Source organism: Micromonospora sp. C31 (assembly GCF_018070575.1).
Classification (GTDB): domain Bacteria; phylum Actinomycetota; class Actinomycetes; order Mycobacteriales; family Micromonosporaceae; genus Micromonospora.
In genome coordinates this window covers 57,672-113,224 of sequence record NZ_JAGPXN010000022.1, presented here as the reverse complement: position 1 = coordinate 113,224, position 55,553 = coordinate 57,672, and the positions used below count along the sequence as shown (strand labels likewise).

General features: G+C 74.0%; 33 protein-coding genes (1 of these 33 only partly in view). 1 reads left to right on the top strand and 32 read right to left on the bottom strand.

Annotated elements, in window-relative coordinates; translation table 11 throughout:
- From KBX06_RS24220 to KBX06_RS24150, 15 genes are all read right to left on the bottom strand, one after another.
- Positions 1-8,939 (bottom strand): type I polyketide synthase (locus KBX06_RS24220; protein ID WP_210838967.1); only part of this gene is annotated, 8,939 nt, incomplete at its 3' end.
- Positions 8,940-9,049: 110 nt separating this feature from the next.
- On the bottom strand, positions 9,050-10,654 hold the full coding sequence (locus tag KBX06_RS24215; RefSeq protein WP_210838965.1) for a glycoside hydrolase family 1 protein: 1,605 nt from the start codon (positions 10,652-10,654) through the stop codon (positions 9,050-9,052).
- A 119-nt stretch (positions 10,655-10,773) separates the two neighbouring features.
- On the bottom strand, positions 10,774-11,970 hold the full coding sequence (locus KBX06_RS24210; protein WP_210838963.1) for a macrolide family glycosyltransferase: 1,197 nt from the start codon (positions 11,968-11,970) through the stop codon (positions 10,774-10,776).
- Positions 11,971-12,068: 98 nt separating this feature from the next.
- Positions 12,069-12,611, bottom strand: coding sequence for a DinB family protein (locus tag KBX06_RS24205; RefSeq protein ID WP_210838961.1), 543 nt, complete (start codon positions 12,609-12,611; stop codon positions 12,069-12,071).
- Positions 12,608-13,195, bottom strand: a complete 588-nt coding sequence (locus KBX06_RS24200; protein WP_210838959.1) for a hypothetical protein — start codon at positions 13,193-13,195, stop codon at positions 12,608-12,610. The genes KBX06_RS24205 and KBX06_RS24200 overlap by 4 nt, the downstream gene beginning before the upstream one ends.
- A 9-nt stretch (positions 13,196-13,204) precedes the next feature.
- Positions 13,205-14,512, bottom strand: a complete 1,308-nt coding sequence (locus KBX06_RS28560) for a cytochrome P450 (RefSeq protein WP_210838957.1) — start codon at positions 14,510-14,512, stop codon at positions 13,205-13,207.
- Positions 14,513-14,526: 14 nt separating this feature from the next.
- Entirely contained in the window at positions 14,527-15,408 is an 882-nt protein-coding gene (locus KBX06_RS24190) for an alpha/beta fold hydrolase (RefSeq protein ID WP_210838955.1), read from the bottom strand.
- A gap of 30 nt (positions 15,409-15,438) precedes the next feature.
- Positions 15,439-25,662, bottom strand: a complete 10,224-nt coding sequence (locus KBX06_RS24185; RefSeq protein WP_210838954.1) for a non-ribosomal peptide synthetase/type I polyketide synthase — start codon at positions 25,660-25,662, stop codon at positions 15,439-15,441.
- 78 nt (positions 25,663-25,740) lie between these two features.
- Positions 25,741-26,775, bottom strand: a complete 1,035-nt coding sequence (locus KBX06_RS24180; RefSeq protein WP_210838952.1) for an HAD family hydrolase — start codon at positions 26,773-26,775, stop codon at positions 25,741-25,743.
- Positions 26,772-27,962 (bottom strand): acyl-CoA dehydrogenase family protein, encoded by a 1,191-nt coding sequence (locus tag KBX06_RS24175; RefSeq protein ID WP_210838949.1) that lies wholly within the window; start codon positions 27,960-27,962, stop codon positions 26,772-26,774. The genes KBX06_RS24180 and KBX06_RS24175 overlap by 4 nt, the downstream gene beginning before the upstream one ends.
- Positions 27,959-28,213 carry an acyl carrier protein gene (locus KBX06_RS24170; RefSeq protein ID WP_210838947.1) on the bottom strand — a complete coding sequence of 85 codons (255 nt, stop codon included), beginning with the start codon at positions 28,211-28,213 and terminating at the stop codon, positions 27,959-27,961. The genes KBX06_RS24175 and KBX06_RS24170 overlap by 4 nt, the downstream gene beginning before the upstream one ends.
- A gap of 33 nt (positions 28,214-28,246) precedes the next feature.
- Entirely contained in the window at positions 28,247-29,119 is an 873-nt protein-coding gene (locus KBX06_RS24165; RefSeq protein ID WP_210838945.1) for a 3-hydroxyacyl-CoA dehydrogenase family protein, read from the bottom strand.
- Positions 29,116-31,326 (bottom strand): FkbM family methyltransferase, encoded by a 2,211-nt coding sequence (locus KBX06_RS24160; RefSeq protein WP_210838944.1) that lies wholly within the window; start codon positions 31,324-31,326, stop codon positions 29,116-29,118. The genes KBX06_RS24165 and KBX06_RS24160 overlap by 4 nt, the downstream gene beginning before the upstream one ends.
- Positions 31,327-32,151: 825 nt before the next feature.
- Positions 32,152-32,295, bottom strand: coding sequence for a hypothetical protein (locus KBX06_RS24155; protein WP_210838975.1), 144 nt, complete (start codon positions 32,293-32,295; stop codon positions 32,152-32,154).
- 5 nt (positions 32,296-32,300) lie between these two features.
- Positions 32,301-32,963, bottom strand: a complete 663-nt coding sequence (locus KBX06_RS24150) for a hypothetical protein (protein ID WP_210838942.1) — start codon at positions 32,961-32,963, stop codon at positions 32,301-32,303.
- A 197-nt stretch (positions 32,964-33,160) separates the two neighbouring features.
- Between KBX06_RS24150 and KBX06_RS24145 the strand changes: the two genes are divergently transcribed.
- Positions 33,161-33,331 (top strand): hypothetical protein, encoded by a 171-nt coding sequence (locus tag KBX06_RS24145; RefSeq protein WP_210838939.1) that lies wholly within the window; start codon positions 33,161-33,163, stop codon positions 33,329-33,331.
- 245 nt (positions 33,332-33,576) lie between these two features.
- Here KBX06_RS24145 and KBX06_RS24140 read toward each other — a convergent pair whose 3' ends face one another.
- From KBX06_RS24140 to KBX06_RS24060, 17 genes are all read right to left on the bottom strand, one after another.
- The gene (locus tag KBX06_RS24140) at positions 33,577-36,747 is read right to left on the bottom strand and encodes a BTAD domain-containing putative transcriptional regulator (protein ID WP_210838937.1); all 3,171 of its coding nucleotides are present in this window, start codon (positions 36,745-36,747) and stop codon (positions 33,577-33,579) included.
- 352 nt (positions 36,748-37,099) lie between these two features.
- Positions 37,100-38,503 (bottom strand): MFS transporter, encoded by a 1,404-nt coding sequence (locus tag KBX06_RS24135; RefSeq protein WP_210838935.1) that lies wholly within the window; start codon positions 38,501-38,503, stop codon positions 37,100-37,102.
- 9 nt (positions 38,504-38,512) lie between these two features.
- Positions 38,513-39,055 (bottom strand): hypothetical protein, encoded by a 543-nt coding sequence (locus KBX06_RS24130; RefSeq protein ID WP_210838933.1) that lies wholly within the window; start codon positions 39,053-39,055, stop codon positions 38,513-38,515.
- Positions 39,052-39,876: a 4'-phosphopantetheinyl transferase superfamily protein gene (locus tag KBX06_RS24125; protein WP_210838931.1), complete on the bottom strand. Its 825-nt coding sequence runs from the start codon at positions 39,874-39,876 to the stop codon at positions 39,052-39,054. Before KBX06_RS24125 ends, KBX06_RS24130 begins: the two co-directional genes overlap by 4 nt.
- Positions 39,860-41,014, bottom strand: a complete 1,155-nt coding sequence (locus KBX06_RS24120) for an acyl-CoA dehydrogenase family protein (RefSeq protein WP_210838929.1) — start codon at positions 41,012-41,014, stop codon at positions 39,860-39,862. Before KBX06_RS24120 ends, KBX06_RS24125 begins: the two co-directional genes overlap by 17 nt.
- The gene (locus tag KBX06_RS24115) at positions 41,011-41,739 is read right to left on the bottom strand and encodes an acyl-CoA dehydrogenase family protein (protein ID WP_210838927.1); all 729 of its coding nucleotides are present in this window, start codon (positions 41,737-41,739) and stop codon (positions 41,011-41,013) included. Before KBX06_RS24115 ends, KBX06_RS24120 begins: the two co-directional genes overlap by 4 nt.
- Positions 41,736-42,677: a hypothetical protein gene (locus tag KBX06_RS24110; protein ID WP_210838924.1), complete on the bottom strand. Its 942-nt coding sequence runs from the start codon at positions 42,675-42,677 to the stop codon at positions 41,736-41,738. Before KBX06_RS24110 ends, KBX06_RS24115 begins: the two co-directional genes overlap by 4 nt.
- A gap of 2 nt (positions 42,678-42,679) precedes the next feature.
- Positions 42,680-42,940, bottom strand: a complete 261-nt coding sequence (locus KBX06_RS24105; protein ID WP_210838922.1) for an acyl carrier protein — start codon at positions 42,938-42,940, stop codon at positions 42,680-42,682.
- A 32-nt stretch (positions 42,941-42,972) separates the two neighbouring features.
- On the bottom strand, positions 42,973-44,241 hold the full coding sequence (locus tag KBX06_RS24100) for a type III PLP-dependent enzyme (protein ID WP_210838921.1): 1,269 nt from the start codon (positions 44,239-44,241) through the stop codon (positions 42,973-42,975).
- Positions 44,234-45,616: an ATP-grasp domain-containing protein gene (locus KBX06_RS24095; RefSeq protein ID WP_210838919.1), complete on the bottom strand. Its 1,383-nt coding sequence runs from the start codon at positions 45,614-45,616 to the stop codon at positions 44,234-44,236. The genes KBX06_RS24100 and KBX06_RS24095 overlap by 8 nt, the downstream gene beginning before the upstream one ends.
- Positions 45,617-45,640: 24 nt before the next feature.
- The gene (locus KBX06_RS24090) at positions 45,641-46,570 is read right to left on the bottom strand and encodes a 3-oxoacyl-[acyl-carrier-protein] synthase III C-terminal domain-containing protein (RefSeq protein WP_210838917.1); all 930 of its coding nucleotides are present in this window, start codon (positions 46,568-46,570) and stop codon (positions 45,641-45,643) included.
- On the bottom strand, positions 46,567-47,874 hold the full coding sequence (locus KBX06_RS24085; RefSeq protein ID WP_307854740.1) for a glutamate synthase-related protein: 1,308 nt from the start codon (positions 47,872-47,874) through the stop codon (positions 46,567-46,569). The genes KBX06_RS24090 and KBX06_RS24085 overlap by 4 nt, the downstream gene beginning before the upstream one ends.
- Positions 47,871-48,878: an asparagine synthetase A gene (locus KBX06_RS24080; protein WP_210838915.1), complete on the bottom strand. Its 1,008-nt coding sequence runs from the start codon at positions 48,876-48,878 to the stop codon at positions 47,871-47,873. The genes KBX06_RS24085 and KBX06_RS24080 overlap by 4 nt, the downstream gene beginning before the upstream one ends.
- Positions 48,879-48,892: 14 nt before the next feature.
- The gene (locus KBX06_RS24075; RefSeq protein WP_210838913.1) at positions 48,893-50,131 is read right to left on the bottom strand and encodes a methylaspartate mutase; all 1,239 of its coding nucleotides are present in this window, start codon (positions 50,129-50,131) and stop codon (positions 48,893-48,895) included.
- Positions 50,128-50,577, bottom strand: coding sequence for a cobalamin B12-binding domain-containing protein (locus tag KBX06_RS24070; protein ID WP_210838911.1), 450 nt, complete (start codon positions 50,575-50,577; stop codon positions 50,128-50,130). The genes KBX06_RS24075 and KBX06_RS24070 overlap by 4 nt, the downstream gene beginning before the upstream one ends.
- Positions 50,578-50,777: 200 nt before the next feature.
- Positions 50,778-50,984, bottom strand: a complete 207-nt coding sequence (locus KBX06_RS24065; RefSeq protein ID WP_210838909.1) for an MbtH family protein — start codon at positions 50,982-50,984, stop codon at positions 50,778-50,780.
- A gap of 50 nt (positions 50,985-51,034) precedes the next feature.
- On the bottom strand, positions 51,035-55,553 hold the final stretch of the coding sequence (locus tag KBX06_RS24060) for a non-ribosomal peptide synthetase (RefSeq protein WP_210838908.1). Its footprint extends 5,816 nt past the window's final position; only the last 4,519 of its 10,335 coding nucleotides appear in the window; the start codon falls outside the window, past its right edge; its stop codon occupies positions 51,035-51,037.

The window sequence follows — 55,553 nt, the reverse complement described above, 5'->3', positions numbered from 1 at the left end:
TCCGGGCCGACGGTGACCTGGACGCGGACCGGCCCGGTCAACACCAACGGCTCGACCAGAGTCAACTCCTCGACCCCACCCGCACCCACCTGCTCCCCAGCAGCCAACGCCACATCCAACAACCCCGTACCCGGCACCACAACCACATCGAAAACCCGATGATCACCCAACCAACCATCCACCCGCGGACAAATCCGCCCCGTGAACAACTCCCCCTCACCCGACGCCAACCCCGTCCCCGCCACCAACCACGCATGCGAACCCGCCCGCAACCCAAACGCCCCCACATCCCCACCCCGCCGCGACGACGACACCCAGAACCGCTCCCGCGTAAACACATACGACGGCAAATCCACCCACCCACCATCACCCACCACCGGCCCCCACCCCACCGGATGACCCGCCACAAACAACTGCGCCACATTCCGCACCACCTCCTCCACACCACCACGCCCCCGCGCCAAAGACCCCACCACAACCCCACCCCGCGAACCCACCACATCCGCCATCGACAACCCCAACACCGGATGCGGCGACACCTCCACAAACACCGAAAACCCGTCATCCAACAACGCCGACAACGCCCGATCAAACCGCACCGTCTCCCGCAAATTCCGACACCAGTACCCGCCATCCAACAACGCCCCATCAACCACCCCACCCGTCACCGACGAATAGAACGGCACCACCGAAGAAACCGCCCCCACCGAAGCCAACTCACGCCCCAACCCCGGCAACAACCCATCCATCTGCACACTGTGCGACGCATAATCCACCGCCACCCGACGACAAAACACCCCCTCCCCCTCCACCACACCCACAAACACATCCACATCCCCCGCCGGCCCCGACACCACCGTCGACGACGCCGTATTCACCGCCGCCACCCCCACCCCACCGCACAACCGCTCCCGCACCCACTCCACCGGCGCCTCCACCAACGCCATCCCCCCACCCGACACCGCCCGCACCGCCCGAGACCGCGCCGCCACCACCCGACACCCATCCGCCAACGACAACGCCCCCGACACCACCGCCGCAACCACCTCACCCTGCGAATGCCCCACCACCGCACCCGGCCGCACCCCCAACGACCCCCACACCGCAACCAGACCCAGCCCCATCACAAACAACACCGGCTGCACCACATCCACCCGGTCCAACACCCCCGAAACCAACACCTCCCGCACCGAAAACCCACACAACTCCGCAAACAACGGCTCACACTCATCCACCACCCCCGCAAACACCGCAGACGACCCCAACAACCCCGCACCCATCCCCACCCACTGCCCACCCTGACCCGGAAACACGAACACCACACCGCCCTGGTCGCGGGCGGTACCGGTGATCAGGTCGGTGCGGGCGTCGCCGTCGGCGAGGGCGCGCAGGCCGTCGACAGCGGTCGCCTGGTCGGCGGCGAGGAGCGCGGCCCGGTTGCGGAACGGGGTCCGGGCAGCGGCGGTCCGGGCCACCGCCGCCAGGTCGGCGTCCGGGTGCGCCGCCAACCACTCCGCCCACCGACCGGCGAGCGCACGCAGGGCGGTCTCGTCCTTCGCGCTGACGACCAGGGGCAGGGTGTCGCCGAGCGGGGGCCGGTCCGCCCCGGCGGGGGCGGCCGGCTCGGGAGCCTCCTCCACGACGACGTGGGCGTTGGTGCCGGAGAGCCCGAACGACGAGACGCCGGCCCGGCGGACCCGCCCGCCACGACGCCACGGGGTCTCCGCGTCGACCACCCGCACCGGGAGGTCGTCCCAGTCCAGGGCGGGGTTGCGTGGGGTGCTGCGCAGGGTCGCCGGGAGGGTCTGGTGACGCAGCGAGGCGAGCACCTTGCACACTCCGGCGATGCCGGCGGCCGATTCGAGGTGCCCGATGACGCTCTTGGCGGTGCCGAGAAGCAGCGGCCGGTCGGCGGGGCGACCACGGCCGTACACCTCGGCGAGAGCCTGGACCTCGATCGGGTCGCCGAGGACGGTACCGGTGCCGTGGCACTCGACGTGGTCCACGTCGGCCGGGTCGAGGGCGGCGGCGGCGAGGGCGGCACGGACCACCCGCTGCTGCGCGGTGCCGTTCGGGGCGGTGATGCCGCTGCTGGCCCCGTCGTGGTTGACGGCACTGCCCCGCAACAGGCCCAGCACCGGGTGACCCTGGCGGGTCGCGTCGGACAGGCGCATCAGCACCAGCACGCCGACACCCTCGCCCCGGCCGTACCCGTCGGCGTCGGCCGAGAAGGTCTTGCTGCGGCCGTCGGGGGCGAGCGCGCGGGACCGGTTGAGGGCGGTGAAGGCGTACGGGTCGGCGAGCACCTGGACGCCGGCGGCGAGCGCGGTGTCGCACTCGCCGGCACGCAGCGACTCCACGGCGAGATGGACGGCGACCAGCGACGACGAGCAGGCGGTGTCGACCGAGAGGGCCGGACCCTGCAACCCGAGGTGGTACGCGATCCGGCCGGCGGCGAAGCTGGGCAGCGTGCCGGTGAGCACGTACGTGTCGCGCTCCCGGTCGGCCCGGTGGGTGCCGTACTCGCCGGGGCCGGCCCCCACGAAGACCCCGGTGGTGGAGTCGCGCAGCCGGTCGGGGCGGATCCGGGCGTGCTCCAGCGCCTCCCAGGTGACCTCGAGCAGCAGCCGGTGCTGCGGGTCCATCGGCTCGGCCTCCCGAGGGCTGATGCCGAAGAAGGCGGCATCGAAGCCGGCGACGTCGTCGAGGAGCGCGGCGTGCCGCACCACGGGCCGGCCGGTCGCCTCGACCTCGGGGTCGCGCAGCAGTTCCGGGTCGAAGCGGTCGGCCGGCACCTCGACCAGGGTGTCCCGTCCCTCGGCGAGGACGGCCCACAGGGTGTCCAGGTCGTACGCTCCGCCGGGCATCCGCAGGCCGACGCCGACCACGGCCACCGGGTCCTCGGCCGGGCCGGTCCGGACGGTCGCCTCGCCGCCGGTGGGGGCGGCCGGGTCGGGACGGAGCCGTTCGGCTGCCCAGGCGGCGACGGCGGTGATGTCCGGACGGTCGAAGGTCAGGGTGTTCGGGGCGGACAGCCCGGTCCGGGCGGCCACCCGGCGGGCCAGCTCGACGCCCATCATCGAATCGAGGCCGAGGTCGCGGAAGCCACGCCGGTGGTCGAGACCGCTCGGGTCGGCCACCCCGAGCACTGCCGCCGCCTCGACGGCCACCAGGTCGCGCAGCCGGCGCAGCCGGTCGTCGGCGCCGAGGGCGGCCAGTTCGGCGCGGAGCCGGCCGGTGGTGTCGTCGCCGTCCGGGGCCCGGGACGGGGTCGCCTCGGGAAGGTCGGCGAGGAGTCGACGCGGTCGGGTCGGGGCGTACGCGGTGGCGGCGGTGGGCCAGTCGATCCGGGCGACGACCAGCGGGGCGTCGGCGGTGAGCGCGACGTCGAGGCCGGGGAGCGCGTCCTCGACCGGCATCGGCACCAGCCCGAGGGCGCGCAGGTGTGCGCCGACCCGCCCGTCGGCCATCCCACCGGAGGCCCACGGGCCCCAGGCGACAGTGGTCGCGGGCAGGCCGGCGGCGCGGCGGGCCTCGCCGAGCGCGTCCACCGCGGCGTTGGCGGCGGCGTACCCGGCCTGACCGGTGTTGCCGAGCACGCCGATCACCGAGGAGAAGAGGACGAAGGCGTCCAGGTCGAGGCCGGCCGTGGCGGCGTGCAGGTTCAGCGCGCCGCCGAGCTTGACGGCGACGGCGGCGAGCGGGCCGGTGGGGTCGAGGTCGCGGACCAGCCTGTCGTCCACCACTCCGGCGGTGTGCACGACGGCGCGCAGCGGCTCCGGGTCGGCGGCGAGGGCCGCGACGAGCGCGGTCACCTGCGCCGCGTCGGTGACGTCGCAGCGGGCCAGGGTGACCCGGGTGCCGGCGGCGGCCAGTTCGTCGCGGAGCGCGGCGGCGTCGGCGGCGTCCGGTCCTCGTCGGGAGGCGAGGACGAGGTGCGCCGCGCCGCGGGCGGCGAGCAGCCGGGCCAGGTGGCCGGCGAGCGCACCGCTGCCCCCGGTGATCAGGACGGTGCCCCGCGGACGCCAGGCGGTGACCGCGGCCGGTGCGGTGGCCCGGTGCAGCCGGCGGCCCAGTCGGGTGCCGCGCCGCAGCGCCACGTGCTCCTCGTCGGCGGCCGTGAGGGTGGCCACGAGCGCGGCGTCGGCCGGAACGTCGCGCGGCAGGTCGATCAGGCCGCCCCAGCGGTCGGGGTGTTCGAGGGCGAGGACGTGCCCGAGGCCCCAGAGCGCGGCCTGCGCCGGGTCGGGGGCGGTGTCGTCGCTCGCGCAGCGGACCGCGCCCCGGGTGACGATCCAGAGCGGCGCGGTGACGTCGTGGCCGGTCAGGGCGTGGATCAGGGCGAGGGTCTCCCGGGTGGCGACGAGCCTGGCCGGATCCTGGTCGGGGCCGGCCACGGCGACCACGCCGCGCAGCGTCCCGGCGGATCCGCCGGCCAGCACGGTGGCGAGACCGGGACGGCCGGTGTGCCCGTCCGGCACGGCGACGTGGACGGTCGCGCCGGCCTCGGCCAGGGCGGCGGTCACGTCGGCCGGATCGGCGTCGCCGAGCGCGACGACCAGCCAGTCACCGGCCGCGTCCGGGGTGCCCACGGGTGCCGGCGACGGCCGCCAGACCTGGCGGTAGCAGAGCTCCGCGACGGTGTCCAGGGCCGCTCGGCGGCTCCGCCAGGCGGCCAGGTACGGCAGGAGCTCACCCATGGTGCGGGGAGCGTCGCCGGGAAGGTCGAGCAGGGCGGTGACCCGCTCGGCGGAGCCGGCGGCCACGGCCGCCCAGAGTTCCTCCTCCCCCGCGACCGTCGGGCGGCGCACCCGGGCCGGATCGGCGTCCAGCCAGTAGCGGGTGCGCTGGAAGGCGTACCCGGGCAGGTCGGTGGGGGCGGCCCCGGGCAGCACGGCGGGCCAGTCCACGCCGACCCCCGCGGTGTGCAGGGCGCCGAGGGTGGCGGTCACGGTACGGGCCTCGTCCCGGTCGGCACGCAGGCTCGGCAGGAGGACGGCGGTCTCGGCGTCGGTCGGGTCGAGGCAGGTCGCGGCGGAGGCGGAGAGGACGGCGGCCGGGCCGACCTCCAGGTACACCCGGGCTCCGGCGTCGGCGAGCCCTCGGACCGCGTCGTGGAAGCGCACGGTGTCGCGGACCTGCCGCACCCAGTACGCGGGGTCGCGCGGCCCCTCGCCGTCGGCGAGGTCGGCGTCGTAGCGCTGGCCGGTGACCGAGCTGACCAGCGCGACGGTCGGGGCGGCGAACCGGCAGCCGGCCACCACCTCGGCGTACGCGTCGAGCATGGTGTCCAGGTGCGCGCTGTGGAAGGCGTGCGACACGGTGAGCCGACGGGTGCGCCGGCCCTGCTCGGCGAAGCCGGCGGCGAGCGCGGTGACCGCGTCGGCGTCCCCGCTGAGCACGCACTGGGTGGGGCCGTTGACGGCGGCGAGGGCGGCCCGGTCGGTGCCGGCCAGGGCGGCGACGACCTCCTCCTCGGTCGCCTCGACGGAGACCATCGCGCCGTCGGCGCGGCAGCCCTGCATGAGCCGGCCCCGGGCGGCGACCAGCCGGGCGGCGTCGGGCAGGTCGAGGATCCCGGCGACGTGCGCGGCGACGATCTCGCCGACGGAGTGCCCGGCGACGGCGACCGGGCGCACCCCCCACGACTCCCAGAGCCGGTACAGCGCCACTTCGAGGGCGAAGAGCGCCGGTTGGGCGAGTTCGGTGCGGTGCACCGCCTCGTCGTCGCCGAGGACCACCGCGGCGAGCGGGGTGGTCAGGTGCGCGTCGAGCGCGGCGCAGACCTCGTCGAAGGCGGCCCGGAAGACCGGGTACGTGGCATGCAGGGCACGCCCCATGCCGGGGCGCTGGCTGCCCTGCCCCGTGAAGAGGAACGCCGGGCGCGGGGCGAGCGGCCGGCCGATGGTCGCGTCCGGCGGGGTCCGTCCGGCGGCGACCTCGCGCAGCGCGGCGATCGCCTCGGCGGTGTCGGCGGCCACCACGGCGGCCCGGTGCTCCAGGTCGCCGCGCCGGGTCGCCGAGGTGTACGCGACGTGCGGCAGCTCGTGGTCGGGGCGGTCGGCGAGGTGCGCGGCGAGCCGGTCGGCGTTGGCGGCGAGAGCGGCCGGGGTGTGCCCGGTGACGACCAGGGCGACCGGCTGGTCGACGGTCGGGGCGGCGCCGGCCAGGGCGTCCCAGTGGACCGCGTGCCCGGCCCGCCAGAGCGCCCCGGCCAGCTCCTCGAGCGCCCACCGGGCGGGACGGTCGCGGTCGCCGGTGACGAGCACGGTCGAGCCGGTGCCGGCGAGCACGGCGGCGAGGGGGTGCCGGGCGACCGGGTGCGGGGAGACCTCGACCAGGCAGGTCGGCGCGGCGGCGGCGACCGTGCGGGCGGCTTCGGCGACCAGCATCGGGGAGGTCATGTTCCGTGCCCAGTAGCCGGCGTCCAGGTCGGTGCCGGCCACCGGCGCACCGGTCACCGTGGAGACCAACGGCACGTCGGTGTCCCGGCCGCGCCCGGCACCGAGGCGGCCGGTGAGGTCGGCCACGAGGGCGGCGAGGGCGGGGGTGTGCGCCGGGTAGTCGATGCGGACCCGGCGCACGGCGGTGCCGGCGGCGGTGAGGGCGTGCTCGGCGGCGGCGAGCGCGGCGGTCGGCCCGGCCAGGCAGACCTGCCCGTCGGTGAGGTGCGCGGCGACGGTCAGCTCGGGGGCGGAGCGGGCGACGAAGGCGCGGGCGTCGGTCGGGCCGAGGTCGACCACGACCAGTCCGCCGTCGCCGTCGGCGCGGGCGGCCACGGCGGACCAGGCGCAGATGACCTGGGCGCCCTCGGCGACGGTGAGCGCGCCGGAGACCACGGCGGCGGAGACCTCGCCGATGCTCTGCCCGAGCACGGCGTGCGGGGTGATCCCCCAGGCGCGCAGCAGCGCGGCGAGGGCGACGTGCACCGCGTACAGCACCGGCTGGACGACCTCGGTGCGGTCGAGCCGGGCGGTGGCCGGGTCGGCGAGGAGCTCGTCCACCACGGACCAGCCGGTCTGCGCGCGGACCGCCGCGTCGGCCTCGTCCAGGGTGCGCCGGAAGGCCGGTTCGGTGAGCAGGTCGCGGAGCATGCCGGGCCACTGCGCGCCGTGCCCGGAGAAGAAGAACGCCACCCGGTCGGCGGGCGGGGCGGCCGGCTCGGCGAGGGCCCGGTCCAGGGCGGCGGGGAGCTGGTCGGGGTGCTCCACCGCGACGAAGGCCCGGTGCGGGCCGGCACCGCCGGTGAGCACCGGGCCGGCGGCGCGCAGCTCGTCGGCGGTACGGGTGCGCAGCTCGTCGGCGTGGGCACGCAGCTCGTCGGCGTTGCGGCCGGCGAGGGCGACCAGCAACCGGGGCGGGGCCGGCGGCCCGGCGACGGTGACGTGGGAGTTGGTGCCGCCGAAGCCGAAGCTGCTCACCCCGGCGATCCGGGGGCGACCGGTCGGCCAGGCGGTGGGCCCGGTCACCACGCTCAGCCGGTTGGCGGCGAAGTCGATGTGCGGGTTGGGGGTGGTGAAGTGCAGCGAGGCCGGGATCTCGCCGTGGTGCAGGGCGAGCGCGGTCTTGATCACGCCGGCCACCCCGGCCGCGGGTTCCAGGTGCCCGATGTTGGTCTTGACCGAGCCGAGCAGCAGCGGCTCGTCGCGGCCCGGGGCGAAGACCTCGCCGAGCGCGTCGGCCTCGATCGGGTCACCGAGCGGGGTGCCGGTGCCGTGGGCCTCCACGTAGGCCACGTCGGCGGGGTCGACGGCGGCGTCGCGCAGCGCGGTGCGGACCACGTCGACCTGGGCGGCCGGGTTGGGTGCGGTGATGCCGTTGGACGCGCCGTCGCTGTTGACCGCGCTGCCCCGCACGACGGCGTAGATCCGGTCCCCATGGCGCAGCGCGTCCGACAGCCGGCGGACCACCACGATGCCGCAGCCCTCGCCCCGCACGTAGCCGGCGGCGTCGGCGGCGAACGCCCGGCAGCGGCCGTCGGGGCTGAGGCCGCCGAAGCGGCTCATCGCCACGCTGGTGTGCGGGTGCAGCATCAGGTTGACCCCACCGGCGAGGGCCAGGTCCGACTCGCCCCGGTGCAGGCTCTGCACGGCCAGGTGCAGGGCGGTCAGCGAGGAGCTGCACGCGGTGGCCACGGCGAGGACCGGGCCGCGCAGCCCGAGGGCGTACGCGATCCGGGCCGGGATGATCGAGTTGTCCCAGCCGACCGCCGAGTGCGAGGTGATCGCCTCCGGGTCGGCCCCGGTGGCGAGGTGGTACTCCTGGGCCATCGCGCCGAGGAAGACCCCGGTCCGCGAGCCGGCCAGTCCGCCCGGGGCGAGCCGGGCGTCCTCCAGCGCCGACCAGGCCACCTCCAGCGCGACCCGTTGCTGCGGGTCCATGTGCCGGGCCTCGGCGGGCGCGATGCGGAACAGTTCGGCGTCGAAGCCGGCCACGTCATCGAGGAACGCACCCGCCCGGGTGACGATCCGGCCGGGGGTACGGGCCTGCGGGTCGTGCCAGGCGTCGGCGTCCCACCGGTCCGCGGGAACCTCGCCGACGGCGTCGAGGCCGGCCCGCAGCGCCGCCCAGAGGGCCGTCGGGTCGTCGATCCCACCGGGGAGCCGGCAGCCGAGGCCGATGATGGCGATCGGCTCGTCGGCGGTGGCGCGCGCGTCAGCCGGTACGCCGTCCGGCGCGTCGCCGTGCCCGGCCGCGTATCCGGCGAGCGCGGCGATCGTGGGGTGCCGCCAGGCGACCGAGGTGGGCACCGGCCGGCCGAGGAGGTCCCCGAGGGACGCGAGCACCGTGGTCACCCCGGCCGAGTCGAGTCCGATTTCCCGCAGCGGACGGTCGGGACGGATCGAGGCGGGGTCGACCCCGGTCAGCCGGGCGATCGTGCGGCGCAGATGAGCGGTGACGGCACGGGGGTCGGGGGTGGAAACGGCGCTGCTGCTCATGGGCGTGTCCCCTGGTGTCGTAGGTCGGTGCGCGGCCGGGGCGGGTCGAGAAGCCCGCCGCCCGGCCGGGCACCGGTCGTGGACCGGTTCGCGGCCGGGCGGCGGTTGGGTCAGGAGGCCGGTTCGGGGCTGAGCGGGCCGTCACCCCCGTACCGCTGCCGGTCGGCGGTGGAGACGTCCCGTGCGGCGGTGATCCGCGCGTACACGTCGACCGCCTCGGTGGGGCGGCGTGCCAGCGTGGTCCGGTCGACCTCGTAGAGGCCGAAGCGCGGCGGGTAGCCGGCGAGCCACTCGAAGTTGTCCATCAACGCCCAGTGGTAGTAACCACGGACGTCCACGCCCTCGGCGCGGACCCGTTCGATCTGTTCCAGGGCCCGGACGAGGTGCTCGGCCCGGCGGGTGCCGGACCGGGTGGCGATGCCGGACTCGGTGACCACCAGCGGCAGGCCCGGGTAACGCTCGGCGGTCTCGGTGAGGATCCGGTGCAGCCCCTGCGGGCTGGCGTGGTAGCCCATGGTGGGCACCCAGTAGCTCTCGTCCTCCACCGGCAGGCAGGGGGCGTCGGAGCAGAACCCGACATCGATCACCGGGTAGGCCGGCTGGTCGGGGGTCTGCGCCGGATCGTGGACGCCCTGCCGGGCGTAGAGCTGCGGTCCGAGCCAGTCGAGGGTGCCCCGCCACTGCGGCTGCCGCTCCTCCCAGTGGCCGTCGAGGTCGGCGTCGAAGCGTCCCTTCCAGATGGCGTCGACGAACTTGAAGTCGAAGTAGTCGCGGAACCGGTCGCGGGCGGCGACGTCGCGCGGGTCGGCGCTGATCTTCCCGTCCCGCACGGGCACGTAGTCCTGCGCGCCGGTGGTGAGGCCGACAGCGGCGGCCACGCCGTCGCCGTCGGCGTCGATCCGGTCGTGCTTCTTCAGCATGCGGTACATGGCGGCGTGCGCGTCGAGGTACGACCGGAGCGCGGCGGTGAACCGGGGCAGCTTCTCCGGGTCGAGGTTGGCCTTGCCGGGCGGGCCGACCCCGAAGGCGTGCGAGAAGGTCATGTACCCCATCGGCTCGTTCACCGTGACCCACTCGTCGACCCGGTCGCCGTACCGGTCGGCCAGCAGCCGGGCGTGTTCGGCCATCTCCGCCACCACGAGCCGGCCGCCCTTCGGGTGGTCGAGGCCGCAGAGGTTGGCGTCGCCCGGCCGCTTCGCGCAGTCGACGTCGGCCGGGTCGTCGACCCAGATCGGGCTGGCGAAGTGGTGCACGGTCACCATCGGCCGGATGCCCCGCTCGAGCAGGGCGTCGATGAACCGGTCGTAGTGGGCGAGGGCGGCCTCGTCGATGACGTCGCGTCTCGGCTCGATCCGGGCCCACTCGATGCCGAACCGGTACGAGTCGACGCCGAGCTTCGCGATCAGCTCCACGTCGGCGAGGGCCCGGGTGTAGCCGCCGGCGGCGTCGCCGACGAAGGGGCTCTTGGCCAGGCCCTCCGGCTTCGGCGCGGTCCACCGGTACCAGTCGGTGTTCGGGTTGCGGTCCTCGATCTGGGTGGCCGAGCTGGAGACCCCGAACCGGAACGACCCGTTGCCGGAGCCTGCCGCGATCGACCCGATGCCGGGGAAACCGCGGGCTGCCGGGCCGTCGGGGGTGGTCTCCGACACGGGCGTGCCGGACAGGGCGAGACCCACCACCGCGAGGAGTGCGCCGGCGGTGATCAGACGTTTCACGGAGCACCTTTCTCGGGTTGGACGCCGTACGGGGCGTCGCCCACCTCGGGAGGTGGAGGACGCCCCGTACGGGGTGACGGCGAAGCTGCCGCCTGGTCTTCGGTTGTGGCGGGCGAACGTCAGGCGGCTGCGCCCCGCTGCTGCGCGAGCACCCGCTCGACGGTGTCGGCGGCGACCGCCGGGCCGTCCACCGCCCGCATGGCGGCGCTGAAGTCGGCGACGCGAGCGGTGGTCTGCTGGTCTCCGGCGACCGTGTCGACCGCCTTGGCGAGCGATTCGGCGGTCACCTCGGCCCGGTCCAGGTGCACCCCGAGGCCCAGTTCGGCGACCCGCAGCGCGTTGGCGCGCTGTTCGTTCATCTGCGGGATGACCACCATCGGGACGCCGTGGTACAGCGACTCCATGGTGGAGTTCATGCCGCCGTGGGTGACGAAGAGCGTGGCGTGGGCGAGCACGTCGAGCTGCGGGACACTGCGGTGCACCTCGACGTTCGCCGGCACCGCGCCGAGGGTGGCGGGGTCGACGTGGTCCCCGGTGACCAGCACGATCCGCCGGTCGGTGCCGCCGAGGCCCTGCACCGCCGTGACGAAGAACTCCGGCCAGCCGGTGGCGGCGGTGCCGAGCGAGACGAGCACCGTCGGGGTGTCGTCGACCGGCCGCCAGGTGCCCTGGAACGCCGACCGGTCGCCGAGGCAGGGGCCGGCGAAGGTGAACCGGTCGTCGAAGGTGTCCCCGTCGTAGTGGAACGCGCGGGGCAGGAAGACGATCGCGTTGCGCTCCGGCTGGGTGAAGAACTCCATCGGGCTCAGGTCGCCCAGTCCGACGGTCGGCAGGATCTGCTCCAACTCGCCGATCATCTCCATCATCTTCGGGTCGGTCAGCTCCGCCACCGGGAACTTCGCCTGGATGGAGAACTGCTCGTTCGCCGCGTAGGTGGGGAAGAGCCGGATCACCGGGATGTCGCGGGGGGTGGCGAAGAACCGGGCGCCCCAGGCCATGAAGTCGTGCAGGACGACGTCGGGGCGGTGCTGCTCGTAGAAGGGGGTGACCTGCTCGACCAGGGAGGTGGCCTCGCGCAGGGTGCGCAGCCCCTCCCCGGAGAGCGCCTCCTGGGTGAACGGGCTGGTGTAGTACGCGCCGAAGACCGACTCGTAGGGCACCGGTTCCGCCCCCGCCGCGGCCACGGCCGGGGCGAAGTGGTCGGTCACCGTGCAGGTCACCCGGTGGCCGCGCCGGACCAGTTCCTCGACCACGCCGAGCGTCGGGTTCAGGTGACCGTAGGCCGGAAAGTTGAAGAAGGCGATGTGGGATGCCACGGGAAGCCCTTTCTCGCGTCGGCTGTCCTAACTGGATTGTCGTCGATCATAGCAATAGCTCTCGGATAACGCCTTTGCGACACTGATGGCGAATACTTTCAAAATGGCACTCGCATGCCCAGGGTCGAGCAGAGGCTGCCGAGCTGACCACAGTGGTATCCGTCGTGCATCTGGATCAGCGAGATCGCCGAGCCGACGACCCGCAGCCGGGCCTTCCAGTCGTCGGAGAGCTGCGCGACGATCTCCGCGTCGGTGCCACGACGCAGGTCCTCCGGGGTCAGCTCGGCCACGAAGCCGCGCAGCCGCTGGTGGCTGGCGTGGTACAGCCCGTACATCTCGGCCAGGCTCGGTGCCGCCGAGAAGTCCACCTGGGAGCAGTCGTCGGCCCAGAGCTCGTAGAACTCCAACGACAGCAGCGGCTCGGTGCCGAAGTGCAGCGTGCTGACGTAGTCCTTCGAACAGGTCAGGTGACCCAGGAACCACAGCAGCGGCATGTGCCCGGCCGGGGCGCTCCGGGCGGTCGCCTCGTCGAACTGGTCGGCGAGCTCGCAGACCATCCCGTAGGTCAGGTCGAGGTCCTGGAGCAGGTGCGCGCCGAGCGGGGTGCTCGGCACCACGTCGGTCGGGGTCGTGGTCGTCACGGTTCCTCCGTCTGGGTGGTCGCGGCGGGGTCGGCGGCGATGGTGCGCACCGGGTCGGTGGAGACCGGCCGGTCCCGGCGGCGGGCGGCGAGTTCGGCGCGGACCTCGTCCCAGCCCGGCAGGGTGTGCCGGTCCGTGCGGTACCACCGGCCGCCCTCCCAGGCGTACGCGAGATGGCGGGTGCGCCGGACCGCCTCCTGGTGCTTGGGCGAGTCGAGGAAGACCTCCAGCGACTCCTCGTCGGTCCACAGCGACAGCGCTCGTGAGCTGTTCCAGCAGCGGGCCGAGATGGCGAAGGTCGCCGCCAGCAGCCCCTCGCAGCGCCAGAGCTGCTCCAACAGCACCGCGTTCAGCGCGGTGGCGATCTCCTCCACACCCGGGCGGGGCCAGCCGCCGGAGGTGGCCACCACGTACCGCTCGGGGAGCGGACCGCGCAGCCCACCGGTCTCCGGGTCGATCGCCGGGCCGGTCCAGGGCACGACGCTCTCCAGGTCGTACTCGTCGCAGGAGGCGAAGCCCTCGAGGGTGGTGGGCAGCGGCAGGCGGACGAGGTCGCCGCCGGCCGCCGGTTCGAGCGTGTGCATCGCGCCTCCTCAGCTCCGCACCCGGCGTACGGGCAGCTGCACGTACTCGGCCATGAGCAGCCGCAGGATGAGCATCTTCGAGTCGCCGGCCAGCGCCAGCTCGGGCAGGAGCGGCAGCAGCGCCCGGAACATCACCCGCAGCTCCAGCTTGGCCAGGTTCGCCCCGATGCACCGGTGCTCGCCGTACCCGCCGAAGGCGAAGTGCCGGTTCGGGCTCCGGGTGATGTCGAACCGGTACGGGTCCGGGAAGACCTCCGGGTCGCGGTTGGCCGCCGGGAACCAGGTGGCCACCGTGTCACCACGCCGGATGAGCTGTCCGCCGATCTCGGTGTCCCGCGTGGCGGTGCGGGACATCACCACCGCCACCGACGTCCAGCGCAGGATCTCGTCGACCGCCCCGTCGAGCAGGCCCGGGTCGTCGACCAGGAGGCGGAGCTGGTCCGGGTTCTCCAGCAGCACCTTGATCCCGCCGGCGATCGCGTTGCGGGTGGTGCCGTTGCCCGCCTGGAGCAGGTTGAACAGCTGGTACGAGATGTCGTGGAAGGCCAGCGGCTCGTCGTCGACACAGGCCGCGGCGAGCCGGCTGAGCATGTCGGTGCCGGTGCCGCCGCCGTCGGCCATCCGCTTGCGGACCAGCTCCGACATGTACGCGTCGAGGTCCATCATGGCCTTCAGGAAGGTGGCCATCGGGTCCGCCCCGTCGGCGTGTGCGAAGTCCTTGTGGAACGCGGCGGCGGTCGCCTGGTGCAACTTGAAGAGCTGGTCCCAGTCCTGCTCGGGGACGCCGAGCAGGTCGAAGATCGCGGCCAGCGGCAGCCGGGCGGAGAGCTGGTGGGCCACGTCGGCGGTGCCGTCACGGTCCAGCAGGGCGACGAAGTCGTCGACGTACGTCCTGGCCAGCCCGGCCAGCCGGGCCTCCTGCTCGGCCAGCGCCTTCGGCGTGAAGCACGGGTACATCACCTGGCGGAGCTGGCGGTGCATGGGGGCGTCCATGAAGCCCAGGCCCGGGGCGTGGTCGGGGCGGTGGCCGTACACCTGGCCCCGGCGCTCCCGTTCGGTCTCCCAGGACTCGACCTCGTCGGGGGTCTCGATCGCCACCCGTTCCCGGCAGGAGAAGAGCTCCGGGTTCCGGGCCACCCAGGCGACGTCCTCGTAGCGGGTCAGCGACCAGAACGGCTCGTAGCCGGGGCGCTGGTACCAGTAGACGGGCGCCTCGGCGCGCATCCGGTCCCACTCGGCCCAGGGGTAGCCCCGGTTGTCGTAGATCGCCTCGCTGGTGATGTCCAGCTCGGCCAGCGTCGGCATCGTGGTCTGCACGGTCGGCCTCTCGGTCAGTTGGGGTTCTGCGCGGTGAGGAATTCGGCGATCTCGGTGGCTGTCCGGGCCCGGCGGTCCGGGGCGGACCACCCGGCGTCGGCCAGCGTGGCGTTCGGCAGGTCGGTGGCGAGGCGCTTGGCGGCACCCGGCGGGCTGAGCCGGTCGTCACCGGGAAGGACCAGCACCGGCAGGTCCGCACCGGCCAGCCACTCGTCCGGCACGGAGAAGAACGCCCGCCCGGCCGGCCACTGGCCGTCGCGGAAGCGGACCAGTGCGGTCACGTACTTCTCCCGGCGCAGCGCCAGCACCTGACCGGCGAAGTCGGGATCCTCCGCGAGCGGACGGGCGTACGGACCGGCGGCGGGGTTGCTGGCGAAGGAGCCGTCCCGGCGGGCGGCCTCTACCACGGCGGCCATCCCCTCGGACTCCGGGTCGTCGAAGAACGCCGCCCGGGGCAGCCGCATCGCCGCGTCGAAGAGGCCGAAGAAGTCACCGAGGCTGTTGGAGTCGTCGAGACCGACCGGGGCGAGGGCGACGACCGCGCCGATCCGCTGCGGGGCGTCGTGGGCGAGCCGCCAGGCCGTCGTGGTGCTCGCGCCGGCGGCGACCACGGCGGCGGTGCCCACGCCGAGCGCGTCGAGGACGGCGAGCAGGTCGGCGGCCGCCACCTGATGGTCGTACGGGGCGAGCGGGCCCCGACTGGGCCCGGCGTGGCGCTGGTCGACGGCGATCACCCGGAACCGCTCGGCGAGCGTGGCGGTCGGGTCGACCGGGGCGTGCCGCCAGTCGCTGATCTCACCGACCGGGCCGCCGGGGGCGAGCAGCAGCACGGCCGGGCCGCGCCCCTGCTCCTGGTAGTGGATTCTGGCGCCGTCCGGGCGGTCGATGTGGGGCATCGTGTCCTCTTCTCTCGGTGCGGATACGGGTCAGCGGGTGGTCGGGAGGGCCGCGAGCAGCACTGCCGCCAGGGCGGCCGGGTTCTCCACCGGCGCGGCGTGGGTGCCCGCGACGACCTGCTCGGTGAACGCGCCGCGGGTCAGCGCCCGCCACCCCTCGGCGGTACCCGACGGCAGGAGCGGGTCGGCGTCGGCGGAGACGACGGTCACCGGGACGTCCAGGGGTGCGCGGCGACCGGCGGCGAGGGCCGCCCGGTGGTCCTCGGAGAGCACGTGGTCGTGGCGGAGCGCGATGACGTACGCCCCGAGCAGCTCCTCGTCGTCGAGGACCGCCTCGGGCACCACCCCCCGGAACGCCTCGGCCAGTTCGGCGAGGGTGGCGCTACCGAGCCGGTCGGCGGCGTCGCCGAGGGCGACCATCGCCGGCGGCAGCTCGGCGTACGGCGGCAGCGCGCAGGCGGCGACCAGGGTGACCGGGTGCTCCCCACCGGTCAGCCGGTGGGCGAGTTCCCAGGCCAGCCAGGAGCCCTGGCTGTGCCCGAGCAGGACGGTCGGCAGCCCCGGTCGCCGGGCCAGCGCGGCGGTGACCGCGTCGACGACGTCGCCGATCCGGGTGGCCGCCGGCTCGTCGGCACGGTCCTCCCGACCGGGCATCCGGACGCCGACCAGTTCCACGTCGTCGGGGAGGTGCCGGGCCAGCGGCACGTACCCGACGGTGGTGCCGCCGTTGCCGGCGACGCAGACGATCCGGGCACGGGGTGATTCGGCGGCGCGCAGCACCCGCAGCCACGGTTCGTCGTCGGCGCCGGCCGGCGCGTCCGGGGCGTCGAACCCGAGGCTGGTGAGCAGGTGTCCGGCGATGGCCCGGCAGCCGCCGGGGTGGAAGGCGACCGGCACCGGCACCGGGACCCCGGTGCGGCGGGTGAGCGCGCCGCGCAGCGCGGCGGCCATCAGCGAGTCCATGCCGGCCTGGACCAGCGGTTGCGTCTCGGGCACCCGCTCAGCGGGCAGGCCGAGGACCGGGCCGACGCAGCAACGGACCAGCTCCAGCACGGTCTCGACCCGCCGGTAGTCGTCGAGGTCGGCCAGTCGCGCGGCGAGGTCGGGTTCCGCCGGGTCCGTCGAGGTGGTGGCCGTCTCGGCCACCCGCACCTGACCCCGCCACCGGGCCAGGTGCGGCAGCAGGTCACGGAGGCTGGCGTGCAGCTCCCCGGGCAGGTCGAGCGCGGCGGCCACCCCGTCGACGGTGCCGGACTCCACAGCCGTCCAGAGGGCCCGCTCGGCGGCCGGCACCGGATGCGCCTCGGTGGGGGCCCAGTACCTGTCCCGGCGGAACGGATAGGTGGGCAGGTCGACCGGGGCGGCGCCGGCGTACCGGCGGGACCAGTCGACCGGGTGACCGGCGGCGTGCAGCCGGCCCAGGTTCACCAGCAGCTGCGCCGACCCGCCCCGGTCCCGGGCCAGCGACCCGACCACCACCGCACCGCGCTCCGCGCAGCTGTCGGCGATGGACAGGCCGAGCACCGGGTGGGGGGCGATCTCCACGAAGACGTCGTGCCCGTCGTCGAGGAGCCGGGCCAGGGCCCGGTCGAAGCGGACCGGCTGACGCAGGTTCGCCGCCCAGTAGTCGCCGTCGAGGGCGGTTCCGGTGACGACCTCACCGGTCACGGTGGAGTGGAACGGGATCACCGGGGCGGTGGGGCGGATCGCGGCGAGATCAGCCCGGATGCCGGGGAGCAGATCGTCCATCTGCGCGCTGTGCGAGGCGTAGTCGACGTTGACCCGCCGGCAAAAGACACCCCGGGCGGCGGTGGCGGCGAGAAAGGCGGCGAGCGCGTCGGCCGGCCCCGAGACCACGGTGGAGGACGGCGTGTTCACCGCCGCCACGCCCACCCCGACAGCGTCCGGGTCGACGGCCAGCCACCCGGTGACGTCCGCGACCGGGGCCTCGACCAGCGCCATCCCGCCGCCGGTGCGGCCGTGCACCGCGCGGGAGCGGGCGTGGACCACCCGGGCGGCGTCCGCCGGGGTGAGCGCGCCGGCCACCACGGCGGCGACCACCTCCCCCTGGGAGTGGCCGACCACGGCCGCCGGCTCGACCCCCTCGGACCGCCAGAGCGCCGCGAGGCCGATCCCCATGGCGCAGAGCGCCGGCTGGACCACGTCGACGCGGTCCAGGGCGGCATGGCGGCCCTCGCCGGCCAGCACCTCGCGGACGGAGAAGCCGGCCAGCGGGATGAAGGCGGCGTCGAACTCGGCCACCGCCGCGGCGAAGACCGGCGACTCGGCGAGCAGGTCGCGGCCCATCCCGACCCACTGGCCGCCCTGCCCGGGGAAGACGAAGACCGGACGGCCCAGCGGCCGGGCGGTCCCGCGGGCCAGCGCCGGGTGCTCGCTCCGCTCGGCCAGCGCGGCCAGCCCGGCCACCGCCTCGTCGACGCTGTGCGCGACCACCACCGCCCGCTCGCGCAGATGGCTCCGGCGCAGCGCGGCGGTGCCGGCCACGTCACGCAGCGGCACGTCCGGGTGCTCGCGCAGCCAGGCGACCCAGCGACCGGCGTGGGCGGCCAGGGTCACCGCGTCCCGGGCGGAGATGGGCACGGCGACGGGCGCGGCCGGCTCCTCCGGCCCGACCAGCGGTACGGCGGGGGCCTCCTCCAGCACGACGTGGGCGTTGGTGCCGCCGATACCGAAGCTGCTGACCCCGGCGCGACGCGGTCCGGTGCTCTTCCAGTCACGGGTCTCGGTGCTCACCGACAGCAGCGCCGGATCCAGCCCCAGCTCCGGGTTGGCGGTGCGGAAGTGCAGGCTGGGCACGACCGTGGCGTGGTGCACACAGAGCGCCGCCTTGATCAGCCCGGCCACCCCGGCGGTGGCGTCGGTGTGGCCGATGTTGGTCTTGACCGAACCGATCAGGCACGGCTCGTCGCGCTCGGCGGTGGCGAGCACCTCCTGCAACGCCTGGATCTCGATCGGGTCGCCGAGACGCGTGCCGGTGCCGTGCGCCTCGACGTAGCCGATGCTGCCCGCTTCGACCCCGGCGGAGGCGTACGCGGCGGCGATCACCTCGGCCTGGCCGCGTACGGCGGGCGCGGTGAAACCGACCTTGGCGGCACCGTCGTTGTTGACCGCGCTGCCCCGGACCACCGCGTAGATCCGGTCGCCGGCGGCGACCGCGTCGGAGAGGCGGCGCAGCACCACGGCCGCGACGCCGTTGCCGAAGACGGTGCCGTCGCCGTCGGCGTCGAAGGCCCGACAGCGGCCGTCGGCGGAGACCACCACCCCCTCCTGGTGCAGGTAGCCGTGGACCAGGGGGACGGTCACCGACGACCCACCGACGATCACCGCGTCCGACTCGCCCCGGATCAGGCTCTCCCGGGCCAGGTGGGTCGCGACGAGGCTGGTGGAGCAGGCGGTCTGCACGGTCAGTGCGGGGCCGCGCAGGTCCAGCTTGTGCGCGACCCGGGTGGCCAGGTAGTCGTTCTTCGACCCGACCATGCTGCGGTAGAACGAGGCCAGGTCGCTCCGGTCGTCGGCCCGGTAGCCGCCGTAGCCGGCCCCGGCGAAGACCCCGATCCGGCCGGGGAAGTCGGCCGGGGTGATGCCGGCGTCCTCCAGCGCGGTCCAGGAGGTCTCCAGGAACAGCCGGTGCTGCGGGTCCATCAGCTCCGCGTCGGCGGGTGAGCAGTCGAAGAAGGCGGCGTCGAAGCGGTCGGCGTCGGGAAGGTGTCCCTTCGCGCGGACGTACCGGGGGTCGGCGATCAGCTCGTCGGGGACCCCGGCGGCACGCAACTCGTCCTCGGTGAAGTCGGTGACGCAGTCGGCCCCCGCGACCAGGTTGGCCCAGAAGGCGGCCAGGTCGGGCGCGCCGGGCAGCCGGCAGGCCATACCGACCACCGCGACCGGCTCGTCAGCCGGATGCGTGGGCCGGGTCACCGGGCCACCGCTGCCCTCCGGTACGCCGTCGAGGTGCGCGGCGAGCGTCCGCACCGTCGGGTGGCGGAACAGCGCCGAGAGCGGGAACTCCCGGTCCAGGGCGGCGACCAGCCGCTGGTGGACGCGGAGCGCCGTCATCGAGGTGGCCCCGAGGTCGAAGAAGCCCCGGTCCGGGTCGACGGCCCGGCCGAGCACCTCGGCCCAGACGGTGGCGACGGTCGACGCGACCGAGGCGGCCGGCGACGCGACGGTGTTCGGCGCCGGGTCGACCGGGGCGGGGAGCCGGGTCAGGGCCCCCCGGTCGACCTTCTGGTTGGGGGTGTGCGGCAGCGTGTCCAGCCGCACCAGTCGGGACGGCACCATGTGCCCGGGGAGCCGGGCGGCCAGGTGCGCCAACAGGTCGGCCTCGCCGGTGTCGGCGCCCTCGACGGCGGTGCTGGCGGACCAGTAGAGGAAGAGGTCGGCGTCGGCGTCGGCGGTGGGGCGGACCACGGCGGCGCACTCGGCCACCCGGGGGTGGGCAGCGGCGACCGCGTCGATCTCGGCCAGTTCGATCCGGTGCCCCCGGAGCTTGACCTGCGTGTCGCCCCGCCCGCCGAACTCCAGGCTGCCGTCGGCGCGGTATCGGGCCAGGTCGCCGGTGCGGTACAGACGCGCGCCGGGCCGGTCGGTGAACGGGTCGTCGACGAAACGTTCGGCGGTCAGCTCGGGCCGGTTCAGGTAGCCCCGGGCCACGCCGAGGCCGCCGATGCAGAGTTCCCCCCAGCTTCCCCGGGGCACCCGCCGCCCGGCCGGGTCGAGCAGGTGCAGGCAGGTGTTGACGATCGGCTCGCCGAGCGCGACCGGGGTGTCCGCCCGGACCGTCCAGGTGGTCGACCAGACCGTGGTCTCGGTCGGACCGTACATGTTCAGCACCTCACCGGGGCAGAGGCCGACCAGCCGGCGGGCCAGGTCCGGGTCGAGGGCCTCACCCCCGACCAGCATCCGGGTGAGGCCACGCACCAGGTCCCGGCCGGCCCGGTCGGCCAGCAGCATCCGGGCCAGCGAGGGGGTGCACTGCAGGTGGGTGGGGCGGTGCTGCCGGTACGTCCCCCAGTCGGCCGCCGCCGCGGTGCCGACCACCACCCGGTAACCGCGGGTGAGGGTCCAGAGCAGCTCCAGGGTGGAGATGTCGAACGACAGACTGGTGACGGCGAGCCAGGTGTCACCCGGTCCCCCGCCGACCCGCTCGTCCATGCCGAGACAGAAGTTGGCGAACTGGGCGTGTTCGAGCTGCACGCCCTTGGGCCGGCCGGTCGAGCCGGACGTGTAGATCACGTAGGCGAGGTCGCCCGATCCGGGCCGGGCACCGCCGGGCAGCTCCGCCGGGGTGATCCCGTCGATGTCGACGGTGACCGCGTCGCCGAAGTCGCCGCCGCCCGAGTCGGTCACCACCACGGACAGCCCGCTGTCGGCCACCACGTGCTCCCGGTAAGCGGCCGGGTAGGCGGGGTCGATCGGCACGTACGCCCCACCGGCCAGCCAGACGCCGAGGACCGCCACGGCCAGCGACGCCGAGCGGGGCAGGCCGATGCCGACCATGGTCCCCGGCCCCACCCCGGCGGCCCGCAGTGCGACGGCGAGCCCGGCGGCGCGCGCCACGGTCTCCCGGTACGTCAGTTCCCGGTCCGCGTCGAGCAGGGCGGTCGCGTCGGGCGTCCGGTCGGCCTGGCGCAACACCAGGTCGAGGGCGGTCTCCGGGCCCAGGGTCGCCGGGTCGACCCGGCCCTGGCGCGCGGCGAGCCACTCGTCGTCGGTGACCGGACCGGCGGGAAGCGCGCCGACCGGCGTGCCCGGCGCGGCGACGACCGCCTCGAGGAGCCGCCCGAAGCCGGCGAGGAACCGCTCGGCCTGCGCGGCGTCGACGGCGGCACTGCGGTACTCCAGCTCACCGCGAAGCCCGTCCCCGCTGGGGGCGAGGGTCATACCGAGGTCGAACTTGGCCGCGCCCCGGACGTTGCCGGCGACGCTGCCGGTCTCCGGCAGCCGCCAGGCGTCGTCGCCGACACCGACCGTGGCCAGTTCCGCGCTGCCGTAGTTGAACACCGCCCGGAACAGCGGGTTCTCGTCGGCGGTCCGCTCCACCCGGGCCGCCTCGACGATCTCCGACAGGGGGACGTCCTGTCGGGTGAGCACCCCGGTGACCCGCTCGGCGGTCGCGGTCACCAGGTCGGTGAAAGCTGGGTCGCCGGTGAGGTCGACCCGCAGGGGAAGGGTGGTCACGAGGAAGCCGACCAGCCGTTCCACCCCGGGCAGCTGCCGGTTGGCCCACACGGTGCCGAGGGTCAGGTCCGGCTGTCCGCAGATCCGGCCGAGGAGCGCGGCGAACGCGCTGACCAGAACCGCGTACGGGGTGACCGAGCAGGCGGCGGCGAGCTCCTCGACGCCCCGGCGCAGCTGCGGCGAGAGCCGGAAGTAGCGGGTCTCGCCCTCGGGTTCGCCCGCGGCGGGGGCGGCCGGTGGCAGGGCGAGCCGGGGCGCGCCGTCGAGCTGGTCGGCGTACCAGGCGACGGGAGCGGTGAACCGGCCCTCGCGGCGGGCACGCCGCTCCCATCGGCCCACGTCGCCGAGCTGATGGGCCGGGGCGGGCAGCTCCGGCTCGCCCCCGTCACGCAGTGCCCGGTACGCGGTGTGCAGCTCGTCCAGGAGCAGGGTCAGCGACCAGCCGTCCACCACCGCGTGGTGCAGGGTGAGGCAGACGACCTGCCCGTCGGGGGTGTCGACCACCCGGCAACGCAGCAGCGACGGGCCGGCCAGGTCGAACGGGGTGGTCTCCTCGGCCCGCAGCGCCGCGACGCGGGCCGCGTCCGGGTCGGTGGCGGCGGTGAGGTCGGTGTGGGCCACCGGGACCGGGGCGGGCGGGGTGACCACCTGGACGAGGTCACCGTCGACGGCCCGGAAGCCGGTGCGCAGCGCCTCGTGCCGGGCGGCCAGCCAGGTCAGCGCCCGGCCCAGGGTGTCCCGGTCGACCGGGCGGACCGGGTGGAGCTTGACGGCGACGTGGTAGTCGGCGGCACCGGGGCGGAGCTGTTCCAGGAACCACAGTCGCGCCTGCGCGTCGGTGGCCGGGTGGCTCTGCCTCCCGGTGGCCCGCTCAAGCGCGATCGGCGCGGTGGTCACCGGCTGGCCGGCGTCGAGGTCACCGAGGGTGTCGAGCAGGTGGCCGGCGAGCGCGTCCGGGGTGGGGTGGGCGAAGGCGACGTTCGGCGGCAGCGTCACCCCGGTGAGCTGGGTGAGTCGGTTGCGCAGGTGCAGGGCCATCAGGGAGTCCAGGCCGCACTCGGCGAACCGGCGGCTGGTGGCCACCGGCTCGTCGAGGGCGAGCAGCCCGGCGGCCTCCGCGCCGATCAGGTCGGCGAGCCAGGCCCGCCGCTGCGGCGGCGCGACGGCGGCGAGCCGGCCGGTCAGGTGCTCCGGCTCGGTCGACCCGTCGTCGGCCGGGCCGGCGGCGTCGGGCTCACCGACGGTAACCTGCTGGTCGACCCAGTAGCGGCGCCGGTGGAAGGCGTACGTCGGCAGGGCCGCGACCCGGCCGGGGGCGATCGGCGGAAGCACCCGGGTCCACTGCACCGGTACGCCGTGGGCGTGCAGCCCGGCGAGCGAGCGGAGCATCTGGTCGTACCCGCCCGCGCCGCGACGCAGCGATCCGACGACCACTCCGCCGGCCGGCCCCGCGTCGGCGACCGCGCCACTGAGCACCATGCCGAGCACCGGGTGCGGGCTGACCTCGACGAAGACGTCGTGCCCGGCGGCCGAGAGGGCGGCCAGCGCCAGGTCCATCCGAACGGTGTCCCGCACGTTGCGACACCAGTACGCCGCGTCCAGCCGCGCGCCGTCGAGCGGCTCACCGGTGACGGTGGAGTAGAAGGGAACCTCGCCGGGACGCGGGCTAAGCCCGGCGAGGTCGGCGCGGAGTCCGGGCAGCAGCGGGTCGACGTGCGCGCTGTGCCCGGCGGCGTCGGACTGGATCCGTCGGCAGTAGACGTCCCGCTCGGCCATCTCGGCGACCAGCCGGTCGACGGCCTCCTCGTCGCCGGAGACCACGACCGACGTGGCGGTGTTGACCACGGCGACGGAGAGCGTGTCGCCGTACGGGGCGAGGACGGCGTCCATCTCGGCCTTCGGCAGGTCCACGAAGGCCATCCCGCCACGTCCGCTGCACTCGCGCAGCAGTCCCCGGCTGCGGGCGACCATCAGCCGGGCCCCGTCGTCGAGGCTGAGCGCCCCGGCGACCACGGCGGCGGCGACCTCGCCCTGGCTGCTGCCGACCACCGCGTCCGGGGTGACGCCGAGGGCCCGCCACTGCGCGGCGAGCCCGATCATCATGGTGAAGAGCGCCGGCTGCACCACGTCGATCCGGTCGAAGGGGATGTCGGCGGCCCCGGGCGCCTCGGCCAGCAGGTCCCGCACCGACCAGCCGGTCCACGGGCGCAGCGCCCGGTCGCACTCGTCGACGGCGCGGGCGAAGACCGGGGAACCGGTGAGCAGCGCCCGGCCCATCGACCGCCACTGCGCGCCCTGGCCGGGAAAGACGAAGACGGTCCGGCCCCGGTCGCGGGCGGTGCCGGTGACCACGGCCGGGTCGGTACCGCCGGCGGCGACGGCCCGCAGGCCCCGGACGAGCTCTTCCTTGTCGGCGCCGACCACGGCGGCCCGGTGGGTGAAGTGGCTGCGCCGCAGCGCGGCGGTGGCGGCGACCTCGGTCAGCGGCGGCAGGTCCGCCCGGTCGAGCCAGTCGGCCCAGGCGGCGGCCTGGTTGCGCAGGCCGCCGGGGTCGGCCCCGGAGACCAGCAGCGGCACCGCGGTCGCCGCGACCTCGCCGCCGGCGGGCGCACAGGCGGCGATCGGGGCGGGTTCCCGAGCGGCGGTCTCGCCCGGGGTGACCGGATCCGCCCCGACGGTGGGCACCGGTGGGGCCTCCTCGATCACCACGTGGGCGTTGGTGCCGCTGATGCCGAAGGACGAGACACCGGCCCGGCGGATCCGCTCCCCGGCCGGCCAGGGCACCGCCTCGGTGGCCAGGGCGAGGCCGCTGGTCGCCCAGTCGACGTGCCGGGTCGGCTCGTCGACGTGCAGGGTGCGCGGCAGCAGCTCGTGCTGGAGAGCGAGAACGATCTTCAGCACACCGGCGACACCCGCCGCCGCCTGGGTGTGGCCGATGTTGGACTTGGCCGAGCCGAGCACGACCGGGCGGTCCGGGTCCCGGCCCTCGGCGAAGACCTCGGCGAGCGCGCCCGCCTCGATCGGGTCGCCGAGCCGGGTGCCGGTGCCGTGCGCCTCGATCGCGTCGATGTCGGCCGGGGTGAGCCCGCTGGCGGCGAGGGCGTCGCGGACGACCCGCTGCTGGGCCGGGCCGTTCGGGGCGGTGAGCCCCTGGCTGCGCCCGTCCTGGTTGACCGCGCTGCCCCGGATCACCGCGAGCACCCGGTCGCCGTCGGCGTGGGCGACGGAGAGCCGCTTGAGCACGAGCATCCCGGCACCCTCGGCCCAGCCGCCGCCGTCGGCCGCTGCGGAGAACGCCTTGCAGCGTCCGTCCGGTGCCATCGCGCGCAACCGGCTGGACTCGACGAACATCGCCGGGGAGACCATCACGGTCACCCCGCCGGCCAGCGCGAGGTCGCACTCGCCGGCCCGCAGGGCCGCCACCGCCAGGTGGAGACTGACCAGCGACGCCGAGCAGGCGGTGTCCACGGTCATCGCCGGTCCGCGCAGGCCCAGCAGGTAGGCGACCCGGCCGGAGATGACGCTGCCCTGGGTGCCGGTGCCCTGGTAGCCGTCGAAGCCGGCCAGGGGGCCCTGGTCGTAGTCCGACCGCATGGCGCCCACGTAGACGCCGGTGCGGCTGCCGACCAGGGAGTCCGCCGGGATGCCGGCCCGTTCCAACGCCTCCCAGGCGGTCTCCAGGACGAGCCGCTGCTGCGGCTCCATGGCCCGGGCCTCCCGGCCGGAGATGCCGAAGAAGCCCGGGTCGAACTGGTCGAGGTCGTCGAGGAAGCCGCCCTCCCGGGCATAGGACTTGCCGGCCGCACCCGGGTCCGGGTCGTGCAGCTCCAGCCCGTCCCACCGCGCCGGGAGCGGGCCGACCGCGTCCCCGCCGGTGGCCAGCAGCCGCCAGTACTCCTCCGGGGTACGCACCCCACCGGGGAACCGGCAGGCCATGGCGACGATGGCGATCGGCTCGGTGCGCTCGCGCACCAGCTCGGCGTTGCGGCGCTGCAACGTCTGCACGGCGGCCATGGCCCGGCGGAGCCGGTCCTCCTGCGCGTTCGTCTGGGGCATGGTCTCCCTCACGGTGGCCTCGGGGCGTGCGGAGTCGACACCGCGCGTCGTACGCGCGGTGGCCGGGGTGATGCGGGGTCAGGCGACGGTGACCGTCATGTACGGCGGGAACTCCGGCACGTCGCTGCCGTCGTGCTCCAGCAGCTGCACCCCGCCGGTGCCGCCGAGGTCACGGAACCCGGCGAACTTGTAGGTCACGTACATGGTGCGGTTGCGGTCGGTCGGGACGAACTCCGCGCGCAGCGGCACCCCGGCCGCGGCGGCGGTACGGATCAGATGGTTGAGCAGCACCGAACCGACGCCCCGGGACATCACCCGGCAGGACATCAGCAGGAGCTTGATCGTCCAGGCGTCCGTGCCGCGCTCCACCAGGGCCAGACCGATCTGCCCGTACGTGCCGTACCGGTCGTCGAGGGCGGCGATGTAGAGGTCGTGGTCGGGCGAACGGCGGAACGCGTCGAGTTCCTCGTACGAATAGGTGTAACCGGTGGCGTTGAGCTGGTTGGTGCGGACGGTCAGCTCCTCGGCGCGCTGGAGGTCCACCTCGGCGGCCGGCGCGATCGAGAAGCGCATGTCCAGCGAGGCGAGGAAATCCGCGCTGGTCCCCTCGTACCGTTGCTCGGCCTCGGTCCGGCGCGCGTCGGCCTGGTACATCACCCGCCGGCGACGGGCGTTGTCGGTGACGAAACGGGGCTGCGTCCGGGCCAGGTCGGGGATCCGCTCGGCGTCGAGGGAGTCGATGCAGAGCACCTCGGGCAGGAGGTGGGCGACCTCGTCGCGTTCGAACGGCTGGTCGTCCACGAAGGCGACGGTGTCCAGCCCGATGTTGATCGCCTCGGCGACGGTCCGTACCGACGTCGACTTCGGACCCCAGTTGATCTGCGGGTGCAGCAGGTACTCGGCGACCCCGAACTCGGTCAGCTTCCGCATCGCGAGGTCGTGCTCGTTGCGGCTGGCCACCGAGTTGAGGATGCCCCGCTCGTCGAGCGTGCGCATCACCTCGAGGACGCCGGGGCGCAGCTTCACCTCGGCGTCCTCGAGCAGGATGCCGTCCCAGACGGTCTCGTCCAGGTCCCAGACCACGCACTTGATCGTCTTCTCGTCGTCCGTCACGGTTGGCTCCCCATCGACACGGCGGCGAACTCCTGGAAGGCGTAGTCGGCGAGGCCGACCTGGTGCAGTTGCGTGCTGCCTTCGATGATCTCCATGACCTTGGCGTCCCCCAGGTAGCGCTGGACGGGATAGCTGTCGCTGCACCCGTTCGCGCCGTGCAGCTGCACCGCGTCGGTGGCGGCGCGCACGGCGGCGGTGGAGGCCCGGTACTTGGCCAGTGCCGCCGCCGGCAGCGCGGTCGGGTCACGACGGTCACGACGCAGTCCCGCGTCCAGGCAGAGCAGCCGGGCGGCGCGGTAGTCGGCGAACATGTCGCTGACCATCCGGCGCACGAGCTGGTGCTCCCGGATGAGCACCCCGAACTGTTCGCGATCGTTGACGTAGCGCACCGAGGCACGCAGGCACGCCTCGATGATGCCCACCGATCCCCAGGCCACGGTGTACCGGCCGAGGTCCAGCGCGGTACCGGCGACCTGGGTGGTGCCCAGGCCGACCCGGCCGACGAGGTTCGCCTCGGGTACCCGGACCTGGTCGAACCGGATGTCCGCGGTCATCGACGCCCGGATCCCGATCAGGTCGGTGATCAGGTTGGTCCGAACCCCGGCCCGGTCCCGTTCGACCAGCACCGCGGTGGGACCGTCCGGTCCCCGCCCCACCACGAGGAAGACGTCGGCGACGTGCCCGTAGGTGATCCAGCGTTTTCTTCCGTCGACGAGGAAACCGCCGTCGGTGGGGGTGATCCGGGTCCGGACCGCGCCGGCGTCACTGCCGACCTCCGGTTCGGAGAGGGCCAGGGCGGCGATGCTGCTGCCGGCGGCGAGCCGGGGCAGCCAGGAGTTCCGCTGCTCCCGGGTGCCCCACCGGGCCAGCACGTGGGCCACCATGGTGTGCACGGTCAGCAGGCTGCGCAGCGAGGAACAGCCTCGTCCAAGCTCACCGGCCAGCAGGCCGAGAGTGACCGCGTCGCACCCGCCGCCGCCGTACTCGCGGGGCACCGGCAGCCCCAGGTAGCCGACGTCGGCGAGGGTGCGGATCAGCTCCGGCGGGGTGCGCTGGGCCCGGTGCAGGTCGCCGGCGACCGGCACGATCGCGCGGTCGACGAAGTCGGCGAACTCCGCGCGGGCCGCCGACTGCTCGTCGTCGAGCATGATGTCGGCGACCGGTGGCCGCCCCAGGAGGGTGCTCACCGGGCCACCGGCGCGGCGAGCTTGCCGGTGACGAAGCGCTCCAGGGACGCGATCGAGCGGAAGTTGTCCAGTTCCAGGTCCTCGTTCTCCACCGTCACCCCGAACTCCTGCTCCACGAAGGCGACGAGCTGCATCGCGAAGAGCGAGCTGACGAAACCGCGCTTGAAGATGTCGTCGGTGTCCTGCAGGTCGGTGACCGGGAAGAACTTGGCGAGGTAGTCGGCGATGCGGTCACGAACGTCGGTGCTCATTGCGTGGGTCCTCTTCCTCGAAGGATGCGGCGGTCAGCGGTAGACGTAGAAGCCACGGCCGGACTTCCGTCCGTGCAGGCCGGCGTCGACCATCTTCTTGAGCAGCGGGGCGGGTCGGTACTTGTCGTCGTTGAAGCTCTCGTAGAGGACCTCGACCGACTTGAGGATCGTGTCCAGACCGATCATGTCCGCGGTCTCGAGCGGGCCCATCTGGTGGCTGAAGCAGGTCCGGAAGATCCGGTCGACGGCCTTCGGCTCGGCCACGCCGTCCTGCACCAGGAAGATCGCCTCGTTGATGGTGAGCATCAGCACCCGGTTGGAGACGAAGCCCGGGGAGTCCTGCACCACCGTGCACTCCTTGCCCATGCCGGCGAGGAAACGGGTGGTCTCGTCGATCGTCTCGTCGGTGGTGTGGAAACCGCGGATCACCTCGACCATCGGCTTGACCGGGACCGGGTTCATGAAGTGCGTACCGACCACCCGTTCGGGCCGGTTGGTGACCCCGCCGACCCGGGTGATCGAGATGGCCGAGGTGTTCACCGCGAAGACGGTCTCCGGCTTGCAGATGGTGTCGATCCGCCGGTAGACCTCACGCTTGGTCTCCCACTCCTCGGTGACGTTCTCCACCAGGAAGTCCACCGCGCCGAGGGCGTCGTAGTCGGTGGTGAAGTGCACCCGGTCCAGGGTGGCGTCGATGTCGATCGACCGGTCGCCGCCGAACAGGACCATGGTCCGCAGGTTGTTGCGCAGCTCCGCGCGGGCCCGGTCCAGGACCGCGTCGGAGACGTCCACCAGGATCACCCGGTGGTCGTTCTGGCTCAGGCTCTGTGCGACGCCGACGCCCATGACGCCCGCGCCGACCACGCCGACGAGCTGGTGCTCGTTGTCCCTGCCGCTGCTGCTCATCGTCCGTCCCGGGTCGCGTAGATGGTGTAGATGTCGGTGCCGGCATAGAGCTCGTCCTGCACGGCCAGCACCTGGAAGCCGTGTCCGACGAGCATCCGACGGAGCAGATCGACGCGGCCGTCGCCGTCGTGCGCCTCGAGCACCATCTGCCGGATCAGCGGCCAGTGCTCGTCGTCGATGCCGCGGACGACGTCCAGCTCCGCCTTCTGGACGTCGATCTTGATGAGGTCGATCTGGGCGATGCCCTCCTCCCGGATGACCGAGCTGAGCGTGCGCAGCCGGGCGGTGAAGGGCACCGCCTCGAACCGGACGTCGACCAGTTCCTCGGCGAAGCCGACCAGTTCCGGGGCCGGGCCGTCGCTGCTGAACTGGTTGGCGATGACGGTGCGCAGGTTCCGCTTCTCCTCGTCCTCGTCGGGATGGAACGAGGACATCCCCGAGCTGCGCGGGTAGAAGGTGAACTCTGCCGTTCCCTCGTGGTCGGAGAGGCCGATGTTGAAGAGCGTCGCGTCGACGCCGTGCGCGGCGACGTTGTGGCTCAGGTGGGCGAACATCGGCGGCGCGGGCTCGAAGGTGAAGATCCGTACGTCCTTCGCCTCCGCGTGGGCGAAGAGGGTGAACAGCCCGATGTTGCCGCCGACATCGACCACCGTCGCGCCGTCGGCGATGGTCACGCCGTGCCGCGCGTAGCCGCGATGTTCGAAGATGTCCTCGTAGAAGTGCTTCGTCTCGGCCTCGTTCTGCTGCGAAACGGTCAGCCCGTTGGGCAGGGTGACGAGGTTGCGACCGGGGGCGGCCGGCGTCGTGGCGGCGGGCTCGGCGGGTGGGGTCTGCCCGTCGATGACGGCGGCCATCCGGGCGACGGTGGGGTTGCCGTAGATGGTCCGCAGGGTCAGTTCGACGCCGAAGCGGCGGGTGATCCGAAGGGCCAGCCGGGAGGCGGTCAGCGAGTTCCCGCCGAGGTCGAAGAAGCTCACGTCCCGGGGGATGTCGTCGGTCTTCAGCAGCCGGGCCCAGAGTTCGGTCAGCGCGGTCTCGGTCGGTGTGGCGGGGGTCGGCCCGCCGGCCTTCGAGCTGGCGGGCGCGTCGGGGGCGGGCGTGTCGCCGGCCGGGAGACGCTGCCAGTCCAGGTCGGCGCCGGCCTGCCGCAGCCGGCTGACCGCCCGCAGCAGCACCTCGCTGTCGTCCTGGCCGTCGAGGGGGTGACGCATGGAGGCGACCACCGCACCCGGGTCACCGCCCCGGAAGCTGGTGGCCATGCTGCTGAGCGTCTGCCCCGGACCGACCTCCAGCAGGAGCCGTTCCCCGGCGACCGTACGCAGCCCTTCCGCGAAGCGGACCGGGCTGCACAGGTGTCGTGCCCAGTAGCCCGGATCGGTCGCCTCCGCCGCCGTGATCAGCTCGCCGGTGACGTTGGAGACGTAGGGGATCCGGGGCGGCCGGGGGTGCAGGGTCCGGGCCAACTCCGTGACCTGGTCGGCGATCGGCAGCATCATGGCCGAGTGGAAGGCATGGCCGGAACGGACCGGCCGGGTCACCACGTCCCGGGCGGCGAGCAGTTCGCGCAACGCACCGACCTCGTCGACCGGGCCGGCCACCACGCAGAACTCGGGGCCGTTGACCGCCGAAAGGGAGAGCCCCTCGGTCAGCAGCGGCAGCAGTTCCTCCTCGGGGAGGGTGACCGCCAGCATCGCCCCGGGGGGAAGCGACTCGATCAGTCGAGCACGCCGGGCGACCAGGGTCAGCGACTCCTCCAGAGTCAGCACCTGGGCAAGGCACGCGGCGACGTACTCGCCGAGGCTGTAGCCGAGCATCACCTCCGGCTGGAGGCCCCACCGCTGCCACAACCGGGCGAGGGCGTACTCCACGACGAAGAGCGCCGGCTGTGCCAGGGCGGTACGGTCCAGTTCGCTGTCGGCGGCGGCTGGTTGCCCCCGGCCGAGCAGCGCCCGCAGGTCCAGCCCGCCGGACTGCCCGGCCGGGCGAGCCGGGCCGGCGAAGATGACCTCCCGGATGTCCCGGTCGAGTTCGGCACGGAGCAGTTCGGCGCAGGTGTCGACGGTCTCGGCGAAGGCGGTGAAGTCCCGGTACAGGTGCCGGCCCATGTCCGGGTGGTGGTCGCCCAGACCGGGGAAGAGGAACGCCACGGGCCGAGGCGGGGGTGCGCCGGTCCGCGGGGTGGTCGCTTCGCGCAGCGCGGCTTCCATCGGCATCTCCTTGCGCTTGGTCAGAGGTGAGGGGTCGCCGGTCGGCGCCCGGTCCTGGGTTCGGTCCTGGTGGAGTGAGGTCTGCTCCCGGCGGGCGCCCCCGACCAGCAGGGTGCCGAGGTGGGTGTGCCCGTTCGGTAGGTCGGGCCAGCACCCCTGCGCCGACGCGGCCCGGAGTGCGGCGCTTCGGCCCCGGAGCCGCCGCCGGCCGTCGATCCGGGGTACCCCGCCCGGGGGCAGGTGGGCCGGTACGTCCGGAGCAGGTGGTGCCGGTGGTGTGTCAGGCCCGGAGTACGCGAGGAGCGGCCGCGCCGCCGATCAGCAGCACCCCGGGCCAGCCGTACGTCGCTTGACGGGCAGGACGCGGCGGGGCCGGCCACGATGCGGGCCGATCCTGGCGGGAGGCCGCTCGGCCACGACGGGAGAGGACGTCCGGCTGTGCTGTCTTCCGCCGACTGTGCTGTCTCCCGCGCGGGACCCGGTCGCAGACCCGCCGGCTCTCGGGGATCTCTGAACACAGGAATGCCACCGTAGATTCATCTTCTTGGTACGCCCGCCGGCTGTCAACCCTCCTGTGCCGACTTCCGTCGAACGTTTCTCCGTGGCCCTCCGGGGCAACGCGAGAAGCTCGCCGTCCACGATTCCCCAGGAAAGGAGAAATCGTCGACAGGCGAGCTGTCACACGCCGACCACGGGCAGATCCGGACGAGCCCACGCAGGGGTTCCGCGATAGGCGGTGCAGCCGACCGCCAAGAGCGGATGCCCAAGTGAGCGCAGTTCGAGGCAATCGGCCGGGAAGAGCCAGATCAGTCGCGACCCGAGCACTCAGCCCAGGGCGTCCAGTACGTCATCCGGGTGGTAGAAGGTCTTACCGGAATCGCGGTAACGGCGCCATCCGTGCTTGTGCGCCAGCCAATAGACAGTTTTCGCCGGCATTTTCCAGATGGTCGCGATGTCGTTGGCGCTCAACCCGTTCACGCTGCCCCCCTCGTCCGCTGCCGCAGTTGACGCAGCACCCCCCAGGAACCGACCGGCCAGTGGTGTTCGGGATCGTCCGAGCACCGCACGTCGGAGCATTCGCCGCCGGGCTCCTCGTTTCGCAGCGCCGCGCTGATCGTGCCGGAGCACTCCGACGCGGGACAGGCACCGAGCGACATCCGACGCGGCTCGTCCGCGTCCAGCAGGGCGCGGAACCGTCCGTACAACGCGCCGATCTCGTACGACAGCTCACCGGCGGCCGAGTGCGCGACGAGCCACTCCTGGTGCAGCCGGAGGAACCGGGCCATCTCCGACACGTCCCGCCGCGGGGCGGCGACGTCGCGCTCGTCCACCACGAGCTGGGCCCAGCAGGAGAGCACCGACTCGGCCGCGGCCCGCGCGTCCACCGTTGCGAAGTGCAGCGGAATGCCGTAGCTACTGCCACCACCGCGGATCCGTTCGCCCTTACCCGGGGACCTGGTCAGCGCGCCCATCGAACGGTGGTACTGGCGGGGCAGCGCGGCCAGGTGTCCGTCCAGGCGCTCCTGACAGATCAGGCAGAGCTGGGCCCCCGGGCGGGCGAGCCGAGGTGCGCCGCTTCGTCCGCAGCGGGGAGCCACGCAACGGGGCGCCTCGGCGATCGGGACATGCTCAGTCAACGGGGATCCTCCTTCGCTGCGACTGCTCCGATCGTGACCGGCGGTGGCATCGACCGGCCTTCGATGGGCTATCGGCCGGGTGGCGGCGCCGAAACCGGGCCGATAGCGGATCGGAGGCGCTGATCGGTCTACTGGGTTCCGGCACGAGAGGATCGTCCCGCCCGATGGCGCGGACCCCAGTTAGGGAGGACCAGTAGATGCGGACCAGGCTCGAGTCGGCCCTGATGACGTTGACGACCGCCGCGCTGGCCGGGGTGTGTCTGGCACTCGCCGCGCCGGTGGCAGATCCTGCCGACACCCACTGGCGGATGGTTGAGAGCCCTCCAGCGGCCCTCATCCTCGAGTGCGACACCCACTGGCGCTGCTAGCACCCGTCCGGCGACCGTGGCGGAACGCGCCCCAGCCGACTCGACCACGGCGGACGCTTCACCAGCGGGCAGGCCGTCGGGGTGCACACCCCCGCCAGCACGGCGGGCGCAGACCGCGACCCTACCGCCGACCATCCGTCAGCCGGCGCCGGCCGTTCCCGTTGGACACGGTGACCGGGCGGCCACGGGAACGGTCCCGTGGCCGCCCGGTCACCCCACTGCACCCAGGACCTGGTTACCCGCTCTCAACCACCGTCGATGATCCGCAGGGCGGAGCCCGGAGCCGGCCGCGGCTCACCGCCCGGCTGGCTCGTCCCGCGCCGCCGACTCGGCAGTTCCGGGGAGGCGCAGCCGACGTCGCCGACCAGGCGCGGACATTGCTGACCCTGGGTCGCCCGGGACCGTTCCAGGACGGCCCGCCGGCGCGGCACCAGCCGGAGGTAGGAGTTCCGGCCGTTCCCGGCCCTGCGGTACGCCTCCTCCAGGGCGCAGAGCACCTTCGCCTCCCAGACCGTCGCACCGAGATCCTCGAAGAGCGCCAGCGCCGCCCCCAGGTGCGTCAACGCGGTGTCGACCGCGTCGTCCAGGGCCATCTCGCCGAGGGCATAGAGGCACTTGCCCTCGATCAGCCGTTCCCCGACCCGTCGGGCGGCAGTGAGCGCCTGCGCGAAGGTGGCGGTCGCGAGGTCGGCCCGTCCGCTGCTCCACTGCGCGGTGGCGAGGCCGTGCAGGACGTGCGCCTTGCCGATCCGGTCGTCGGTCTCACGGACGATCCGCAGCACCCCCTCGAACCGCCGCCGGGCCCGGTCGAGATCGCCGGAGCGTAGGTGCAGCTCGCCGAGGCGGAAGGTCACCTGGGCCTCCACCCGCAGGCAGCGGACCCGCTGGCAGATGGCGAGCGCCGCGTCGAGCATCTCCTGCGCCTCGGCGTACCCGCCGCGCTCGAGGCGGATCCCGGCCATGTTGTAGAGCACGTGCGCCTCACCGACGTGGTCCCCCGCCTGGCGCAGACCGCGCAGCGCCCGGCGGTACCGCTCGTCCCGGGCGGTGTCGTCACCGCGCAGCCCGTAGATGTACGCCAGGTTCCGCAGGACGAGGGCTTCGTCGTACTCGTCGTCGAGCAGCCCGAGGGCGGCGTCGAAGTCCTCCGACGCCTCGGTCAACCGCTTCTGGGCCAGGTGCAGGGTGCCCAGCGAGTAGCGCATCGCAGCGATTCCGCGGCGGTTCCCTGCCTGCGCGGCGGCGCGCAGGGCGACCTGGCTGGTCTCCCGCCAGTCGTCGAAGTAGCCCCGGGCCTCGTAGAGGGTGACCGAGGTCAGGGCGAGTTCCCAGCTCAGCTCGGTGTGGCCGTGCTCAGCGGCCTGGCGTACGGCGCTGGCCAACGCGTGTCGCTCGGTCTCCCACCAGCTGATCGGGTCCTCGGCCAGCTCGTGCACCGCCTCGGCGGGTACGGGCTGCAACTCGGTGTCGCCGAGCAGGAGGGTGTAGTCACCCCCGTACTCGTGGCGGTGTGCCTCCCGGGCGAGCGTCAGCCAGCCGCCGAGCACGCGGCGCAGTGCGCGTCGCCTGACCTCGGGTGGCTCGGCTCCGCAGAGCTGCTCGCAGGCGTAGACCCGGATCAGGTCGTGAAATGCGTAGCGGACCGGCTTCCCGCCGGCTGCCACGACGTCGAGGAGCTGGGCGTCGACCAGTTCCTCGAGGATGTCCTCAGCGGTGGCGTAGTCGGTCTCCAACAGCACCGCCGCCGTCCAGCCGGCGAAGTCGCCGGTGCGCAGGAGTGCCAGCAGCCGGAACAGCCGCCGGGCCCGCTCGCCGAGGGCGGAGTGCGCCAAGCCGATGGTGGAGCGCAGCTCCATCCCGCCGTGGGCGAACTCGTCGAGCCGGTTCTCCTGGTCACGCAGCCGGCGGACGAGTTTGGCGACTGGCCAGTGGGTCCGGCTGGCGAGTCGGGCACCGGCGATGCGCAGTGCCAACGGCAGCCCGGCGCAGATGGCGGCAAGTTCCAGGGCGGCGGGGATCTCGGCCTCGACCCGTCTCCGGCCGGCGATCCTGCACAGCAGCTCGACCGACTGATCGGGCTCCATCACCTCGACGTTCACCCGCAGCGCCCCCGCCACACCGGTGAGGCGGGACCGGCTGGAGACGATCACCGCGCAGTGCCCGCTGCCGGGGAGCAGGGCGTTCACCGTCGCCTCGTCGTCGACGCCGTCCAGGACGACGAGGATGCGCTGGTCGGCCAGTCGGCTGCGATAGAGCGCGGCCAGCTCGGCCGGATCCTCGGGGACCGAATGCCCGGGGACGCCGAGCGCGCGCAGGAACTGGGAGATCACCGCCGCGACGGCGTCCGGGCCGGTCCGGCTGTCCAGACCGGCATAGAGCTGACCGTCCGGAAACGAGGGTGCCAGCAGGTGTGCGGCCCGAATGGCGAGGGCGGACTTGCCCACCCCGGCCTTGCCCGTGACGGTCACCATCCGGACCGACCCGCCGATGGCGTCGGAGGGCCGGACGGTTAGGTGCTCGCGGATCGCGGTCAGCTCGGCGTCCCGGCCGATGAAGTCCGGGGGGCAGGCGGGAAGCTGGCGGGGCACCCGGGGGGCGACGGGGGCCCGTTCCGTTCCGGCGGTATCGGCGTCGACCACCACGGCGTCCGAGGTGCCGCCGTCGGGCAGCCGCAGCGCGTCGTCGCGGTTGAGGATGGCGAACTCCAACTCCTGGAGGTCGCGGCTGGGTTCGAGGCCCAGCTCGTGACTGAGGGCCATCCGCATCCGCCGGTAGCACTCCAGCGCCTCGGCCTGCCGGCCGCAGCGGTAGAGGGCCAGCATCAACGATCCGTGCAGACGTTCCCGGAAGGGATGCTTGTCGACCAGGTCGAATAGGTCACCGATGACCTCCTCGTGCCGGCCGAGCCGCAGTGCCAACCGCATCTGGTCCTCGATCGCCGCCAGCCGGTGCTCGTTGAGCAGGGCCGCCTCCCGTTGCACGAGGTCGCTGGTGACCCCGAGCAACGCCGGGCCCCGCCACAGGGCGAGCGCTCCGGTCAGCTCCTCGGCCGCCGCCGCCGGACGGCCCCGCTCGTCGTGTTCCCGGGCCGCGGCGACCAGGCTCGTGAAGCGGGCCAGGTCGAGTTCGTCGGGACCGACGTCGAGCAGGTAACCGGAGGTGCGCGTCAGGATCGCATCCGGGCGGCCGGCGTCGGCGAGGACCCGGCGCAGCGCAGAGACACAGATCTGGATCTGCGAACGCGCCGTCGTCGGGGGCTTGTCACCCCAGACCGCGTCTACCAGCAAATTGACCGGCGTCACCAAGTTGGCGTGCAGGGCGAGCATGGCGAGAGTGATTTGCTGACGGGGCCCGCCGACGTGAATGGGCGTGGTGCCATCGGCCACTTCCACCGGCCCGAGGACGCGGATCTCCATCAGTGCCCCGACAGGCAGGCAAACGGTGTGCACAGACCACGCCCGGAGCGGGCCCGACTAGAGTGGTCCACCGACCCCATGTGCGCCGCCCCCTTGCCCCCGTCAACGCTGATCGGGGAGTTTCCGTGTGGTAGCGGTGCGAGCCGGTTCCCACGATGCTCCGGCCATACCCTGCCCTTGCCAAAATCACCCGACCCCTGTTGCCACCCGTGGCGTCACTGACTCACAAGCAAATCCCGCTACCAGGAATCCAATGCATGGGATCGATGGTACGACACCGTCCTTCGGTCCGCCTATTCGGAAGAAGAGCCGCTGGTCAAGAGGGCCTTTTCGGGTCGACTCCGCCGCGCGCTTATCGGCACTGCGTGTCGCGCTCATCGGGCGAATGACAATGGTCGGTCAGCAGTTGCACCGTTTTGCGACTGACGTACAGCGGGCCGGCCGGCGGGGAGTCAGCGGAGACCGGGGTCTCGTCGACCACGGCCCCGGGGGCCTGCGTCGACTCGGTCTGCGCGACCGGCTCACTCTGGGGGACGGGCTGGCGCAGGGCCATCACCGCGGCCATCGGCGCGAAGAGTGCCACGACCCCGCAGACCAGCCACGTGGCGGTCACCCCGATCACGGTGGAGAGCCCGCCGAAGACCACGATGGACACCGGAATGGTGCCGATGCTGGCAAGCGTCAGCATCGACATCGCGGTGCCGAGCCGGGCCCGGGGCGAGGCCTGCTGGTAGACGGTGACGATGGCCGGGCCGTTGAGGCCGGCCATCAGGCCGACACCCGCACCGACGGCGGCGAGCGCGGCGACCGACGGCATCAGCGCCATCAGCAGGATGCCGGCGCCGATACCGACGCCGGAGACGACGAGCCGGACGAACAGCGGCACCCGGTGGGCGAGCAGAGCGCCCAGGAGGCCAGCCACGAGGGCACCACCGCTGAACGCCGCCACCACGACGGCGACGGAGCCGACGCCCCAACCGCGCCCGTCCACCAGCAGGGGCAGGGCCACCTCGATGGGCCAGCCGAAGGCCAGGTCGAGGCAGAACGCGCACAGGAACAGCCACCGCAGCCGGGCGTACGAGCGCAGCAGCCGCACCCCGTCGCCGGAGCGGCGCAGCAGGTTGTCCCCCGGCTCACGGGTGGTGCCGGTCATTCCCCGGGTGACCACGAACATCGCGCACCAGGAGACCGCACAGGTGATCGAGACGGCGGCCATGGCGTGCCACAGCTCGCCGGTGGCGATGATCCACGCACCGATGGGAGAGCCGACGATCGGCGCGACGCGGGTGACCATCGCCGACAGGGAGTTGGCCCGGGCGAGCTGGTCGCCCTCGGCCAGGCGGGGCATCAGGCTCTGGCTGGCGGGACTGCCCATGCCGAGCAGCACCCCCTCGACGGCGGCGACGACGACCAGCGGCCAGAACCAGTCCGTACTCAGGGTGACGGCGGCACCGGCGGCCAGCAGCAGCACCCGGGCCGAGGTGGTGCGCAGCAGCACGAAACGGGGACCGGCCAGGTCGGCGATCGGGCCGGCGAAGATCAGAGTCAACGCGCGCGGAATGGTGCCGGCCAGCATCAGGGTCGTGATCGCGCCCGCGCCGCCCATCTGGATGGCGGTCCAGCCCAGCGCCACCAGCAGGACGTAGTCCCCGGTGAGCGACAGGCCCTGGCCGGTGGTCAGGATCATGACCTTGCGCCACCGGATTGCCGCTCGCGCGCCGGCCCGGGTGGCCTTGGCGGTGTCAGCTGATGTCATCGGGGTGCCTCACTGTCTCGGGGAGCCGGGTCCCGCGTCGGTCGGTCGGATGGTCGTCGGGCAGGGACAGCCGCCTCCGCAGCCGGCCGGTGCGGGCCAGCGCGTCGGTACGGGCAGCTGCATGGCGCCGCGGCCGCCGCGGAGCGCGTACTCCACGGCGAGGACGGCGGCGGCGCGCTCGTCGTCGGCGTTCACCGGTCCGCTGGCGCTGACCTCGACGGTGCCGCCCAGGTCACAGCGGCCGAGTCGGGCCAGAGTCCGGGCGACGACCTGGACGGCCGCCGTCCGGTCGGCGGGACAGCTCGTCAGCACGGGCACCTCCGACGGGGTGAACCGCACCCGCACCGCGCCGTCCGGGGTGGCCTGTCCCCCCGCATCCCAGAGGCCGCAGAGGCCGCTGACCGCTGCCGGCCCGACGGTGCTCGGCCCCGGGGCGACACCGCGTGCCGGCACGCGGGTGGCGACCGGACGGTCGGTGACGGGCCGCACCCGCGTCCGGGGGGACGCGGTGGGCCGGCACGGCCCGTCTTCGGGCCGCGGTGCGTAGCTCATCGGTTCCCCCTCGGGCCGCGGGACGGGACCGGACTGCCGTGCCGCGAACGGTACGCATCGGCGAGGTCCCCGCCAGGCGGTTGGCCGGGCAGGATGGCGGCACCTTCGCGCCACCGCTCGGGCGGCCAGTCCCACTCGAACAGCCGTAGCCGGCCGAGGCGGGCCCCGGTGGTGGCGAGGGCGGCGACGTAGCCGGGCGGGGCGGGCAGGTCCCGCACCAGCCAGCGCTGCCCGGCGAGCAAGCCGGTGCCCTCGACTGTGCCGGGCACCAGCACCCGCAGCCGCAGCCCCTCCAGGAAGCGTCCGCCGGACGCCTTCACGCAGGCCTCCTTGCGCGACAGCAGCCGATGGTAGGTGGCGCTGCGGGCGTACGGGGCGGTGTGCCGGGCCACCGCAGCGGCCTCCTCGGCGGGCAGGAAGCGGGTGGCCAGCGCCGTCGCCGGTGGGCCGTCGCGGACCTGTTCCAGGTCCACCCCGACCGCACCGGTTCCGCGGACGGCGAGCAGCGCGTGCCCGCCGGACCGGCTCAGGCTCCACTGCCAGCGGCTCCACTCCCCCTCGAAGAACGGCTTGCCGTTCGGCCCGCGCGCCCAGTGCACCGCCTCACCGGGGGTACCGAGGTAGCGGGCCAGGACGGTGCGGGCCGCGCCGTGGGCGACGACGAAGCGGTGCGCGGCGACCGGGTCGCGTAGGCCGCCGGCGCGTCGCCGCTCGTCCGCGTCGAGCAGGGCGGCGACCACGTCGGCGGTCTCGTTGTCGACGTCGAGGCCGATGTGCCAGATGTCGGCCCCGGGCGGCGTGGGGTCAGGCCGCGCGCGCATCGCCGAGCCGTCCCTGCAGGTAGCCCTGCGCCAGGGTGAGGCGCTGGATGTTGCCGGTGCCCTCCATGAACTCGAAGGCACGCGCGTCGCGCACCAGCTTGTCCAGCAGGGGGTGCTCCCAGCGGGCGCCCGGGCCGAGCATCCGCACGGCCGTGGTGGTGATCTCCTCGGCGAGCCCGGTGGCGCGGATCTTCGCGGCGGAGGCGAGGGTGCCGTCGGCCGGGTCACGGTCGGCGCTGCGGGCGGCGGCCAACACCAGGGCGCGGGTGCCGGCCAACCGCTGTGCCCAGCCGTCGAGCAGGTGCCGCTCGTGGCTGCGGAACCCGCGCCGTTCGGCCGTCACCAGGTCGTACGCCGCCTGGGCGACGCCGAGGGCCAGGCAGGACACCACCGGTCGGTAGCGGTGGAAGGTGCGGGTGGCCGCCCACATGCCCTGCCGGGTGGCCGAGCGGTGGCGGCCGAGCACGTCCGCGGCCTCGATCGGCACGTCCCGCATGCGCAGTTCGCTCAGTTGCAGCCCGCGCAGGCCGAGGGTGGGCAGCGGCACCGCCTCGAAACCCGGCCGGCTGGTGTCGACGAGCACCGCGACCACGCCGAGCGGGCCGGAGTGGCGGCGGGCGAAGACGACGCCGAGGCGGGCCCGGGGGGCGTTGCCGACGTACCGCTTGGTGCCGGTGAGCAACAGCCGGTCACCGTCGGGACGCAGGGTGGTGGTCATGCCGCCCGGGTCGGAGCCGTGCGCCGGTTCGGTCATGCCGAAGAAGGTCCAGGTGGGGCCGTCGGCCACGGTGTTCCAGTAACGCTCGCGCTGCTCGTCGTCGGCGAGGTCGGCGATGACGGAGCCGGACATCGACGGGCCGGGCAGGGCCAGCACCGCGCCCGCGTCGGCGCGGGCCAGTTCCTCCAGGACGGTGACCTGCTCGACGCAGGTGTCGAGCAGGACGGGCCGACCACGTACCCGTAGCGGATCGGTGTTGTACGCGGCGGGCAGACCCACGAGCTGCCGCCAGGGCACCGCCCGGTGCAGGCCGGTGGTGGCCAGGGTCGGATCGCGGTCGAGGTCGAGGGCGGTGGCGCGCAGGGCAGTGGCCTGGTCGCGGGCCAGGGCCCGCAGGTCGGCGAGGAACTCGGTGGTCACGGCGCCTCCAGGTCGGTCGGCGGTGGATAGGTGTCGGCCAGCAGCTCCGAGGCGCGTACCTCGCTGCCGGGCCCGTCGGCGAGGAACCCGGCGGCGCCGAACAGGTGCAGGCAGCGGCGGCCGACCTCGTCGAGTCCCTCGTGGACCCGGCGCAGGGCGGAAGGGTCGCCGTCGTCGGTGTCGAGCAGGGCGCGGGCCTCGGCGACACCGGCGGCGGCGTCGGCGAGCATGGCCCGCACCAGTGGCAGGTTGAGGGTGGGTGCCCCGGCGACCGACCGGCCGCGCAGGTGCGCGGCGGCGGCGGCGAGCAGTCGCTCGGCCAGGCCGAGACGGATCCAGGCGACGCCGGTGCTCCAGGCCGGATCCGGCGGCGCGGGGCGGGGCAGCCGCCGGGCGACCAGGTCGGTGTCGCCCACCGGCACCCGGGCCAGCTCGGGCAGGCCGGCGCGGGACCGGGGGCCGTCGCAGGCGACGTACCGGTCGCAAGCGGCGTCGGTCTCGGCGGGCAACAGGGTGTGCCCGCCGGGTCCGGCCGGCAGGACCGCCGGGCTGACGGCGTCGTGCAGGGCAGCCAGCGCCGCGGCGGGCCCCTCGGTGTACGCGACCAGGCGGTGCCGACGCGGGTCGACCGACCCGGCTCGCGGACGCGACGACGGCGCGGGCCGGCCGGTGGGCGACGGTGCGGGGCCGCTCGGGGCGGCAGGTGGTGCGACGGTGGGTGTCATCGGGCGAGCTCCCTCGGGCGGCGGGAACGCGGCTCGGCGGCCGGCGGATGGTCGAGGCCGCGCGCCCGCGCCGACCGACGGATTCGCGCCGACGGCTCGGGACGGGCGGCCGGGACGGTGAGGGTGACGGCACACCGGTACGGCAGCACCGGGTCGGCGTCGGCGACCAGCACCCGGCCGGCGGGAGGCGCCCCGCCGGCCAGCGCCTCGGCCAGGGCCAGCCACACCCCGGCGCAGGGGTGCCCGCCGGGGGCCCGGACCACGGGCGCGCCGAACGGTGTCCCGGTCAGCCCGGCGCCGGCGACCACCAGGTCGGCCTCGGCGGCCGGCCAGGTGGCCGGGGCGGCCCGGGTGACGGTGATGGTCGGCGGGTCGACGGCGACGGTGCCGTCGGGCCCCAGCAGCAGGGCCACCGCGACGTCGCGGGTCGGGCGGACGGCCGCGTCGTCGGGGGGCAGGGTCGACTGCTCCATGACCAGGACGAGGGCCCGCCGGGCGGCACCGCTGCGGACCTGCTGGTGGGCGATGCGCAGGGCGGTGAACGGGCCGGCGACGCCCTGCTCGGAGATGCCCATCTGCAACGGTTCGCCGGGCAGTAGCTCGGCCAGCAGTGCGGCCGGGAAGCTCTGGTGCCGGCAGTCGGGGCTGGCGTCGACGGTGACGGCCAGGTCGACGTCGGCCAGCGCTTCCCCGAGTTCACCGACCACGTGGCGGACCATGTCGTGGTAGCTGACCGCCGCGCCGCCGGTCAGCCAGTCCAGGTCGGCGAACGGGCCGTACAGCGATTCCATGTGGCTGATCAGCGCGGACGTGTCGTCCGGCGTGGGCGCGGGGCCCGGTGCGAAGGTGAACGGGACGATGCGTTCGAGGGCCGGTCCGGCCGCGTCACCAGGCGCGGCCGGACCGGACTGCTCCTCGAGCCGCCGCAGGACCGGCACGGTCAGCGGCTCTCGGTGATGAAGGCGGCCAACGACCCCACGGTCTCCAGGTGGCTCTGCTCCAGGCCCTCCGGGTCGACCTGCATGTCGAGCGCGTCCTCGAGGGCCATCAGCAGGCCCAGCACGCTGGTGGAGTCCAGGCTCAGGTCGTCGAACAGCCGGGTCTGCTCGGTGACGTCGGTCAGGTCCTGCCCGAGCACCTCCGCCAGGGCGGCGACGATGGCGGAGACGACCTGCGGGTCGGCGGTCTGCGTGGTGGTCATGATGGTCCTTGCCTTTCCAGAGGGAGTGCGGGTCAGCGGAAGTCGTGCAGGATCTGCGCGGCGAGCATGCTGTCGACGTCGTCACGGGTGCGGATCAGCCGCGGCTCGCCGTCGTGCACCAGCACCTCGGCGGGGTAGCCGTGGCTGAGGAAGTGCACCGGCGACGCCGTCGGGCCGTACGCACCGGAGCGCTCGACCCCGACCACGTCGCCGGGGCGCAGGTCGGCCGGCAGCTCGACGGCCTTGCCGATGGTGTCGTTGGGGGTGCACAGCGGGCCGGTGACGTTCCACTTCACCGGCTCGGCGGCGCTGTCGCGGTTCAGCAGGCGCATCGGGAAGTTGCGCTTGACGAAGGAGCCGATGCCCACGGCGGCCATGTGGTGGTTGGTGCCGCCGTCGGCGACGGCGAACCGCTCGCCCATGGACTCCTTGACGTAGCGGACGCGCACCGCGTACGTGCCGCTGTGGCCGACGAGGTAGCGCCCCAGCTCCATGACCAGGCGCGTCTCGGGGTGCCGCTCGTGGAAGCCGGCGAAGACCGGGTTGAGCTGGTCGGCCAGCGTGACGACGTCGAGGTCGCGCTCGCCGGCGAAGTACGCCACGCCCAGGCCGCCGCCCACGTCGACCACCTCCAGCGGTACGCGCAGGTGCGCGGCGAGCCGCTCGGCCAGGTCGAGGATGCGGGTGGTGTTCTCGGCGACCATGTCCTCGCTGAGGAACCGGGTACCCATGTACGCCTGGAATCCGACCAGCCGGACGTGGCGGTGCCGCGCGGCGAGGTCCGGCGCGTCGAGCAGGGCGGTCTCGTCGATGCCGAACTGGCGGGGCTTGCCGCCCATCGTCAGCCCGCCGCCCTTGACCGCGAAGCTGGGATTGACCCGCAGCACCACGCGGGCCGTCGCGCCCAGCCCTTCGGCCAGCTCGTCGATGAGCGCCAGCTCGCCGAACGACTCACAGATGAGGGTGATCTCCTCCTTGAGGCAGGCGGTGATCTCGTCACGGCTCTTGCCCGGGCCGAGGAACATGATCTCCTCGGCGGGCACGCCGGCACGCTGCGCGGTGACCAGCTCGGTCAGGGAGGACACCTCGGCGCGGGCGCCGAGGGAGTGCAGCAGCGCGCAGACGCTGATGTTCGGGTTGGCCTTCAGCGAGTAGAACATCTCCACCGCGGGGTGCAGCCGCTCCCGCAGCCCCCGGTACTGCGCGGCGACGGTGGCGCCGTCGTAGACGTACAGCGGGGTGCCGAAGCGCTCGACCAGTTCGGTGACGGGGACGCCACCGAGCGACGTCGACTCAGACATGGGCGGGCTCCTTCTTCACGGTCGCCACGATGGCGCGGTCGAGGTCGGCCAGCTCCTGCTCGGAGGCGGCCATCAGCAGGCCGTAGAGGCGGCCGGCGTACGGGCGGGGGTCGTCGGTGTCGGGCGCGGCGGCGTTGACGGTGGCGAAGTTGTTCACCAGCAGGCCGCTGCCCCGGGCGGGGTCGAACAGCAGCTCACCGAGCTGGTCGCGCAGGTCGGCGAAGCGGACGGGGCCGGTCAGGGTCAGGTCGTACTGCCGGGCGGTGGCGATCGTGTCGGCGCCCATGAACCGCTCCTGGAGGGTCGTCTGGTACGTCGACATGTTGTTCCGGGCGTTGATCTCCAGCACCGGCAGCAGCCCGCCGTCGGTGGTGGTGATGGCGTCGACGCCGACGACGCCGTGGAAGCCGTCGGCGGCCAGGCGGGCGCCGAGCCGGTCGGCGGCGGCCATGATCTGTCCGGCGTGGGCGGCGGAGATCCGGGCGGGAATTCGGTGTCCCTTGTGCACCCCGTTCTCGGTCAGCGCCTCCTTGACGAAGTCGAAGCGCACCGCGCCGTCGCGGCCGACGGTGAAGTGGTAGTTGAGGTCGAGGGCCTTGTCGGCCCACTCCTCGATGACCAGGGCGACGCGGGGGTCGCCGGTGCGCTCGGCCCGGCGGGTGACCATCCGCACCAGCTGGTCGAGCCGGCGGGGGTCGTCGACCACGACGATGCCCTTGCCGGACACCCCGTAGGCGTCCTTGACGCCGACCCGGCGGCCGGCGGCGACGGACCGGGCGGCCTGCGCCGCGGCGGCGGCGAACTCCTCGACCGTCTCGCACTCCCAGCCGGTGGCCTGCGGCAGGCCCAGGTCGGCGGCGACCCGCCGGCTGTAGATCTTGCTGTTGACGGCCTTGACCACCGGCACCGGCGGCAGCGCCGGGGCGAGCCCGGTCAGCGCGCACAGCTGCTCCTCCAGCGTCGACATGCCGTGTGGCAGCAGGTACGCCCCCCGGGCGGCCAGGTCACCCAGTGCCGCCAACAGCCGGGGTGAACGCAGCGCGTCGACGCTGACGGTGGCCGCCGGGTCGTGGCTGTCGGTGACGAGGATGCGGGGCAGGTCGACGCCGAGGCCGGCCAGCCAGTGCAGGTAGTCGGGGTCGGGGGCGGACTTGAGGACCACGTGGTCGTCGGGCCCGGCGAGCAGGACGGTGAACTCGTCCATCCGGTTGACGATGGCGGCCGACGCCCGGCCGCCGACGGTGGGCAGGCCCACCTCGTCGCGGGCCCACTCGTCCTCGACCTCGAAGTTGCCGAGCAGCACGAACGGGGTGCCGGGGTCGCCGGTGCAGGCGGCCTTGACGCCGGTGAGGAACGTGGGGTGCGGCGGTGACATCGGGTTTTCCCTTTCTGGTGCGGGTCAGTGGCGCCAGACGGCGGCGGAGAAGGTGGCGCCGAGTCCGACGGACGCCATGAGGTACAGGTCGCCGGGGCGCAGCCGGCCGGCGGCGCGGGCGTGGACGTAGTTGATGAACGGGTCGGCGGTGAAGCAGTGCCCGGTGACCGCGACGTTGTCCAGGTACACCCGGTCGAGGGGGATGCCGAGCAGTCGGCAGGTCCACGACCAGGACAGCCGGTTGACGTTGTGCGGCAGGATCAGCGTCAGGTCGTCGACGGTGACCCCGGCGGCGTGGGCCGCGTCGCGGACCACCCCGGCGAGCACCTCGTTGTGGTCCTTGAGGAAGCGCGGGTCCAGGGCGTGCGGGGGGAACTGTTCGGCGTAGCGGCCGAGGGTGCGGGTGGCGTACCCGAGCAGCCGGTCCCGGTCCCCACCGAGGGCCACCAGGCAGGCGGCGCTGGACTCCCCCATCACCGTGCTCTCCGGAATGATCTCCAGGATGGGGTTGAACACCTTCTCCCCGGTCAGCACCAGCGCCAGGGCGTCGGGGTCGCCGTCACCGGCCAGCAACTGCCCCGCGAGGTCGACGGCGAGCAGCCCGGTGGCGCAGGCGTGCTGGGTGAGGGTGAACGCCACCGCGTTCGGCAGGCCCAGCGCGGCGCACACGTCCTCCAGCGGGGTCTGCCCGGCGCGGGTCACGGTGGTGACGGTGCGCGCCAGTACGACGTACCGGATGCGGTGTTCGTTGCCGCGCAGCGCGGTCAGGGAGCGCACCGCGGCGGTCATCAGGCCGCGCAGGTCCTCGTCGGGTGCGCGGCGCACGGATTCCAGCCCGTAGAAGCGACGGAACGTCCACAGCAGGCGCGGGTCGGCGTCGACGGCGGCACACACGTCGCCGACGTCCACGGCCAGGTCGGGGACGCGGCACCCGACGTCCAGCAGCGCGGTCATGCCCGGCCCCCGATCGGCGCGACGGGCTGCTGCCCCGCCCCGGTGGGGGCCGGCGCGGGCTGCCCCGGCCACCACAGGTCCTCCGGGGTCAACGCGTCGACGCGGTACCGGCCGAGGGCGCTGACCAGCAGCCGCGCCTCCAGGGCGAGGGCCTGCACGAGCCGTACCAGGCCCTCCTCCGCGTCCTCGTCGACGGCCAGCAGCGCGGCCCGACCCAGCCCGACGGCGGTGGCACCGGCGGCGAGGGCCCGCACGGCCCGACCGCCCTCCCAGATCCGGCCGGTCACCAGCAGGCAGCCCTCCGGCCGGCCGATGCGGCGCAGGCACTCGGCCAACGGCAGCCCGACCTGGCCGACGAAGGCGCGCGGCGCCCAGCCGGTGCCGCCCTGGGCCCCGTCGACGCTGACCGCGTCCGCGCCGGCCCGCCAGGCGGTGGCGGCGGCGTGCGCGACGTCGCGGCCGGGGTGGAACTTCACCCACACCCGGGCCCGGGGGAAGTTGTTGCGCATGAAGCGCACCTGCTGGCGCAGGATCTCCTCGGTGAAGGTGCCGGGGGTGGCGCAGCGCAGCCACCCGTCGGCACCGAGGACGTCGCGCACGGCGAACCGGTCGGCCAGCCGTCGGGCGTCGTCGGCGCCGACGACGGTCATGCCGCCCAGCCCCGGCTTGGCGCCCTGGCCGGTCTTGAGCTCGAAGGCCAGCCGGCCGGAGTCGACGAGGCCGCGCACCGACGGGTCGCTGTAGACCAGGTTCCACACCTCGGAGTCGGCGTCCTCGGTGCTCTGCTGCACCACCACGCCACCCCGGTCGGGCGGGCAGGCGTCGGCGTAGGCACGCAGCCGGGCCAGGATCGGCGAGCGGGTGGCGGTGTCGCGCCGGTAGCCGCCCACCGGGACCAGGTTCTCCCCGATGACCATGGGGATGCCCAGCCGGCCGGCCTGCCGGCTGGCGGCGATCCCGGCGTCACCGGCGGCGACGCGGGTGGAACCGAACGCGGAGACGTACAGGGGCAGCGGCGAGGCGAACCCGCCGACCGTGGTGGTGAGGTCGACGTCGTCGTGCACCGGCTCCCGGCCGAGGTCGATGAGCTTCTCCAGCCGCTGCGGCATGAACACCGGCGGCACCAGGCGGGCGGTGTCCAGCTCGTCGGACACCCGCGGGTCGCCGGCCGGTGAGTCGGTGTCACCGGCGCCGAACAGCTGCCGGCCGTACGTGTCGGCGGGCGGGAACGCCTCGGCCGTGCCGCGCCGGGCGCGGGCGCGGATGAGGTCCTCGGGCAGGCCCGGGGCGTGCACGCCGCTCACGGGGCCACCACCCCGGGCAGCTTCGGGTAGGCGCTGACCTGCCACAGGGCGTCCAGGCCGGTGAGGAAGCGCACGAGCCGCTGCACGCCCATGCCGAAGCCGGCGCTGGCGGGGATGCCTTCGCGGGCCAGGCGCAGGTACCAGTCGTACTTGGCGGGGTTCTCGCCGCTCTCCCGCATCCGGGTGACGATGGTGGCGTAGTCGGCCTCGCGTTCGCTGCCGCTGACCAGTTCCCCGTAGCCGCCGTGGGCGATGAGGTCGAAGTTGCGCAGCACCCCCGGCCGGTCCGGGTCCTCCCGGTCGTAGAAGCCGCGGGAGCCCTTCGGGTAGTCGGTGACGAAGAACGGGCGGTCGGCCTCGCGGGACAGGGTCTCCTCCCCCACCCAGTCGATCTCGGCGTCGGCGCTCTGCGGGTGCCCGCCGCCGCGCAGCCGCTCGACGGCCTCGGTGTGGGTGCAGGCGTCGAACTTGCCGGTGAGCAGCTCGGCGAAGGCCAGTGGATCGCGGCCCAGCCCGGCGAGGGTGTCTCCGACGGTGTCGAGCACGTGCCGCACCACGTGGGTGAGCAGCCCGGCGGCGACCTCCATGGCGTCGTCGCGGGACGCTCCGGCGATCTCCACGTCGATCTGGTGGAACTCGACGAGGTGCCGGCCGGTGCCGGCGGTCTCCGGCGGCTCGACCCGCACGTTCGGGGCGATGTAGAACAGCTTGCCGAAGCCGCGCAGTGACGCCTGCTTGTAGAGGATCGCGCTGGTCATCAGCTTGTACGGGTGGCCGTAGTAGTCGACGTCGAGGGCCTTGGCGCCCCGGCCGCCCGGGTCGGTGACCGGGCCGATCAGCGGCGGCAGCAGCTCGGTGAAGCCCTGGCCGCGCAGGTGTTCGCGGGCCGCGTACAGCGCCTCCTGCTGGATGGTCATGGCGGCCCGGGTGCTCGGGGCGACCAGGTGCTCGCCGAGCGGGGGCGGGCCGGCCGTGGCCTGTGCGGGGTCGTCCGTGGTGTGCATGTCGCCTCCCGGTGTCAGTGGTCGTACCTGCGGGCGACGGTGTGCAGCGCCGCCAGCAGTCGGGTGGATGTCATGGCCGGCCGGTCGCCGGGGGCCGCGGCCCGGATCGGCATCCGGCCGACCGCCGACCAGCGCAGCCACCCGGAGTCGTCGATCCAGCTACGGGACTGGCCGGCGTTGTCGGGGTGCAGGCAGTACGGCACGTCGAGGAGCCCTCGGCGGAACGCGGCGTGCAGGGCCCGGCCCAGCTCGACGTCGAGGTCGAGCACCGCCTCCACCAGGGCTCGGGCCTCGGCGTACACGCCGGTGTCGGGCGCCTCGGGCCCGCCGGTGTCGGTGGCCTCGGCGGTGGCGGCCGCAGTCTCCAGGGCGCGGACGTTCTCCTCGACGGTGGGGATGCGGTGCGCCTCGGCGCTGGTCTTGACGATCAGCCGCTGCGCGCCGGCGCGGACCGCGAGCCGGGCGGACGCCTCCAGCAGCCGGCGGGCACCGCCGACCGTGGTCGGGAACACCCCCATGTACGTGTAGAGGACCACGTGCCGGTCCACGTGCGCGGGCAGGAACTCCCCGGCGAGGCGGCGCAGCGCCCGCACCGCCTCGGCGTCCTGGTCGGGGTTGGTCTGCTGGGCGTAGCTCAGCGACACGCTGCCGATGCCGTGCCGGGCGAAGAACAGCGCCTCCAGCAGGCTGATCGCCACGAGCAGCCCGGGTGGGCAGAGCTGGCCGAGCAGGCAGCCGCCGAAGCTCTCCACGTGGGCGGTGCCGGGGGCACGCTCGGCGAGCAGTTCGCAGCCGCGCGCCCAGTGGCGCACCGACTCGCGCAGCGGGGTGCGGCCGTAGGGCAGGCAGTAGGAGACCGGGCCGCCCTCGGTGGCGTCGAGCCCGGCGGCGGTCAGCGCCCGGATGATCGACTCCGGTCGGGAGGATCCGTGCCGGACCTGCACCGGGAAGGTGTCGTCGCGCACCCCGTCGAGCAGGGCGCGGGTCGTCTCCTGCGGGTACGCCACGATGGGGTAGCCGTTGAGCGCGGTGCCCTCGGCGAGGGCCCGCCGGGCGGCGGCGTGCGCACCGACGCGGGTGTAGCTGTCGATGGTGACGGTGCCGACGGTGGTGGCGGCGGCGAACCGGGTCCGTTCCAGGCCGGCGCGCATGCGGCGCAGGTCGCCGAAGCCCATCCGGGGCTGTACGACCAGCCGACCGGCGGCGGCGCAGTCGGCGACGAACCGGCCGAAGGAGACCTGTCCGGCGCTCATGCCGGCCGCCCCACCGGGGTCCGCGGCTGACCGGTCAGCACGGTGAGGTACCGCTCGAAGGCCAGCAGGTCCCCGTCGTCGAAGACGGCCTGGTAGCCGGCGGCGCGCAGCCGCGCCCTGCGGTGGGCGTCGTCCCGACCGTCGAGGCCGAGGTTGCCGCCGATGACGACCGGCACGTCGGCCAGGTCCGGTTCGGCCCGCAGCGCGGTGACGGCGGCGAGACCGTCGGCGTATCCGTGGCCGTTGACGCTGCTGACCACGACCAGGTCCGGCGCGTACGCCCGGCACCGACGCACCAGCAGTTCCACCGGCACGCACGGGCCGAGGTTGTCCACCGCGTACCCCTGTTCGGTGAGGAACAGCTCCAGGAACACGAGGTTCCAGGTGTGGGAGTCGGAGACGGTTCCGGTAAGCAGGACTTTTCTCGCGGCTTGCGACAGCGCCATCGGGGCTCTCCGGGAATGGGAGGGGACAACCGGTGCGGGCGCGGTTCGCGCGTCCGTCGGTCTCGTTGTGCTGATGTCGACCCTAGGAGCGCGGACGGGCCGCAGCCGGTAGTTGCAGGGGCAGGAAGGCGGGCAGGAGCGGTGCCGGTCCACACACGACCGCGGCCCCCCACGTCGTGGGGGGCCGCGGTCGGGTTACCTCAGGAGTACTGGGCGAGCAGGCTCTTCGGCCGGATGTCGGTCCAGGTGCGCTCGATGTGGTCGAGGCACTCCTGCCGGCCGGCGGGGCCGAGGGTGGCCTGCCAGCCGGCGGGTACGGCGGCGAAGACGGGCCACAGGCAGTGCTGCCCCTCGTCGTTGACCAGGACCAGGAAGGTGCCGTTCTCGTCCTCGAACGGGTTGACCATGTCAGTTTCCTTTCTCGTTGGTGACAGGCGATTCGTTGACAGGCAATTCGTCACGCGGTTCCGGACAGTTTCCCGGCGAGGATCCCGCCGATTTCCGCGAGTGGTTCCGATTCGGTCATGCGCAGGTGCGTGGTGTCGATGTCGTGGCATTCCAGGTGGCCGTCGAGGTGGGGCAGCCACCGGGCCGGGGTCAACCGGTCGGCCCCCGTGCCGTCGCCGGCCCGGCCGGCCCCCGTGCCGTCGCCGGCCCGGTCGGCGGAGAAGAACAGCAGGTCGCCGGTGAACACCTCCGGCCGGTAGGAGGCCATGATCTCGGCGTGGTTCACCGCGGCCAGGACCAGGGCGTGGACCTCCGCGCCGGTGAAGCCGGCCAGCACCGGGTCACGGCGGCGCAGCACCTCCACCACGGCGTGCGGGTCGTACCGGTCGAGGAAGCCGTCGGGCAGGTCGTCGGTGTCGTCGCCGACCAGCATCCGCATCACCTCGCGGTCGTCGCGGGGGCGGGTGGCCTGCTCGGCGACCGGGTAGGCGTCCATCAGCGCCAGCAGTTCCACCTCCTCCCCCGCCGCCTGGAGCCGGGTCGCCATGGCGTGGGCGACCACTCCGCCAAAGGACCAGCCGAGCAGCCGGTACGGCCCGTGCGGCTGCACCCGCCGGATCTCGGCGAGGTAGTCCTCGGCCAGCTCGCCCACGCCACCGGCCCGGTAGCCGGGGGTGGACAGGGCCCGGGTCTGCAGGCCGTACACCGGCTGGTCGGGGCCGAGGTGCTGGGTGAGCCCGGCGTACGACCAGCTCATCCCCGCGCCGGGGTGCACGCAGAACAGCGGCGGGCGGGTGCCGGTGGTGCGCAGCGGCAGCAGCACCCCCGTCGCCGTGCCCTCGTCGGCCCCGTCGCCGAGCAGCCCGGCGGGGGTGGGCCGCTGGAACAGGTCCCGCACGGCCCGGTCCAGGCCGAGGTCGGTGCGGGCCCGGGCGATCAGGCGGGTGGCCAGCAGGGAGTGGCCGCCGAGGTCGAAGAAGTTGTCGTCGGGGCCGACCCGGTCGACGCCGAGCACCTCGGCGAACAGGGCACACAGCCGCTGCTCGGCCGGGGTGCGGGGGGCGCGGCCGGCGGCGGGCCCGTGCTGCGGGGCGGGCAGCGCCCGCCGGTCGAGCTTGCCGTTGGCGGTGACCGGCAGCCGGTCGAGGACCAGCACCGCCGAGGGCACCATGTAGCCGGGCAGTTGCCGCGCGGCGGCGTCGACCAGGGTGACCCCGTCGAGGTCCGCGCCGTCGGCGGGCACGACGTAGCCGACGAGCCGCTTGTCGCCGGGCCGGTCCTCGCGCACCACGACGGCGACCTGGCCGACGCCGGCCTGGGCGCCGAGCACGGCCTCCACCTCGGCCGGCTCGATCCGGAACCCGCGGATTTTGACCTGGCCGTCGGCGCGGCCCACGAACCGCAGGTCACCGGTGCTGGTCCAGGCGACCAGGTCGCCGGTGCGGTACATCCGGCCGCAGGCCGGGTCGAACGGGTCGGCGACGAACCGTTCGGCGGTCAACGCGGGCCGGCCCAGGTAGCCGCGGGCGACCTGCTCGCCGGCCAGGTACAGCTCGCCCGTGCCGCCGAGCGGCACCGGGCGTAGCCGGTCGTCGAGCACGTACGCGCGGGTGTTGTCGAGCAGCCGTCCCAGGTGGACGCCGGCGAACCGGCGGTCGGCGGTCTCGAAGCGCTGGTGGTGGGAGGCGAAGGTGACCTCGGTGGGGCCGTAGCTGTGCACCAGCACGGTGTCCGGGCAGTGCTCGAGCACCCGTCGCACGGCGGCCGGGGAGGCGACGTCGCCGCCGGTCCACACCTCCTTCAGCCGGGCCAGGGTGTCCAGCCCCTCGTCGGCCATCACGTGGAACAGGCCCATCGTGAAGTAGGCGGCGGTGACGTCGTACCGCTCGATGGTGCGGGCCAGCTCCCGCAGGTCGGTGCTGTCGCCCTCGGCGACGACGAGTTCCCCGCCGTGCAGCAGCGGCACCCACATCTCGTAGGTGGACGAGTCGAAGCCGTACTGGGAGTGCACCAGCATCCGGCGGTGGTGCCCGGCGTTCCAGCACCGGTCGGCGACGAGGTCGCGCACGTTGCGGTGGGTGACGCCGACGCCCTTGGGCCGACCGGTGGACCCGGAGGTGAACATGACGTACATCAGGGACCGCTCGCCGACGTCGACGGCCGGGTCGTGGTCGGGGGCGCCGGCCGGGGTGGCGCACTCGACGACGACGGTGCCGTGGTGGCGTTCGGCGGCGACGGCCGGGCGGTCGGCGACGTCGGTCAGCAGCACCGTCGCGCCGGAGTCGGCCAGGACGGTACGCACCCGGGCGGCGGGCAGTGCGGTGCCGACCGGGACGTACGCGGCCCCGCACTTGAGCACGGCGAGGGTGGCCACCACCAGGTCGACGCCACGGGGCAGCAGCACCCCGACCGTCGACTGGGGGCGGACGCCGGCGGCGATCAGCCGGTGGGCGAGGGCGTTCGCGGCCCGGTCCAGCCCGGCGTAGCTGAGCCGCCGGTCGCCGCAGGTCAGGGCGGTCCGGTCCGGGGTACGCCGCGCCTGCTCGCGGAAGGCCTCGTGCACGCAGCCCCGGGCGACGGGCACGGCGGTGTCGTTGAGCCCGTGCAGCAGCCGTCGTTCGTCGGCGTCGAGCAGGTCGACGTCGCCGACGGGCCGGTCGGGGTCGACGGCGACGGCCCGCACCAGCCGGGCGAGACGCCGCGCGAGCAGGGTCGCGGTGGCCGGGTCGAACAGGTCGGTGGCGTACTCGAGGACGCCGCGCAGCCCGGCGGGCCCACCGGCGGCGTCGTGGGTCTCCCGGACGGACAGGGTCAGGTCGAACTTGACGGTGCCGGTGTCGAGGCCGATCTCGTCGCCGGCGAACGGCGAACCGGTCGGGTCCACCTCGGCGGTGTTCTGCACCAGCAGCATCACCTGCACGAGCGGGTGGTGGGCGGTGGAGCGGGTCGGGTTGAGTTCCTCGACGAGACGTTCGAAGGGCACGTCCTGGTGGTCGTAGGCGGCCAGGTCGGCGTCGCGGACCCGGGCCACCAGCTCGGCGAACGTGGGGTCACCGGAGACGTCGGTGCGCAGCACGAGGGTGTTGACGAAGAAACCCACCAGATCGTCCAGGGCCTCGTCGCCACGACCGGCCACCACCGTGCCGATCGGCACGTCCGTGCCCGCTCCCAGCCGGGCCAGGACCACCGCCATCGCCGACTGGAGCACCATGAACACGGTGGCCCCGCAGGCGCGGGCGAGACGGCGCACGGCCTCGTGGGTGTCGGCGTCGAGGGTGAAGGGCACCACCTCGCCGCGGTGGCTGGCCTCCGCCGGGCGGGGCCGGTCGGTGGGCAGCTCCAACACCTGCGGTACGCCGTCGAGCGTGCGCCGCCACCAGGCCAGCTGCCGGCCGAGCAGACTGTCCGGATCGTCGGCGGCGCCCAGCAGCTCCCGCTGCCACCGGGTGTAGTCGGCGTACTGCACGGGCAGCGGCGCCCAGTCGGGGGCCGTGCCGTCGGTCCGGGCCCGGTAGGCGGTGGACAGGTCGCGCAGCAGCGGACCCATCGACCAGCCGTCGGCGGCGATGTGGTGCACCAGCAGCACCAGCACCTGCCGGTCCCCGTCGGGGCGCAGCAGCCAGGCGCGCAGCGGCAGGTCGGTGGAGAGGTCGAACACGTGGCCGGCGGCGGTGGCCACGGCGGCGGCCACCGCGTCGGCGGTGAGGTCGAGCACGGTCAGTTCGGGGTGTGCCCCGTCCAGGACGAGCTGGTGCGGTTCACCGTCGACGGCCCGGTAGACGGTGCGCAGCACCTCGTGCCGCGCGGCGAGGTCGGCCAGCGCCGCGGCGAGGGCGTCGGGATCCAGGTCGGCGTCGAGACGCAGCGCGACGGGGATGTTGTAGACGGTGCCGGGGCCGCCGAGTTCGGCGAGGAACCACAGCCGGTGCTGCGCGTACGACAGCGGCAGCCGGCCGGTACGGGCGGCGGGCGTGAGGGGTGCCCGGGTGCCGGCGCCACTGCTCCGGGCGACCCGGCGTTCCAGGCCGGCCGGGGTGGGTGCCTGGAACAGGTCCCGTACGCCGATCTCGGCGGCCCACACGGCGCGGACCCGGTTGACCAGTTTCGCGGCGAGCAGGGAGTGCCCGCCGAGGGCGAAGAAGTCGTCGTCGACGCCGACCCGGTCGACGTCGAGCACCTCGCCGAACAGGTCGCACATCAGCTGTTCGGCGGGGGTGCGTGGGGCGCGCGACGGGGTGCCGGCGGTGTAGTGGGGCGCCGGCAGCGCGGCCCGGTCGACCTTGCCGTTGGCGGTCAGCGGCAGCGCGTCGAGCACCACGAACGCGGCCGGGACCAGGTGCGCGGGCAGCGCCTCGGCGGCGGCGCGGCGCAGGTCGGCGACGGCCGGCTGCACGTCCGGTTCGCCGGGGGTCAGGTATGCCACGAGCCGCTTGTCGCCGGGGCGGTCCTCGCGCACCACCACCGCCACCCGGCCGACGCCGGGCTGTCGGGCGAGTACGGCGGCCACCTCTCCCGGTTCGATCCGGAAG

Bases quoted from the DNA above. Each gene is read 5' to 3' on its own strand.
- KBX06_RS24200 (WP_210838959.1), bottom strand. From the start codon at position 13,195: ATGCACACGCTCGAACCGGCGGCCGGCGGCGACCTCGTCCGCCTGCCG.
- KBX06_RS24190 (WP_210838955.1), bottom strand. From the start codon at position 15,408: ATGCCCCACATCGACCGCCCGGACGGCGCCAGAATCCACTACCAGGAG.
- KBX06_RS24185 (WP_210838954.1), bottom strand. From the start codon at position 25,662: ATGCCCCAGACGAACGCGCAGGAGGACCGGCTCCGCCGGGCCATGGCC.
- KBX06_RS24170 (WP_210838947.1), bottom strand. From the start codon at position 28,213: ATGAGCACCGACGTTCGTGACCGCATCGCCGACTACCTCGCCAAGTTC.
- KBX06_RS24165 (WP_210838945.1), bottom strand. From the start codon at position 29,119: ATGAGCAGCAGCGGCAGGGACAACGAGCACCAGCTCGTCGGCGTGGTC.
- KBX06_RS24160 (WP_210838944.1), bottom strand. From the start codon at position 31,326: ATGGAAGCCGCGCTGCGCGAAGCGACCACCCCGCGGACCGGCGCACCC.
- KBX06_RS24145 (WP_210838939.1), top strand. From the start codon at position 33,161: ATGCGGACCAGGCTCGAGTCGGCCCTGATGACGTTGACGACCGCCGCG.
- KBX06_RS24140 (WP_210838937.1), bottom strand. From the start codon at position 36,747: ATGGAGATCCGCGTCCTCGGGCCGGTGGAAGTGGCCGATGGCACCACG.
- KBX06_RS24135 (WP_210838935.1), bottom strand. From the start codon at position 38,503: ATGACATCAGCTGACACCGCCAAGGCCACCCGGGCCGGCGCGCGAGCG.
- KBX06_RS24130 (WP_210838933.1), bottom strand. From the start codon at position 39,055: ATGAGCTACGCACCGCGGCCCGAAGACGGGCCGTGCCGGCCCACCGCG.
- KBX06_RS24125 (WP_210838931.1), bottom strand. From the start codon at position 39,876: ATGCGCGCGCGGCCTGACCCCACGCCGCCCGGGGCCGACATCTGGCAC.
- KBX06_RS24115 (WP_210838927.1), bottom strand. From the start codon at position 41,739: ATGACACCCACCGTCGCACCACCTGCCGCCCCGAGCGGCCCCGCACCG.
- KBX06_RS24105 (WP_210838922.1), bottom strand. From the start codon at position 42,940: ATGACCACCACGCAGACCGCCGACCCGCAGGTCGTCTCCGCCATCGTC.
- KBX06_RS24100 (WP_210838921.1), bottom strand. From the start codon at position 44,241: ATGTCTGAGTCGACGTCGCTCGGTGGCGTCCCCGTCACCGAACTGGTC.
- KBX06_RS24095 (WP_210838919.1), bottom strand. From the start codon at position 45,616: ATGTCACCGCCGCACCCCACGTTCCTCACCGGCGTCAAGGCCGCCTGC.
- KBX06_RS24090 (WP_210838917.1), bottom strand. From the start codon at position 46,570: ATGACCGCGCTGCTGGACGTCGGGTGCCGCGTCCCCGACCTGGCCGTG.
- KBX06_RS24080 (WP_210838915.1), bottom strand. From the start codon at position 48,878: ATGCACACCACGGACGACCCCGCACAGGCCACGGCCGGCCCGCCCCCG.
- KBX06_RS24075 (WP_210838913.1), bottom strand. From the start codon at position 50,131: ATGAGCGCCGGACAGGTCTCCTTCGGCCGGTTCGTCGCCGACTGCGCC.
- KBX06_RS24070 (WP_210838911.1), bottom strand. From the start codon at position 50,577: ATGGCGCTGTCGCAAGCCGCGAGAAAAGTCCTGCTTACCGGAACCGTC.
- KBX06_RS24065 (WP_210838909.1), bottom strand. From the start codon at position 50,984: ATGGTCAACCCGTTCGAGGACGAGAACGGCACCTTCCTGGTCCTGGTC.